Annotated in this window: 58 protein-coding genes and 2 pseudogenes (1 of these 60 running past the window's edge); 21 read left to right on the top strand and 39 right to left on the bottom strand. The window is 35.4% G+C overall.

Annotated features, from left to right (window positions below; genetic code table 11):
- From ACR65M_RS09675 to wecB, 6 genes are all read right to left on the bottom strand, one after another.
- Positions 1–1,410: the 5' portion of a glycosyltransferase gene (locus ACR65M_RS09675; protein WP_440273207.1), read on the bottom strand. It extends 1,119 nt beyond the left edge of the window; 1,410 of the gene's 2,529 nt are visible here — the first part of the coding sequence; it begins with the start codon at positions 1,408–1,410; its stop codon lies beyond the left edge, outside the window.
- Positions 1,411–1,571: 161 nt separating this feature from the next.
- On the bottom strand, positions 1,572–2,273 hold the full coding sequence (locus tag ACR65M_RS09670) for a glycosyltransferase (RefSeq protein WP_440273206.1): 702 nt from the start codon (positions 2,271–2,273) through the stop codon (positions 1,572–1,574).
- Between the two features lie 77 nt (positions 2,274–2,350).
- The gene (locus tag ACR65M_RS09665) at positions 2,351–3,247 is read right to left on the bottom strand and encodes an NAD-dependent epimerase/dehydratase family protein (protein WP_440273205.1); all 897 of its coding nucleotides are present in this window, start codon (positions 3,245–3,247) and stop codon (positions 2,351–2,353) included.
- 14 nt (positions 3,248–3,261) lie between these two features.
- Entirely contained in the window at positions 3,262–4,089 is an 828-nt protein-coding gene (locus ACR65M_RS09660) for a dTDP-4-dehydrorhamnose reductase family protein (RefSeq protein ID WP_440273204.1), read from the bottom strand.
- The gene (locus ACR65M_RS09655) at positions 4,090–5,076 is read right to left on the bottom strand and encodes a polysaccharide biosynthesis protein (RefSeq protein ID WP_440273203.1); all 987 of its coding nucleotides are present in this window, start codon (positions 5,074–5,076) and stop codon (positions 4,090–4,092) included.
- A complete protein-coding gene (gene wecB, locus ACR65M_RS09650; RefSeq protein WP_440273202.1) occupies positions 5,069–6,157 on the bottom strand; it encodes a non-hydrolyzing UDP-N-acetylglucosamine 2-epimerase in 1,089 nt (362 codons plus the stop codon). The genes ACR65M_RS09655 and wecB overlap by 8 nt, the downstream gene beginning before the upstream one ends.
- 537 nt (positions 6,158–6,694) lie before the next feature.
- Here wecB and ACR65M_RS09645 point away from each other — a divergent pair.
- Entirely contained in the window at positions 6,695–6,907 is a 213-nt protein-coding gene (locus ACR65M_RS09645) for a hypothetical protein (RefSeq protein WP_440273201.1), read from the top strand.
- 91 nt (positions 6,908–6,998) lie between these two features.
- Entirely contained in the window at positions 6,999–7,484 is a 486-nt protein-coding gene (locus ACR65M_RS09640) for a spore coat protein (protein ID WP_440273200.1), read from the top strand.
- A 194-nt stretch (positions 7,485–7,678) separates the two neighbouring features.
- Here the strand turns inward: ACR65M_RS09640 and ACR65M_RS09635 are convergent, their stop codons facing one another.
- From ACR65M_RS09635 to ACR65M_RS09615, 5 genes are all read right to left on the bottom strand, one after another.
- On the bottom strand, positions 7,679–7,840 hold the full coding sequence (locus ACR65M_RS09635; protein WP_440273199.1) for a hypothetical protein: 162 nt from the start codon (positions 7,838–7,840) through the stop codon (positions 7,679–7,681).
- A 102-nt stretch (positions 7,841–7,942) separates the two neighbouring features.
- Positions 7,943–8,581, bottom strand: a complete 639-nt coding sequence (locus ACR65M_RS09630; RefSeq protein ID WP_440273198.1) for a hypothetical protein — start codon at positions 8,579–8,581, stop codon at positions 7,943–7,945.
- 73 nt (positions 8,582–8,654) lie between these two features.
- Positions 8,655–9,395 carry a sulfotransferase family 2 domain-containing protein gene (locus ACR65M_RS09625; protein WP_440273197.1) on the bottom strand — a complete coding sequence of 247 codons (741 nt, stop codon included), beginning with the start codon at positions 9,393–9,395 and terminating at the stop codon, positions 8,655–8,657.
- Positions 9,392–10,153 (bottom strand): sulfotransferase family 2 domain-containing protein, encoded by a 762-nt coding sequence (locus ACR65M_RS09620; protein WP_440273196.1) that lies wholly within the window; start codon positions 10,151–10,153, stop codon positions 9,392–9,394. Before ACR65M_RS09620 ends, ACR65M_RS09625 begins: the two co-directional genes overlap by 4 nt.
- A 348-nt stretch (positions 10,154–10,501) precedes the next feature.
- A complete protein-coding gene (locus ACR65M_RS09615) occupies positions 10,502–11,176 on the bottom strand; it encodes a sulfotransferase family protein (protein WP_440273195.1) in 675 nt (224 codons plus the stop codon).
- Between the two features lie 224 nt (positions 11,177–11,400).
- Here ACR65M_RS09615 and ACR65M_RS09610 point away from each other — a divergent pair, with 224 nt between their 5' ends.
- From ACR65M_RS09610 to sat, 4 genes are all read left to right on the top strand, one after another.
- A complete protein-coding gene (locus ACR65M_RS09610) occupies positions 11,401–12,111 on the top strand; it encodes a BMQ_0737 family morphogenetic spore coat protein (protein WP_440273194.1) in 711 nt (236 codons plus the stop codon).
- A gap of 208 nt (positions 12,112–12,319) precedes the next feature.
- Positions 12,320–13,261, top strand: coding sequence for a hypothetical protein (locus ACR65M_RS09605; RefSeq protein WP_440273193.1), 942 nt, complete (start codon positions 12,320–12,322; stop codon positions 13,259–13,261).
- Positions 13,262–13,271: 10 nt separating this feature from the next.
- Entirely contained in the window at positions 13,272–14,255 is a 984-nt protein-coding gene (locus tag ACR65M_RS09600; RefSeq protein WP_440273192.1) for a CgeB family protein, read from the top strand.
- A 194-nt stretch (positions 14,256–14,449) separates the two neighbouring features.
- Positions 14,450–15,586 (top strand): sulfate adenylyltransferase, encoded by a 1,137-nt coding sequence (sat, locus tag ACR65M_RS09595; RefSeq protein WP_440273191.1) that lies wholly within the window; start codon positions 14,450–14,452, stop codon positions 15,584–15,586.
- Between the two features lie 121 nt (positions 15,587–15,707).
- On the opposite strand, the gene ACR65M_RS09590 is transcribed toward sat, so the two are convergent.
- From ACR65M_RS09590 to ACR65M_RS09560, 7 genes are all read right to left on the bottom strand, one after another.
- On the bottom strand, positions 15,708–17,000 hold the full coding sequence (locus ACR65M_RS09590) for a glycosyltransferase family 2 protein (RefSeq protein WP_440273190.1): 1,293 nt from the start codon (positions 16,998–17,000) through the stop codon (positions 15,708–15,710).
- A 409-nt stretch (positions 17,001–17,409) separates the two neighbouring features.
- Complete coding sequence (locus ACR65M_RS09585) at positions 17,410–17,865, bottom strand: dTDP-4-dehydrorhamnose 3,5-epimerase family protein (RefSeq protein ID WP_440273189.1); 456 nt, start codon at positions 17,863–17,865, stop codon at positions 17,410–17,412.
- On the bottom strand, positions 17,858–18,703 hold the full coding sequence (gene rfbD / locus ACR65M_RS09580; protein WP_440273188.1) for a dTDP-4-dehydrorhamnose reductase: 846 nt from the start codon (positions 18,701–18,703) through the stop codon (positions 17,858–17,860). The genes ACR65M_RS09585 and rfbD overlap by 8 nt, the downstream gene beginning before the upstream one ends.
- Positions 18,700–19,686 carry a dTDP-glucose 4,6-dehydratase gene (gene rfbB, locus ACR65M_RS09575; RefSeq protein ID WP_440273187.1) on the bottom strand — a complete coding sequence of 329 codons (987 nt, stop codon included), beginning with the start codon at positions 19,684–19,686 and terminating at the stop codon, positions 18,700–18,702. Before rfbB ends, rfbD begins: the two co-directional genes overlap by 4 nt.
- Positions 19,683–20,432 (bottom strand): sugar phosphate nucleotidyltransferase, encoded by a 750-nt coding sequence (locus ACR65M_RS09570; RefSeq protein WP_440273186.1) that lies wholly within the window; start codon positions 20,430–20,432, stop codon positions 19,683–19,685. The genes rfbB and ACR65M_RS09570 overlap by 4 nt, the downstream gene beginning before the upstream one ends.
- 19 nt (positions 20,433–20,451) lie before the next feature.
- A complete protein-coding gene (locus ACR65M_RS09565) occupies positions 20,452–20,793 on the bottom strand; it encodes a DUF1360 domain-containing protein (protein WP_440273185.1) in 342 nt (113 codons plus the stop codon).
- Positions 20,794–20,834: 41 nt separating this feature from the next.
- Positions 20,835–21,650 (bottom strand): UTP--glucose-1-phosphate uridylyltransferase, encoded by an 816-nt coding sequence (locus ACR65M_RS09560; RefSeq protein ID WP_440273184.1) that lies wholly within the window; start codon positions 21,648–21,650, stop codon positions 20,835–20,837.
- 328 nt (positions 21,651–21,978) lie between these two features.
- On the opposite strand from ACR65M_RS09560, the gene ACR65M_RS09555 reads away from it, so the two are divergent.
- From ACR65M_RS09555 to ACR65M_RS09545, 3 genes are read left to right on the top strand one after another with little or no spacing between them, the layout of a single operon-like run.
- On the top strand, positions 21,979–23,265 hold the full coding sequence (locus tag ACR65M_RS09555; protein WP_440273183.1) for a UDP-glucose dehydrogenase family protein: 1,287 nt from the start codon (positions 21,979–21,981) through the stop codon (positions 23,263–23,265).
- Positions 23,262–24,218 carry an NAD-dependent epimerase/dehydratase family protein gene (locus ACR65M_RS09550; protein WP_440273182.1) on the top strand — a complete coding sequence of 319 codons (957 nt, stop codon included), beginning with the start codon at positions 23,262–23,264 and terminating at the stop codon, positions 24,216–24,218. The genes ACR65M_RS09555 and ACR65M_RS09550 overlap by 4 nt, the downstream gene beginning before the upstream one ends.
- Positions 24,215–25,372 carry a glycosyltransferase family 4 protein gene (locus tag ACR65M_RS09545; protein WP_440273181.1) on the top strand — a complete coding sequence of 386 codons (1,158 nt, stop codon included), beginning with the start codon at positions 24,215–24,217 and terminating at the stop codon, positions 25,370–25,372. The genes ACR65M_RS09550 and ACR65M_RS09545 overlap by 4 nt, the downstream gene beginning before the upstream one ends.
- A 106-nt stretch (positions 25,373–25,478) precedes the next feature.
- Here ACR65M_RS09545 and ACR65M_RS09540 read toward each other — a convergent pair whose 3' ends face one another.
- The 4 genes from ACR65M_RS09540 to ACR65M_RS09525 all read right to left on the bottom strand — a co-directional run bounded on the left by ACR65M_RS09540 (position 25,479) and on the right by ACR65M_RS09525 (position 28,548).
- Positions 25,479–25,694 (bottom strand): hypothetical protein, encoded by a 216-nt coding sequence (locus ACR65M_RS09540; RefSeq protein ID WP_440273180.1) that lies wholly within the window; start codon positions 25,692–25,694, stop codon positions 25,479–25,481.
- Between the two features lie 95 nt (positions 25,695–25,789).
- Positions 25,790–26,323, bottom strand: coding sequence for a hypothetical protein (locus ACR65M_RS09535; RefSeq protein ID WP_440273179.1), 534 nt, complete (start codon positions 26,321–26,323; stop codon positions 25,790–25,792).
- The gene (locus ACR65M_RS09530) at positions 26,316–27,386 is read right to left on the bottom strand and encodes a CotS family spore coat protein (protein WP_440273178.1); all 1,071 of its coding nucleotides are present in this window, start codon (positions 27,384–27,386) and stop codon (positions 26,316–26,318) included. Before ACR65M_RS09530 ends, ACR65M_RS09535 begins: the two co-directional genes overlap by 8 nt.
- 22 nt (positions 27,387–27,408) lie before the next feature.
- On the bottom strand, positions 27,409–28,548 hold the full coding sequence (locus ACR65M_RS09525; protein WP_440273177.1) for a glycosyltransferase family 4 protein: 1,140 nt from the start codon (positions 28,546–28,548) through the stop codon (positions 27,409–27,411).
- 234 nt (positions 28,549–28,782) lie between these two features.
- On the opposite strand from ACR65M_RS09525, the gene cotI reads away from it, so the two are divergent.
- The 4 genes and pseudogenes from cotI (at position 28,783) to ACR65M_RS09505 (ending at position 32,338) form a co-directional block, all read left to right on the top strand.
- Positions 28,783–29,856 carry a spore coat kinase CotI gene (gene cotI / locus ACR65M_RS09520; protein ID WP_440273212.1) on the top strand — a complete coding sequence of 358 codons (1,074 nt, stop codon included), beginning with the start codon at positions 28,783–28,785 and terminating at the stop codon, positions 29,854–29,856.
- Positions 29,857–30,138: 282 nt separating this feature from the next.
- A pseudogene (locus ACR65M_RS09515) lies at positions 30,139–30,363 on the top strand (PHP domain-containing protein); the annotation flags it as partial.
- Positions 30,364–30,930: 567 nt separating this feature from the next.
- Positions 30,931–31,596 carry an adenylyl-sulfate kinase gene (gene cysC, locus ACR65M_RS09510; protein WP_440273211.1) on the top strand — a complete coding sequence of 222 codons (666 nt, stop codon included), beginning with the start codon at positions 30,931–30,933 and terminating at the stop codon, positions 31,594–31,596.
- Complete coding sequence (locus ACR65M_RS09505; RefSeq protein ID WP_440273176.1) at positions 31,574–32,338, top strand: sulfite exporter TauE/SafE family protein; 765 nt, start codon at positions 31,574–31,576, stop codon at positions 32,336–32,338. The genes cysC and ACR65M_RS09505 overlap by 23 nt, the downstream gene beginning before the upstream one ends.
- 224 nt (positions 32,339–32,562) lie before the next feature.
- Here the strand turns inward: ACR65M_RS09505 and ACR65M_RS09500 are convergent, their stop codons facing one another.
- The 4 genes from ACR65M_RS09500 to ACR65M_RS09485 form a co-directional block, all read right to left on the bottom strand.
- Entirely contained in the window at positions 32,563–32,898 is a 336-nt protein-coding gene (locus ACR65M_RS09500; RefSeq protein ID WP_440273175.1) for a hypothetical protein, read from the bottom strand.
- 61 nt (positions 32,899–32,959) lie between these two features.
- Positions 32,960–33,289 (bottom strand): hypothetical protein, encoded by a 330-nt coding sequence (locus ACR65M_RS09495; RefSeq protein ID WP_440273174.1) that lies wholly within the window; start codon positions 33,287–33,289, stop codon positions 32,960–32,962.
- Between the two features lie 1,381 nt (positions 33,290–34,670).
- Positions 34,671–35,228, bottom strand: a complete 558-nt coding sequence (locus tag ACR65M_RS09490; protein WP_440273173.1) for a CBO0543 family protein — start codon at positions 35,226–35,228, stop codon at positions 34,671–34,673.
- A 109-nt stretch (positions 35,229–35,337) separates the two neighbouring features.
- On the bottom strand, positions 35,338–35,583 hold the full coding sequence (locus ACR65M_RS09485; RefSeq protein WP_440273172.1) for a hypothetical protein: 246 nt from the start codon (positions 35,581–35,583) through the stop codon (positions 35,338–35,340).
- An 87-nt stretch (positions 35,584–35,670) separates the two neighbouring features.
- Here ACR65M_RS09485 and ACR65M_RS09480 point away from each other — a divergent pair, with 87 nt between their 5' ends.
- Complete coding sequence (locus ACR65M_RS09480; protein ID WP_440273171.1) at positions 35,671–36,300, top strand: LysE family translocator; 630 nt, start codon at positions 35,671–35,673, stop codon at positions 36,298–36,300.
- Here the strand turns inward: ACR65M_RS09480 and ACR65M_RS09475 are convergent.
- From ACR65M_RS09475 to ACR65M_RS09455, 5 genes and pseudogenes are all read right to left on the bottom strand, one after another.
- Positions 36,297–37,643 (bottom strand): amino acid permease, encoded by a 1,347-nt coding sequence (locus ACR65M_RS09475; RefSeq protein WP_440273170.1) that lies wholly within the window; start codon positions 37,641–37,643, stop codon positions 36,297–36,299. The two genes, ACR65M_RS09480 and ACR65M_RS09475, sit on opposite strands and share 4 nt — an antisense overlap.
- A 7-nt stretch (positions 37,644–37,650) precedes the next feature.
- Positions 37,651–38,340 carry an MFS transporter gene (locus ACR65M_RS09470; protein ID WP_440273169.1) on the bottom strand — a complete coding sequence of 230 codons (690 nt, stop codon included), beginning with the start codon at positions 38,338–38,340 and terminating at the stop codon, positions 37,651–37,653.
- An 11-nt stretch (positions 38,341–38,351) separates the two neighbouring features.
- Positions 38,352–38,867: an MFS transporter gene (locus tag ACR65M_RS09465; RefSeq protein WP_440273168.1), complete on the bottom strand. Its 516-nt coding sequence runs from the start codon at positions 38,865–38,867 to the stop codon at positions 38,352–38,354.
- Between the two features lie 199 nt (positions 38,868–39,066).
- Entirely contained in the window at positions 39,067–40,641 is a 1,575-nt protein-coding gene (locus ACR65M_RS09460) for an IS1182 family transposase (RefSeq protein WP_440273167.1), read from the bottom strand.
- A gap of 271 nt (positions 40,642–40,912) precedes the next feature.
- A pseudogene (locus tag ACR65M_RS09455) lies at positions 40,913–41,426 on the bottom strand (DUF3231 family protein).
- A gap of 229 nt (positions 41,427–41,655) precedes the next feature.
- Between ACR65M_RS09455 and fabI the strand changes: the two are divergent.
- The gene (fabI, locus tag ACR65M_RS09450) at positions 41,656–42,435 is read left to right on the top strand and encodes an enoyl-ACP reductase FabI (protein ID WP_440273166.1); all 780 of its coding nucleotides are present in this window, start codon (positions 41,656–41,658) and stop codon (positions 42,433–42,435) included.
- 43 nt (positions 42,436–42,478) lie between these two features.
- Here fabI and ACR65M_RS09445 read toward each other — a convergent pair whose 3' ends face one another.
- A complete protein-coding gene (locus tag ACR65M_RS09445) occupies positions 42,479–44,326 on the bottom strand; it encodes a monovalent cation:proton antiporter family protein (protein ID WP_440273165.1) in 1,848 nt (615 codons plus the stop codon).
- A gap of 34 nt (positions 44,327–44,360) precedes the next feature.
- A complete protein-coding gene (mgtE, locus tag ACR65M_RS09440; RefSeq protein ID WP_304213024.1) occupies positions 44,361–45,740 on the bottom strand; it encodes a magnesium transporter in 1,380 nt (459 codons plus the stop codon).
- A 250-nt stretch (positions 45,741–45,990) separates the two neighbouring features.
- Between mgtE and ACR65M_RS09435 the strand changes: the two genes are divergently transcribed.
- Together ACR65M_RS09435 and prpE are read left to right on the top strand one after the other, a co-directional pair.
- Positions 45,991–47,166, top strand: a complete 1,176-nt coding sequence (locus ACR65M_RS09435; protein WP_121445377.1) for an FtsW/RodA/SpoVE family cell cycle protein — start codon at positions 45,991–45,993, stop codon at positions 47,164–47,166.
- Positions 47,167–47,305: 139 nt separating this feature from the next.
- On the top strand, positions 47,306–48,043 hold the full coding sequence (prpE, locus tag ACR65M_RS09430) for a bis(5'-nucleosyl)-tetraphosphatase PrpE (RefSeq protein WP_121445378.1): 738 nt from the start codon (positions 47,306–47,308) through the stop codon (positions 48,041–48,043).
- 678 nt (positions 48,044–48,721) lie between these two features.
- On the opposite strand, the gene ACR65M_RS09425 is transcribed toward prpE, so the two are convergent.
- The 4 genes from ACR65M_RS09425 to ACR65M_RS09410 all read right to left on the bottom strand — a co-directional run bounded on the left by ACR65M_RS09425 (position 48,722) and on the right by ACR65M_RS09410 (position 51,793).
- Positions 48,722–49,621: an RluA family pseudouridine synthase gene (locus ACR65M_RS09425; RefSeq protein WP_207899819.1), complete on the bottom strand. Its 900-nt coding sequence runs from the start codon at positions 49,619–49,621 to the stop codon at positions 48,722–48,724.
- Between the two features lie 224 nt (positions 49,622–49,845).
- On the bottom strand, positions 49,846–50,640 hold the full coding sequence (locus tag ACR65M_RS09420; RefSeq protein WP_121445380.1) for an NAD kinase: 795 nt from the start codon (positions 50,638–50,640) through the stop codon (positions 49,846–49,848).
- A gap of 112 nt (positions 50,641–50,752) precedes the next feature.
- Entirely contained in the window at positions 50,753–51,391 is a 639-nt protein-coding gene (gene yjbM, locus ACR65M_RS09415; RefSeq protein WP_121445381.1) for a GTP diphosphokinase, read from the bottom strand.
- A 33-nt stretch (positions 51,392–51,424) separates the two neighbouring features.
- Positions 51,425–51,793, bottom strand: coding sequence for a UPF0738 family protein (locus ACR65M_RS09410; protein WP_121445382.1), 369 nt, complete (start codon positions 51,791–51,793; stop codon positions 51,425–51,427).
- 146 nt (positions 51,794–51,939) lie between these two features.
- Between ACR65M_RS09410 and ACR65M_RS09405 the strand changes: the two genes are divergently transcribed.
- The 4 genes from ACR65M_RS09405 to ACR65M_RS09390 all read left to right on the top strand — a co-directional run bounded on the left by ACR65M_RS09405 (position 51,940) and on the right by ACR65M_RS09390 (position 54,856).
- On the top strand, positions 51,940–52,539 hold the full coding sequence (locus ACR65M_RS09405) for a CYTH domain-containing protein (protein WP_121445383.1): 600 nt from the start codon (positions 51,940–51,942) through the stop codon (positions 52,537–52,539).
- Positions 52,536–53,150 (top strand): lytic transglycosylase domain-containing protein, encoded by a 615-nt coding sequence (locus tag ACR65M_RS09400; RefSeq protein ID WP_121445384.1) that lies wholly within the window; start codon positions 52,536–52,538, stop codon positions 53,148–53,150. Before ACR65M_RS09405 ends, ACR65M_RS09400 begins: the two co-directional genes overlap by 4 nt.
- A 197-nt stretch (positions 53,151–53,347) precedes the next feature.
- The gene (locus ACR65M_RS09395; protein ID WP_165918097.1) at positions 53,348–54,187 is read left to right on the top strand and encodes a ClpXP adapter SpxH family protein; all 840 of its coding nucleotides are present in this window, start codon (positions 53,348–53,350) and stop codon (positions 54,185–54,187) included.
- A 525-nt stretch (positions 54,188–54,712) separates the two neighbouring features.
- A complete protein-coding gene (locus ACR65M_RS09390) occupies positions 54,713–54,856 on the top strand; it encodes a hypothetical protein (protein WP_440273210.1) in 144 nt (47 codons plus the stop codon).
- Between the two features lie 109 nt (positions 54,857–54,965).
- Here the strand turns inward: ACR65M_RS09390 and pepF are convergent, their stop codons facing one another.
- Complete coding sequence (gene pepF / locus ACR65M_RS09385) at positions 54,966–56,789, bottom strand: oligoendopeptidase F (RefSeq protein WP_121445386.1); 1,824 nt, start codon at positions 56,787–56,789, stop codon at positions 54,966–54,968.
- Positions 56,790–56,886: 97 nt separating this feature from the next.
- On the bottom strand, positions 56,887–57,438 hold the full coding sequence (locus tag ACR65M_RS09380; protein ID WP_440273164.1) for a hypothetical protein: 552 nt from the start codon (positions 57,436–57,438) through the stop codon (positions 56,887–56,889).
- Between the last annotated feature and the right edge of the window lie 233 nt (positions 57,439–57,671).

Genomic DNA, 57,671 nt, shown 5'->3' with positions numbered 1-57,671 from the left:
TAAATTTTGAGGATATTTATTATAATTAGGCATAATAACACTTACCTTTGTTTCTTGTTTTACGCCATTTCGATAAGTGGAATTGTTATAATAATCAACTCCCCAATAAAGATCCATCTCACCTTCAAATAAAGATCTCCTTATATTTTTTTTTATTTCTTCCTCTTTTAAACTTTTTTTCCAAACTTTTAAAGAACGGACCTCTCCTTTAAAATGGTTCCCCTCAAGATTTCCTCCAAAAACACCGGATGGAATCACATGTCCTTTTCGACTTATGCTACCTTCTTTTACCTTTTCTCCATTAATGTAAAGTTCTGGTTTTTTGTTTTTATAGACGAGCGCGACATGTGTCCAATCTAGTATTTCTTTCTCATAATTCAGAACAGGAACATAAGAAAGGTCTGCACTATTTTCATAAACAATAATACCGTTTGTTGCCACGGATAATCCAACACCTGCGTTAGCATAATTTTTGCAGCTTGTTGGAGCTATTAAAAAGGACTTATATTTAGTTTCTGGTGGTACATTTACCTGATTAAAAGTATGACTTTTTTTAGGCTTTATCCAACATTCATAGGTAAAATTATCCTTTATGTCTGTAAACAGTGGATCTATTCCAATAATTTCATTACCGGTAAACGTAAGAGAAGAATTTTCCTTTTCGTATCCCATTTTTTCAAGTAAAGGCCTTGCTAAGTTATTAAATTTTTGCTTAGTGGTTTGAGTAAATTCATGTTTCCAATTTCCAATTTTACCTGTACGGAATGTATCAGATTTTTTAGGATTATTAGCAGCTTCCATTAGTAATATCAAGTTCTGTATTTCTTCTTCGGATAGTGCATTCTCGTTCTCGTATAAGAACTTCAGTATTCTTTTAAGTTGATATCTTTGGGAATCTCTTGAGCAAACTAGGTCTTCAAAACGGATTATTAATATGTCAGGATCATTCATCCAGTTTAAATAGTAATTTATCGAATCATAGAATGATGGATAGTTAAAGTTGTCAGTTTCAACCCCTTGTAAAAGAGCGGATAATCTTTCTTCTTTATTAAACTTATTTTTTGTAAAATATTGGGCTATAGGTGTATGAGATAGCTCTTTCATTAAGTAATATTGAAATGAGACTAAGATATCCCTGGGATCACGAATCAAAAAAATATGTTTTACCTTTTGGTTTTTCATCAATTGAGCAAATAATTTATCGTAGTGAATATGTCCACACATATAGTGGTTTTCTCCCGCACTCCTGATTTGGTAAAAATGATTTTCAGGTGTATTTATCCCGGAATATATAAATCCCTTATATACAAGATGAGGTATTCCAGATAAAAGTTGTCGGAGTAAATGTGTTCCACTCTTATGAATACTATTGACTAAGAACGGGGGAAGGTTTGGAATTTTTGTATTCAAAATTCTATCTCCTTTCAAAAAATTTTAACCAGTTAAAATTTATATACACGAAGGGTATTTTAATAAGAAAATTTTGTATTTAACTATACTCTCCTTAATTAATAAATAGATTTATTTAAGATAAAATGATCGAGATGATGATCTTCCAACAGTTAGTTAAGTTAATCTTTGTTTGAAAGTAAACTGCGGATAGCCTGAGAATACTTATCTTTAACGATATTAAATTCCTCCATTTGTTCTTTACGATGAATGACAGACCCCATTAGATGGTGGGTTCTATAGTTAGTCAAACTTACAGGAAAATAATGAATTGGATATAGAAGTGCAACTCTAATCCAATATTCATAATCTTGTGCGTACTTTAGTTTCTCATTAAAATAACCTACTGATGAGATTATTTCTTTTGACATCATGACGGTACAGCCATTAATAGGGCAACTAACAAGGAAAGTACGCAGGACCTCCGAGTCATTCAAATAATTTTTACTTACATTTTTCTTAATCAGATTGCTATGTTCATCAATCAAATTAAAATCTGTAAACGATATCAAAGAGTTTTTTCGCTTCATATATTTAACTTGCAATTTAATTTTATTTCGATGAAATAGATCATCAGAACTGAGCCAAACTATATATTCTCCTTTTGCCTTTTTAATACCTTGATTTAAGGCAGCAGCAACACCTTTATTCTTTTGTTCTAGATAGATCATCTTTGATAAATATTGCGTAAGTAAATTAGTATTCCGAGTTGACCCATCATTAACAACAATTATTTCAATATTAGGATAAGTTTGTTTTAACACACTTTCAATTGCTTGATCTACATATGGGCAATTATAAAAAGGAATAATTACACTTACCAAAGGCTGAAAAGCATCCACCACCATTCACTCCTTTATCTATTTATTTGAATTTTATCCTTTTCTTTTTGTTAACCTGGTTATTCATTTGCTTTCAATTTATGATGTTTACGGTAAAAGGTTAAGATATCTTGTAATGAATTTTCAAATAGAATTGTTGGCTCCCATCCCAAATCTTTTAGTGTTCGAGGAATAATTTCCACATGTTGTTCATTTTTGTCAGTTTGTGATATTACTTCAAATTCTGCCTCAGTTAAAGTTTTAAAGTTGTTAATAACTTCTCCTAAGGAACGACTTTTCCCCGAACAAATATCATATATTTCGTTACTTTTCCCCTTTGTTAAAAGGATTTCATATGCTCTAACTGCATCTCTTACATCTATAAAATCACGTTTCGCGTTTAGATTATTTATGTTAATAACCTTATCTGCTCTATTTTCCTCTATTTCTACTAATTTTCGTGCAATAACTGAACAAACACCATTCGAGAAACCGGGTCCTATTAAATTTGAGGGTTTAGCGATGACAATATGCATATCGTAAAGATGGGCCCACGAATGTGCGATAACGACTTGAAGTGTTTTGCTTAAACTATAAGGATGGGTTAGGGTTGTTGGCATAGTTGGATCAAATTGGAGGGCAGATCCGACAATAATAATTTTACAATCTAATTTCTCCTGACGGATTGCCTCTAGTAAAAAAGCTGTAGACATACTATTTATCTCCAGCGAAGAAATCGGATCAATCCATGAATGTCCAACGTGGTTTTGTCCTGCCAAATGTAGAAGATACTGGGGTTGAGTTTTTTTAACTAATTTTGTTACTGCATCTCTATTTGTAAGATCACAGGCTTCTATTTTAATTTCATCATTTAAAAAATTACTTTTTCTAGAAACTCCTATTACATCAAATCCAGCATTTAAAAAATACTCTATTGCGTGTTGACCGGTAAACCCACTTGCTCCAGTAATTAACAATTTAGGGGGGTGTTTCATTTGGTATTCATCCAATCTCTTAATGCTTTCAACATCTCCAGATAAGAGGGAATATCATATTTATAATCAGTTCTTGTACTTTTAATCGTACGATCTAGTTGTATTTCATAATCTTGAATGATATTTACATCATCTTTTCCAAATACATCTTGAATTAACTTAAGTAAAGCGTATTTTGAAATTTTAGTATTAGCACCTAAATGATATAAGCCTGTGACATTATTTTTGATCATTTCTTCAATAGCTTTAGCTAATTCAAGTGTTGTCACACCATTCCATAGAACATTTTCATATCCTTTAATTTGACCGACTTGTTTCATAAACCATGAAAATAATCCTATACCGTTTTTTTTCAACTCTGGGCCAATAATTGAAGTACGGATAGTTAAATGTTTGTCGCTAATAATTTCCCCCCATTGTTTAGAGAGTGCATACACCGATGTTCCATCTGGAATATCTTTTTCGGTGTAATCACCTTTATTCCCCAGAAAAACACAATCTGTACTGATTTGGATAACTTTACCATTGTGGCGTTCAGTTAATTTTGCTAATTGATGCGGTAATAAGCTATTTACCTGTAGGGCCAATAAGGGGTTGTTACTAGCATTCTCATTTAAGATTCCTATACAATTAATAACTATATCTGGTTTCACCATTTCAATAATTTCTTCTACTCTTTTTACATCCGTAACATCCATATAAAGACTATTAGGATCACTTGAATCCCTTGATGTATAGTAAACATCATATTCTTGTTTTTGAATGAAATATGATGTCATTACATGTCCAGCCATCCCTTTTCCACCAAGGATTAATAATTTCATTTAAATAAAGCCCCCTTTCATTAACATTTCTTTAATTTCATTTTGACTCATTAAGCCAGTTCCGGAATGATAGCTTTCTAGGTTAATAGGTTTATAGTTAGAATAATGCTCCTTTAATCCCGGGATGTGAATAGACGGCAGAATCACAAAGTATTCATCATCATAAGCAATTGTTGTTTTACTTTCATATTTCGATAACAGTAATTCATTAATTTTTTCACCTGGTCTAATTCCGAGTTCTTCAATCTCAATGTTTTCTTTACCAGAAGCTTCTATTAATACTTGAGCCAGATCAACAATCTTACATGCCGGCATTTTCATCACAAATATTTCTCCACCTAAACTTTCAATAGTTGCCTTAAACACTAATTTAATAGCATCCTGAAGAGTTAAAAAGAAACGTGTCATATTTAAGTCCGTGATTCCAACCTTTTGTTTTTCTTGAATTTGCCTTTTAAACACATGAATGACACTTCCATTTGTACCTAGAACATTTCCCCCACGAATACATACGAATCTTGTATTTGTTTTAAGGGTATTTGCATGAATTATTAGTCTCTCTCCCATCGCCTTAGATAGCCCATAGAAATTTGATGGATTAGCGGCTTTGTCTGTAGAAATATAAACCACTCTATGAACATTGCAGGTGATAGCAGCATCGATCACATTCTGTGTCCCGATAACGTTCGTTTTTAAGGCTTCAATTGGTTGATCTTCACATACAGGGACATGCTTTAAAGCTGCGAGGTGAAAAATAAAATCAACATCACAACATGCTTCGATTAACGCATCCTTTTCTTTAATATCTCCAATAATGAAATGTAGCTTGGGATGATTATCAAATTCTTGTTTCATAGTAAATTGGTTAGATTCATTTCTTGTAAAAATTCGAATCTCTTTTGGATTTTCTTTTAATAGTTGTCTAACTAATTCATATCCCCAAGAACCTGTACCACCCGTTACTAAAACGGTTTGATTACTAAACAACTTTCATACCTCCCAATATTATTTTAATGACTTTATCTGATACATTTTTGTGATTATATCCTTCTGGAATAGACCATGTTTTTGGTTGATTTGTCATTACCTTTACTGAATTTACAATTTGATTTGCGTTAATACCAGATAACATATTACTCCCACACTCAATCGTTTCAGGTCTTTCAGTAGTTTTACGAATTGTTACAGTGGGAATATGAAACAAACAACATTCTTCTTGTACTGTTCCACTATCAGTTAAAACACAAAAAGAGTTTTTCTCTAGTTTCACAAAATCGAAGAACCCAAAAGGCTCATAAAATTCTACTAATGGATGAACACTTAATTTTGAACTACTTTCAATTCTTGATCTAGTACGGGGATGAATACTGCATATCACTCTTTTTTTGTATATCTCTGCAAGGGTATTAATTCCCTTCATAATTTCCAACAAACGATTATCATGATCAACATTTTCTGCTCGATGAGTTGTAACCAAAAAGTATTGACCTGTTGTTAATGAAAGTTTATCCAAAATATCACTTTGATCAATTTCATTTTTAAAATGGTCCAAAACCTCATAAATTGGATTTCCTGATATTATAATTCGATTCTTAGGAATTCCTTCACTTATTAAATTTTCTTTACTTTGAGGGGTATACGGCAAATTAAAACTTGAAATAGCATCAATTATACGTCTGTTTTTTTCTTCTGGCACTTCAAGATCAAAACATCTGTTCCCAGCTTCCATATGGAAAACAGGAATCCCCATTCTTTCCGCTAAGATTGCACTTAAGCCACTATTTGTATCACCTAATATGAGAACCTTATCTGGTTTTTCTTTTAGGAATATACCTTCTAGATTTTTATACATCGATGATAGTTGTTCTCCCAAAGATTGTTGTTGGTTAATTAATACATAATTTGGAGTTCTAATTTTTAGTTGTTTAAAGAATACATCACTTAATGAGGCTGTGAAATTTTGGCCTGTATGCACCAAAATATGGTCAGCATACTTGTCTAGTTTCTGTATAATAAGGCTTAACCGTATAATTTCAGGTCGTGTGCCTAAAATAGTCATCACCTTCATAGTCATTCCTCCTTTTTAATAATCAAAAATATGTCCCGCTGGAACTTTATCATTTTCTCTATAAAGTTTGACGCTGTTAATGCAATACATGAACCAGTATCTCTTTGATGCTGCTCCCTATAACTTGATTAACATTTATATCTGGTATCTGTCTTTGATTATAGGAACATACTCTTCCGTAGTTACTATATATGTTTTCACTAATTTATATCTTCTTTATCATACTCAGATCAGTATAGATATGTATGGTGCAATAACCATTTTCTATGAAAAATAGTTGCATGTCCTTAATATGGTGAATGCTGGGGTATTTCGGCACATCAAAATAGCCAAAGTATAGTAATAGATGGGGTATTTACAAGGTCCACTTGGAAGACCTTTGTATTTGAAAACGTGAGCTTTTGGGAGGTATGAAAAACGAGTTTGATTACAGCTTTTTAGATGCTTCTTTGAACCTAATTTTTGTTCTACTTGTTGCTATTGTCTATACACCACTTTTACTACTACATACCTTATATAGGAAAGGAGGGATTTAAGATGAAAAATGAGAAACAACTACTAAAAAGGGTTTTATCCCTTTCAGAAAAAACAACTGAAAAATTAGTACAGCAAACACTTGATAAATATAAAGTGGTTGATAAAAAAGTCAATAGTTTGACTCCTGAGGAAAAAAACAATTTGAGAGAATTGATTGCAAATCTTAAGAATGAAGCTGATTCTTTCTTTAATAACCTCAATAAAAAACGATAAAAATATGTGAATATACTAAGGTTATTATCTATACACTTTAAATACTAAAATCATAGAATATACTATCAAACAAGAAAGGAGAGAATAAAATATGGCAAGATATACCTTAGGAAATCAAAATTCACCAGTAAACGCAAGAACAACAACTAGAACATCCCCCCACACTTGGTCAGCTCTTAATCCTCTATCTGTTCATCCTCTAGATGACAGTGAAAATCAAGAAGTTCAACAATTTTCTAAAACAGAACAAGTGTCTAGTGAAGCTATTGTAATTAGGGATTCTGCAGATATTGAGGTGTCTACAACTGATACTCAAGCTGCGATTACTCTTCAGGCTGCAATTCAAGCTGCAATTGCATTAGTAATTAGACTATCAATCGCAGATAGCACAACAAGTGATAGAATTACTCAAGAGCTTACACAGTATTCAAAAGTCAGACAAATCAACCAACAAACGACGCTCATTGAGAATTCAAGAGGTGTTCGTGTCACAACAACCGATACCGATGTTGCGATTTCCATTCAAATTTCACTTCAAATCCTACTTGCTCTAGTAGCACAATTGGATATTTTGTAATTTAAAAAAGAGATTCCCGGGCTACAGCTTCGGGACTCTTTTTTTATCGGGCAATCTAAAATGATACGATGAATTTATAAAATAGTGGAAGAAAACTAGTGGACCCCTATATATCAATCTAACAAAAATCAGCTTAAGGGTGTTTCATCCGATTTCTTGGACGATAAAGATCAAAAACAAAAAATTAAAATTATTTATTTTTTCTTTAACTTTTTCCCGCAACCACATCCTCCACTTTTATAAGTTGGCACAGGTTTTTGGCCGGAGAACACTTGCACGTTTTTATCCTTTTTAACAGTTGGTTGATTCGTTACACTACCACTATATAATTGTATATTGGGTCGCTTCTTTTTCACAATATCCTTCCTTTCTAAGATGATAAAACCGTGATTTAATGCAAATAAGCAAAAACACCCCTATCTCATCATATGAAAGTGAGAGTAAGAGTGTTTCATTTTTTACTTACTTTTACGGTTATCATTTGAATACCTTTTCGGTTGTAAAAAAGTTTGATGCTGACTGGAATAAGCACTTCCTTTAAAAAAATAATGCTCATTTTCACTATTTTGTATTTTACTTGTAATCGCACGTTGTTGCTTCAAATTCCGAAGAAACCATGATTCGGTCACATCCGATTTCTTCTCTTGCCCATTTTCTTCTGCATCTTCGATTTCACCAAGCTGTTTATTTTCTAACTCGGTTTTTTTTACCAGTTCCTTATTTTCCGTTTGGATTTTCTCAAATTCAGTTACCAGCTGTGTATAAATTTTTTCTTTATTTTCGTATTTTTCGTTTAGTTCTTTTACCTTTTCTACTAATTCTTTACTTTCCCTAAGATAATTATTTTTTTCGGTTTCTAATGCCCTTAATTTTTGCTCATAATCCTTCACCAAATTTGCATGTACTTCTTCTAAATCATTATTTCTTTTATTGAGTTCTTCGTATTTTTCTTGAAGACGATTTATTTCAGATTGTTTCTCATCATCCAAACCCGCTGCTTTTTCCATATAAACGACCAGCTGTGAACGCAAATCAGCAATAATCTGCTTTAGCTGTGCCTCTGTATACTGTCTCTCTTTCGACTTATATGAGTTCAATTTCAACACCTCCTGTTTAACACATACTTCATTATATGAGTCAGTCAAAACAGGGTGACAATTAGTTTAACACCTACATAGCCGGGTTATTTTTCCCTAATAGCTTCATTTGTTTTTTTTCCAATATCGATAAAGCCTGTATCTCATCGAAAAGTAGTTGTTTACCATATTCATAAATTTCTATGTCCATCTGATTATTTTCTCTGATTGCTTCAATTGTTGTGAATGCGATTTGTTCGATTGAAGGCTTGTTCTTAGTGATATTTGCTTTTTTGTAGTGCGTATTTTTCCACCCAAATTTTTTTGCCATTAAAAATAAAGACTCATTAAACATTTCTGTGATACCTACAACTGCAAAATGATTTTTAAGTATTTCTTTTGCTATTTCTATTTCCTTATTCTGTATGGGGCCTTTTCTATGGTTCCCTAAAATGAGGTGGGTTTGAATATTTTGTTTTTGGGGAAGTTGTTGAAATTCCTCCAAAGTTAGATTTTTAACCATATGGTACTGTTCATGCCACGGAATGCTTCTGATAAAATAGTATTCTGAAATGACTCGATTGACAGGGTCACGTAAAAGAGTAATATAAGTACAGTTACTAGAAAAATAGGAATGAATACCAAATGGTAAATGACCTTGAATTAGAACTGGTTTTTTACTTGCAACAGCTTTTAGTATCGAATCAAGTTCCGATTGTGTTTCATATACATCGAAGGATTTATCCTTTGGATAGTTTTTTTTAAGGATTTTTTTTAACGTTGTCCCACCCGTTTTTGGCATATGAAGATGGATTAGGAGGTCATTCGATTTCATTCTCTTTCCTTCCCCATTTCAGAATGCCTTTCAACATACTTAGACAATTGCTTTTTTAATGTTTCTTCTAATTGATTTATTCCTTTTATAAGGTTTTCTTTAGCCGTATCATAAAGGATATAATCGAGCTTATTCCTTTCTTTGATCAATCTAATTACGCTTTCTGGAATCGCTTCATGCTTTGGTCGATTTTTGGAAACATTTCTCTTTTGATAATCAATATTTCCCCAACCTAATTCTTGTTTCATAAGAAAAACTGATTCATTGTACATTTCTGTTATCCCAACCATCTTAAAGGATTCCTCCATATTTTTTAAAGCCTTTTCGATATTAGGATTTTTTGTGCCTGATAAATATCTTGTTTGGTGGTTCGAAACTGGAATAATAATATCCTTATCTTCACTTGTAATAAACTCTTCTAAAGTCATATTTTTGACCTTTTGGTGTAACCGATTTTGTGGACGAGCTAATATAAAATAATATGTTGAAATTACGCGGTTTATCGGGTCTCGTAACATGGTGATATAAGTTGTGGAAATCGGTATCTGCTCATGAATACCAAACCTATTATGCCCATACAAACACCTTATTTTTGTAAAGTCCACCCTGTTAGTCGGGATTCGTTTACAGCCATCTCTTGAAAATTTTAAAATTGCATCTTTGGAATATTGTTGATCAATAATATTTCGAAGTGTAAGTCCACCTGTCTTTGGAATATGCATGAATATGATTAAGGAATGCTGCTTACCTACATTCATCATGTTACCTCCTTTGAAAACTACCTTACACAACTATGTTATTTAAGTACTCTATTATCCGTTCTAGAGAGAATGACTATTTTATAATAAGCACAGTAAGCATAACAGACCCTCATCATTGAAACCTACTTTCACTCACCTCTCGCACCCAGTCAATAAACAAAAAAAGTCTGTACCTATTCATAATATTGTTAAATACCCAAACAAAAATAAAGAACACCATATTCTCTTGTATTGTTACTGATAACACTACAACATAGAAATGGTATTCCTTTGTCAATTCTATTTTATTTAAAAGGTTTCTTTACCGAGATTCAATACGAGTTTTTTTCCTATTAAATAGGATTTTTAAAATTTTTTCAGACGTTTATCTATAAAACATCGAACTTTTTCTAAGTTTGCATTTTCTTTCAGCCCTAACCGCCTATTGATTTTAGAAACAAATTCTTCAGGCTGCGATAATAATTCTAAAAATGTCACATCAATTAGATCTGCTTTTTCTTTTTCAAGTTGTTTTCTAAATGTATTCTTATTTCGAAGGTAGGGCTTTAATATTTTTTCTGATTTTCTTTTGGATATTCTATCTCGATGGGAAAGCGAATACACCGACTCAAGAAATGGACGGTGGAGGAAAATATAAGTTACTTTAGCAAACTGTTCTAATTGCTCTTTCCATAAAGGAAAAGTAAGCATAAACCGAGGATCCTTGAGTCCCCAAATTGGTCTTTGATTTTTTTTTATAAATTCGTTTATTCTATTTCTTTTTCTTTGGTCTTCTGAAAAATTTAACTTGGATATATTGGGAGGTTTTTTCCATGACCCTCCATATTCCTTTAATAGTTCTTCATTTAATTTGATAAATTCTATATTCTCAAAATGACCCTTTGGGTTACTACTGTTCTCACCTAATAAATGGTCCCCCATATGAATGCCAAGATAATTTAAAACACCAGCAGTCGCACTAGAACCCGATCGGTGCAGGCAGAGGATGACAAACAGTCTATTTTTTATTAGAATTTTCACCTTCCTTCAATTTAATAATTATATAAACTATGCTATGCGCAAAGCATATTAAAGGTTTGTACACCTGCACATTGCTAATAACGTTTTTACAAATGAATGCCTACTTTAGGGTGTAAATTTCAAAAAAATCCGCGTTTATCACAGCACATTTACCCATTTAAAACATAGGATACATTAGTCCGATACCTAAAACAAAGGACAATATTTATATAGGAGGTTACATGATGGGTCATTCAAATCGGATAGAAACAGAGAGACTCTGTATTCGAGTTCCAAAAGTTTATGATTGGGTTAATCGTCAAGTAGACATACCATTACTTGCTTTTAATGGTACCAATGGTTTGCAAGATCTCGGATTTGACTGTGAGGGAGTAACTGGTGCGCCAGACGATCCATGTCAAGTTCTTGGTGATACAGCACTTACTGTTAATTGCTATGTTACGGATGCGCTAGGAAATCCTGTTGATCCTTTAAGAGAAGGCTCTTTATTCATTACTGAAATTATGCAGCCAGAGGGAAGACATGAAATCACAGCTACTCTCCCTACTGGAGATACAGTTACACTTCAAAAGGTAAAGGTACTTGTAAAGGGATTTGTTGTAGTTGAGGTTAGTGATTTACAAGGTAATATCACTTGTACATCAGATCCAATTCCATTCGCAACCGCACAAACATTCTTCTTATGTGCTCCAAGAGGAACAACAGTAAACGCACATCTTTCATTCTTTGAATGTGATGCCAACCTAATTTGTACGGATGGGGATTTTCAGCAACTTGATGTCTCCATTACCATTTGTTTAGATGTACAAATGGAAGCTACTGTTAAAATTGAAGTTGAAGGACGTTTCTGCCAACCTCGTGAGGAACTTGTCGCAGGTGTTTGTCCAGTTAATACTTTTCCACCTCAATGCCCAGAAATATTCCCTGGACGATAACAGAAGATTTTGTAGAAGAGGGCCCTATGCCCTCTTTTTTTTATGTTTTAGTCCTGCATTTTATAATTCATTTATCATAATACTTCTAATCATTTATGAAGACTTTTACACATACATATATTTATATATGATGCTCGAAAATCAAGAACTACTGACTTTTTAAACATATATTAACACTTGCACTATTTATTAGGAGGATGAGTAAGCGATGTCTAAAACAGAAAAGAAAATTAACAAGGACTCCATTATCCAACTCCAACAAAAAGTTATTCATTATAAATCTGAAAAAACTCGTTTAGAACGGCTTTTAGCTTTAACTAATCAGGAACTAGAAAATCAAAAGGAAAAGGTTCACTATTTAAAACAGCTTTTTCACTCCAAGCAATCCCACAATCCCCTTCTTGAAGAAGAATATAAAAAGGAAGTAACAAAGCTCAAGGAGCAAATCGAGGAATATAAAAAATCGATACAAACTTACAAAGACGAACTAGAAAACCATTCAAACAGATTAAAAATAAAGGAAAGCCAGCTTCAATCATATACAAAAAAAGAAGAAACCTATAATAATCAAATTATAAAATATGAACAGCTTATAGAATCCCTTAAAAGTCAGTTTAACCATTCCCAAGATCAAGACTTAGATAATCTAGAAAAAAGAAACGACATTATTGATGTTTCTTCCATATTTAATTATTCACTTATCCTAACGAAAGATGATGATGAACAACAAATTTTACTTATTGGAAACTTACTTATCAAAAATACTGGTAACACGACTCTGCATAGGCCGATCATCTGTATTAAATTTCATAGTTCCCCTTACGGAAAACTAGGTGGAAAAATCAAAATCCCGTCAAGAGATAATCAATTAGAAGGGTATCTCGTTGATGTTCCATCACAAACGATTTGGGAGTATGCTATCCCGAATTGGAAAGAAAAGATAAAAAATGATGGCGAATATTGGATTAGACCCGATTGCACCGAAATTGGCCCAGGAGAAGAAATTACTTTTCAAAATTTCGATATTACATTTTCTGTAAAAGAAGAAACCAATTCCGTAAATACGTCTGAAATAATTGAAGGATTCATTTACACAGAAGAGCTTCAAAAAGGGGTCCCAACTTTAAATAAAATGATTGTCACGTATTAGAGGTATCAATATGAGGATTTTGTATATAACTTCAGGACATAAAAGAATCTATTCGTATATTGACCGATGTATAGTTACTTATTTTCAGAATCTTTCTATTCCTGTCAAAACATTTCACCCATTTGATACTCTGGCGAAATTACAGGGGATTATTCAATCCTTTAGACCTACACTTGTTTTAACAGTAAATGGAGATAAATTATCGAAGGGTAAAATCATATACTTAAAGAACACAAATATAGAACGTGCGGTGTGGTTAACAGAGGATCCATATTATATTGATCGTAGCCAACATCTAATCAAAGACTATCACTATGTATTTACAATTGACAAAGCAGCGAAGATGTATTATAAAAAGTTAGGTTTTCAAAAAACCTATCATCTCCCCCTTGGAACGGACACCCAGACTTTTAAACCCATGCAGGTAAATGAAAAGCATAAAACTCAAATATGTATGGTAGGATTTCCTTACAAAAATAGAATTCAAATCATTAAACGAATTTTAACGGAAACTCCCTATAATGTTACTGTTGTTGGGAGATGGAAAGACGTATTTGATCCACATATTTTAAAAAACAGAAGATTAACCATTTATAATGGATGGTTCGAACCCAAAATAGTCTCCACTTTTTATAACGGAGCGTATATAAATATTAATACTCTGCGACCTTTTGATGAAGATAAAAATGAAAATCATACCGGAATAAAAAATAAGAGTGTTAATAACAGAATATTTGACATAAGTGCGTGCGATGCATTTCAACTTATGCAAAACGCAGATGATTTATATGAATATTTTTCAGAAGATGAAATTGTTTCCTTCTCAGATGAGGGTGATCTGATCAATAAAATATACACTTATATCAAAAATAAAGATGAAACAGCAACCTACTCCATGAAGGCTTATAAAAAGACCACTGAAAACCATACTTTTGAAAATCGTTTAAAAACAATTATTTCATGTATAGATTCAGGAAAAACAAAGCATTTGTAGCTTTGTTTTTTTTTGGTTTTGGAATACTTTTTCAGCCAATTATTATATTGGCAAACCGCCGTTATTGGAAAACTCTTCTCACGAAAGAGGCATACACTAGTGCGGATTTTGAGAACAAGCATATCCTTACTTTCATAGTATATTAAGTATATTGAGGATATCTTAGAACTTTATCTACTAGAGGAGTGAATGAAATGTATACGATCCTCCCACACGGTGGGAAATTAGTTAATCGGATTCAACTAGATTATGATTATTCAACTTTAAAGAAAGAAATAAAATTAGCAAAACCTGAGTTTTCCGATTTAGAATTATTAGCGAATGGTGCTTACAGTCCATTAACAGGTTTCTTAGGGAGCAAGGATTATTATTCTGTCCTTGAAAATATGAGACTAGTAGACGGAACTGTTTGGAGTCTACCAATTACCCTTGCAATTACTGAATCCAAGGCCCAATGCCTTTCCATTGGGGACGTTATTAGGCTTACGTATAATGGTGAAACTTTTGGTATCATAGAACTAACTGAGAAATTTAAACCTGATAAATCAAAAGAGGCAAAACTTGTTTTCGGATCCACGAGCGCAGACCATCCTGGGGTAAGAAGGTTGATGAAAAGACCAGATGTTTATGTTAGTGGGCCTATAACTCTCGTAAATCCACCACCAAAAAGCCAATTTAATGAATACCTACTAAGCCCTCAAGAATCTAGACATATTTTTCAACGATTAGGTTGGAAGAGGGTAGTTGGTTTTCAAACAAGAAACCCCATTCATCGTGCTCATGAATATATTCAAAAATGTGCACTAGAAACAGTGGATGGACTTTTCTTGCATCCACTTGTAGGTGAAACAAAAGCCGATGATATTCCCGCTGATATTCGAATGGAAAGTTACAAAGTACTTTTACAGAAGTATTATCCCTTAAACCGCGTAGTATTAGCTGTATTCCCAGCAGCAATGAGATATGCTGGGCCAAGGGAAGCCATCTTCCATGCAATTGTACGAAAAAATTATGGCTGTACTCACTTTGTTGTTGGCAGGGACCATGCAGGTGTTGGTAATTTCTATGGAACTTATGATTCGCAAAAAATATTCACCTTGTTCTCATCAGAAGAAATAGGAATTACCCCTATCTTTTTTGAACATAGCTTTTATTGTAAAAGATGCCAGAGTATGGCGTCTACTAAAACTTGCCCACATAACCAGCAAGATCATCTACTACTTTCAGGTACAAAAGTTAGAAACATGCTTCGTAATGGTGAAATCCCACCAGTTGAATTTAGTAGACCAGAAGTAATTGATATTTTAATAAAGGGTATGCAAAAAGGATAATCGGAGAAGGCAATATTGCTCTTCTCGATTATCCTTGTTTTATAATTGTTTAATTCTATATGCAAAGGAATAGTAAAGTAATGGCAAAGCTTGAAAAGATGTTATACATTTTCATCCATTTTTATTTCCAATGCTTAACTTTCCATTCGAATGAATTTCCTTTTTTAAATAACTTGTATTCTTGATGATTTAGTGCTGTGAATTGTTTTGCCGTGAAATTTAGCTTTGCAGCAACCTTTGGATGAAGGGAATGAAGTAGACCATCATGACTGACGAAAAGCTTCTGTCCATACTTAAAAGGAAAACCCTCTGGGAGTTGTTTATCCCCAGTAAATGTTGCAGTTAAGGGGGTACCCACTTGGAAACCATCTAAAAATTCCCTTGATACTTCAATGATATCCCCTACATGAAAGTTTAATTTTTTAAATACCTTTTGATTTACAATATGTCTTTTCTTGTTCGATTCAATATAATAAATTGGGGGCATGTTTTTTTCTTTAACCAATCTTCCATTGGGAAACTTCCCTGAGTCATGGAAAACCGCTTTATCAATCGGTTCACTTTCTGGAAATCTAAAAAGAACTGGGTCTGGCACCTGAACAATCTTGTTCTGTTTATAACGAAGGATAGAAAACATATTAGAATCGATTTCTCTTCTTTTCTGGTCATCTACTAAATAAACCTTTCCAGAGAGTCCTTTTATAAGAGTTCCATTGGGAATTGTTTTCGGCAAAAATGCATTTAACTGTTGAAAAGATGTTGGACTTTTCATACAAATATCCAACACCTCATCCAAGGGATAAAACGGTCCAATAGATGCCAATCTACCCCAAAAGGCTGCGTCTGCGTTATGCCAGTTAATTGGGTCATCATCCCAATAGCTTCCGTATCTTTTTTGAACCTTTTTTAAACTATTCCTTGTGTGCATGACAGAACAATGATCTACAAGGTTTTGAGGTTTTGATAAAACCCCCTTAGTATTTCGAATCATCTCTGATGTACATTTTCCATTTGAATCAATAAATCTAACTTTTTGCTTCGAATACACAATATCACGATTGGGATACTTATCAAGATAATTTGACATTTTTTCTAAGCGGGTTCTTTCATATAAATTATCATCTGTTAAATAGGTTAAATACTTGCCAGTCGATTTAGAAATTGCTTCATTTATTAGGGTTGCATACCTCGTAGTTTTGTAGCGGTCTTCATTTTTTATTTCACTGTTTATATAAGTGATTCTCTTGTCTTGTAGATATTTTTGAAGGATACTCCTTGTTTCAGCATTGGACGCATCATCCATAATAAATAATTCCCAATCAGGCAGTGTCTGATTAATGACGCTTTCAACTGCCATACCAACAGTAGTAGGCTTATTGTAGCTTGTTAAGATAACTGTTACTTTTGGATTCACATTTACACACCTGCTTATTTAAGATTATTATTCCGTATAATTAATCTATGGAACCCAACTCAATATTGTTACATCATTTAATCCAGTAAGACAAAAGACTAAAGGTACTACCCTTTAGTCTTTGTATTGTCTACTATTCTACTACCTTGTTCTTTTTTTGCCTTTTATTTTTTCTTTTATTGCGTTTTTGCTTTTTTGACTTCTTTGCTTCCTTTTCTTTCAAATCCATCCCTCCTTCTAAATATAACTAACATACTATATTCAGCTAAGGAAAAATGGTAATAGACAAATGTACAAGTTTGTGAAAATATATGTTTTACTTAGAAGGATTCCGTAAACGGGACCATTTTTAGGAATTCATAGTTCCCTTGTGAAAAGTATTACTCATGCTTTCCATTAAGCACACTTTCTATCTGTTTTTTGTGCTCCAATCGAAACCGATTGTAGGATCGTTATATGGGATTCTATATTCGTCAGGGTTGTTAGGTTGATAGGATTCTGTTGTAAAATATATAATGGTAGCTGGTTTATTTCCTAATACTCTGTAACCATGTGCAACCATTTTCGGTATTACTAACAGGATTGGATTTTCCTCTCCTAAATAGTAAACATCCGTCTTACCTTTTGTTGGGGAACCTTCCCTAAGATCATGTAAGACAACCTGAGCATTTCCATTTGGAAAAAACCATAAATCATCTTGTTTCATATGATAATGGAAGGCTTTTATTACACCTGGATAGCTCATCGACATTGATGCTTGACCAAACTTAGTTAACAACCCTTCGTCATCACGAAGTAATTCTGTAAAATAGCCTCTGTCATCTACATGTTTTATTAATTTCTTTATTCTTACGCCTTCAATCATTGTTACGCCTCCTTAAGAATTCGGACAACGCTACTTTCCAGTTTTTCGTCTTTTCAAGTCCTTCTCTATCGAGAGCCCCCTGCCCCAAGACAGAAAATGAGGGTCTAATTGCACTAGCACCGTATTCTTTTGAACTTATGGGAATAACTTTTTCTGGGTCATATCCCGCCACCTTAAAAATTTCTCTTGCAAATTCATACCAACTGCATTTCCCCTGATTTGCTATGTGATAAATACCATAAGACTTTCCAAGTAACTGTAAAACCTTTTCAGCTAAGTCATATGTGCAAGTTGGTGAACCCACCTGATCATTTACAACCTTTACCGTTTTTCCCTGTTCAGCAAGAGACAGCATTGTATTTACAAAATTGCTACCATTTTGTCCATATACCCAGGAAGTACGGATTATATAGCTTTTAGGATGGACTGCTTTTACGAATTCTTCTCCAAAAAATTTTGTTTTTCCGTAAATACTTAATGGATTTGGATTATCTTCCTCGGTATAAGGTGTCTGCTTTTTACCATCAAATACATAATCGGAACTAAAATAGACAAGATCTGCACTAATTTCACGCGCAACTTTTGCCACATTAAAAGTACCGACACTGTTCACTTCAATTGCTTTCACAATTTCGTCTTCGCATTGATCAACCTTTGTAAAAGCGGCACAATGAAGGATGATATCTGGCTTAGTTTTTTTTACTATTTGATAAACCATATGTTTGCTTGTTATATCTAATTCTTGTCGTGAATATGGGTAAAGGGCATGTTTCTTTCCCACTAATCTTATAAATTCTTGCCCTAGCTGTCCATTTGCACCAGTTATCATAATTTTCATTGTACACCACTCGATTGTTCAAAATAAGAAAGCCATTTCTGGTTTTTTAGATACCAATTGATTGTCCGTTCAAGTCCATCTTCAAACTCTACAATTGGTTTCCAATTTAATTCACGACTTGCTTTTTGCCAATTCATACTGTATCTTCTATCATGACCCTTCCGATCTTCCACAAAAGTCAATAAGCTTTTGTCTTTCCCTATCATTTCAAGTATTTTTTCTGCTACTTCTATATTTTTCGCTTCATTTAATCCACCAAAATTGTAGATTTCCCCGTCATTTCCATTTTCAATGGAAGCATGAATTCCGCGGCAATGATCTTCTACAAACAACCAGTCGCGTATTTGCTTTCCGTCACCATAAATGGGGATAGGACGATTCGCTAATGCTAAAGCAATTGTTTTCGGAATGAATTTTTCAGGATGCTGATAAGGCCCAAAGTTATTAGAACATCTAGTGATTATAACCGGAAGCTTATATGTTTTGTAGTAAGAGTATACAAGTAAATCACTACTGGCTTTACTTGCCGAATAAGGATTATTTGGAGATAGTGGTGATTTTTCCGTAAATGGAGGTTCGGTGGGCTTAAGAGAACCATATACTTCATCAGTTGAGATATGAATCATCTTTCCTGCCCTTCCCTCCATTATTGCCTCAAGCAAGTGATACGTTCCAATTATATTCGTATGAACAAATGGATTTGCATTTTTAATACTTCTATCTACATGTGTTTCAGCGGCAAAATGAATTATAATATCATACTTAGTATTAAATACATCTTTAACTTGTTTACGGTCTGTGATGTCTGTTCGTATAAATCGAAAATTTTTGGCATTGTTCCATTGCTCCATTGTTAGCGGGTTACTCGCATAGGTAAGTGCATCAATATTGGTGATTAAATATGAGGTATTCTCTAGCAGGTACCTAATAAAATTGGCTCCAATAAATCCTGCACCACCAGTTACAAGTAGATGCTTAGTCATATAGTTGAACCTCCAGGCAAAAATTTTTCAAGGTTGTTAAAAACATATGAGTTTGCTTGAAATAAAGAATCATGTGTCCCCGCATCTATCCACCAACCTTCTAACATGTTAAAACTTAGCTTACTCTTTTCAATATATTCATTGTTGACATCGGTAATTTCTAATTCTCCTCTAATTGAAGGATTGATTTCATTAATAATTGAAAATACCTTTGAATCATAAAAATAGATTCCGGTTACACAATAATTTGATTCAGGGTTTTCAGGTTTTTCAGTAATTGATTCAATCCTCTGTTTTTCGAAATTTATGGATGGAATTCCGTATCTGTGCGGATCATTCACTTGCTTTAAAAGCACTTTTCCACCAGAGTCTTGAAGTTCAAATTCCTTAACAAAAGGTTTAATATTATCTTCAAAAATATTGTCTCCTAGCATAACAATAAACTTATCGTTCTTAACGAAATCCTTAGCAAGTGAAACCCCATCAGCAATTCCTTTTGCCGACTCCTGAATTTGATAAGTAAGATTGACTCCAAGCTCTTCTCCACCGCCAAGCAATGCAATAAAGAAAGAGAGTTCATCTTTATTTGTAATTAAAAGAATATCTGTGATTCCTGCCTGGGATAATCTATAGATTGGCCAATATATCATAGGAAATGGTCCTACGGGTAGTAAATGCTTGTTGATATAACGTGTAAATGGATCAAGCCTTGTACCTCTCCCTCCTGCCAAAATAATTCCCTTCAATTCCTTTCACACCCTTCATTTACTTTTCCAGTATCGTTTCAATTATTCCTTGTGCAGAAGCGATTGCTAAAACTACAATAATAGGAAAAAATATAGCTTGAAATAGATAAAACCCAACAAACAAAAAAATCGAACACCATATTCCAGTACACCAATAACAACTTAATAGCTCACCTATCCACTTTCGAAAACCCCTACCTTTGATTTTCAAGTACTGGGTTGGAACACCGTCCACTTCTTCCTCAACAATTTCATGGAACATTTTTCTAAAGAACCAAGTTATTTTGTCATACACAATTAGTCTAGTTAATCTGTATGTTGCCAAAGAAAGTAATACAAACAAAAGCCATGAAAGTTCCAACTGAAAACACCTCTTTACAAAATCTAGTTTCAAGTAATCTATTACTTTTCTTTCCTATTATTGTGAATATAATTAAGTAATTTAAAATATTCATCCACTTTTCCTATATCATATCTTGTGCCATTAATAATTTTCCCTTTCACGTTTTCTTCTTCTAACAATGACTTGATCGCATCTGTTAATTGATATTCACCACCTACTCCTATATTTAATTCTTCTAGATGATTAAAAATGGCTGGACGAAATACATATCTTCCGATAATAGCTAAATTAGAAGGCGGATCTTGCTTGGGTTTTTCGACTAAATCCAAAATTTCAATGTGATTATCAACTGTTATATTAGCCTTTACAACACCATAATTGGAAAGTTTATCTACTGGAACCTGATTTAAACCAATTACACTTTTCTGTGTTTTATCAAACACATCGATGAGCTGGTTTAGTGCAGGTGATTTTTGCGATATTATGATATCGTCTGGTAACAGTACTGCGAAAGGATCCTCCCCAACAAAAGATTTTCCCAATCGAATTGCATCCCCCAAACCTCTTGCATAATGTTGTCGTGTATAAAAAATTTGGATGTCAGGTATTTTTATTTCCTTCATCAAGTGTATTTTTTGTTCCTTTTCTAAGAATGCCTCCAATTCTAATGAGTGGTCAAAATAGTCAACGATTAAGCTTTTGGACCTAGAAACGATCAATAAAATTTGTTCAATTCCGGATAAAGCGGCTTCCTCCACAACGTAGTGAATAGCTGGCTTTGAATCTATCGGAAACATTTCCTTTGGTATCACCTTTGTAATTGGTAGACTTCTTGTACCGTATCCTGCTGCTGGAATAATGGCTTTTTTAACCATTACCCTCCCCCCCAATCTTTGTTCAGAAAAGAGAACATACATTTCTATTTGAACACAAAATTTTCTTTATAATAAATCATCTGGTATTATACCTATTCAAATTATTCGTTTTTGCCAAAATTGTTTATAAAAAGGGCTTATTTAAATAAAGAAGAGTGGTTTTAAATGTTTAACAATTGCTAAAGCCCTTATCTAAAAAAATATAACCATTGTGTTAAAAGTATGCTGAAAATCTATCGTCTTAAAAAAATGGGCTATGGGACAAAATACATTATCTAGGCATTTCATAATACAATATTCAAGCATGATGTATGAAAGGAGAACGGCTATGAAGATTTGTACGATTGGTGCTGGATATGTAGGTCTAACAACTTCTGCAGTATTAGCCGATTTAGGTCATAACGTAATTTGTGTCGATAATAACAAAAAGAAAATAGATCATCTTAAAGAAGGTAAGAGTCCCATTTATGAGCCAGGATTAATCGAATTAATAAGGAAGAACTCAAAACAGCTTTCATTTAGTACAAATATAAGAGATGCAATCCATAGTTCATCAGTCATTTTTATTGCTGTTGGCACTCCCTCTTTCTCAAATGGAGCAACAGATTTATCACATATTTACTCTGTGATAAGGGAAATTTCTTTATCTATTGACTCTTATAAAACGATCGTTATAAAAAGTACTGTACCACCCGGAACAAGTCAAAATATAATTGACATTCTTAGCAAGAATGTGGAACCAACTTTATTTAATGTTGTGATGAATCCTGAATTTCTTCGGGAAGGTTCTGCCATATGGGATATGCTCCACCCAAATAAAACGGTTCTTGGAATTGCCGTTCATGATATTTATTCTGAGAAAATAATGAAGGAAATCTACAAAGGATTAGACGCCCCTTTTATAGTTACATCCCTTGCAGGGGCTGAAATGATTAAATATGCTTCAAATTCATTTTTAGCTATGAAAATATCTTTTATAAATGAGATTGCAAGAATTTGTGAGTCATTTCAAATTGATGTAACTGATGTTGCTAACGGAATTGGTAAAGATCCTAGAATTGGGAATTTATTCCTTAAGGCAGGACTTGGCTATGGTGGGTCTTGTTTTCCAAAGGACGTCCGTTCTCTAACCTATACTGCAAAAACGAAAAATATAGATACACCACTCTTAGATGCCATACAAAAAATTAATCACACACAAGTTTTATTTTATCTTTCAAAACTAAAAACCATCCTACCTACTCTCTCCTCAAAAAAAGTAGCAGTTCTGGGATTGTCCTTTAAACCCCATACGGATGACACGCGGGATTCTCAATCGATACGGATAGTCGATGAACTTCTATCTCATAACTGTTTAATCAATGTCTATGACCCTAAAGCAAAAGTTCATATTGATGGTCATAAAAATTTGACACAAAGTGAAGATATTGAGTCCACTCTCTTGGATTCTGATTGTGTCATATTAGCTACGGAATGGGATGAATTTATAAAATTTGATTGGAAGAAAGGAAAAGAGCTGATGCGAGGTAATATAGTCGTCGATGGAAGGAACTGTTTAGATAAAGAAGCTCTAGAAACATTGGGCTTTCAATATGTTGGGATTGGTAGAGGATGAAAATACTTGTAACTGGAGCTGCTGGTTTTATAGGATCGCATCTTACTGAAAAAATTTTGGAAAATCCCGAAAACGAGGTAATAGGAATTGATTGTCTTATTGGTCCTACCTCTACAAATCTTAAAACTCTTAACCTGCAAACATTAAAACACAAATCACGATTCACATTTCACCAAAAAAATTTATTAGATCTAAACCTTACCGATTTACTCCAAGGGGTGGATGTTGTTTTTCATTTAGCTGCAATACCGGGTGTAAGAAGTAGTTGGGGTAGTGAGTTCGAGCCCTATGTTTTCAACAATATTTTAGCAACACAACGGTTGTTAGAAGCATGTATTGGCTCATCTGTTAAAAAATTCGTTTTTGCTTCAACTTCCTCTGTGTATGGAGATAAATCTGGTCAGGTTGCAGAAGATATGGAACTCACTCCTTTATCACCCTATGGTGCAACAAAACTAACTGGAGAAACCATGTGCAATTTATACAGGAAAAATTTCGGCCTTCCAATCGTTGTTTTAAGATATTTTACAGTTTACGGGCCAAGACAGCGCCCAGACATGGCCTTTCATCGATTTATTAAACAAATCATTCTGGGAGAAACGTTAACCATATTTGGTGATGGGAAACAAACTAGAGATTTTACGTATATTGATGATTGTATTCTAGGTACTACAGCAGTCTTAGAAGCAGAAAATGTCCTCGGAGAAACAATTAATATCGGTGGAAACGAACAAGCTTCCATTCTAGAAATCATTGCTATGCTTGAAAACATATCAAATAAGAAGGCTAAAATCAGCTTTCAACAAAAAGTTAAAGGAGAACCAAGGCAGACGTGGGCTAATATAGAGAAAGCGAAAAATCTCTTATCTTACTCACCTAGGATTTCCTTATACGAAGGATTACAGAAGGAATTTCTCTTTTTATCAAGTGTATATAAGGAGGGAGACTTGTGAAATTAGCTTTTATATGCACTGAGAAACTTCCAGCGCCTGCAATTAAAGGGGGAGCCATTCAAATGATGATTGACGGCGTATCACCCTTTCTTTCTGAAAAGCATGATTTAACGATTTTTTCAATTTCAGATAAAATGCTCCACTCTCGTGAAACGATCAATCGCACACATTATATTCGCTTTCCTAGAGAAAATTATCGCAATAGTGTTGCAGAGGAATTAAAAAATCATTCATTTGATGTAATCCATGTCTTTAATCGTCCGAAAAATATCGAATTGTACAAACAAGCATCACCTAGTAGTCGTATCGTACTAAGTCTTCACAATGACATGTTCTTAGAACGAAAAATATCGGATGAACTTGGAAAAAAGGCCATTAATTTGACAACTAAAATCACAACAGTCAGTGAATATATCAAAAATAGATTGATAGCTCGCTTTCCTGAAGCCGAAAAAAAGATAACAGTAATGTACTCAGGTGTTGATTTAAAAATGTATCCACCTATTTGGACAAAACAAGGAAGTATGATTCGACAGAAGTACAGAGAAAAGTATGGGATAGGAGACAAAAAAGTAATCTTATTTGTTGGTAGGCTAAGTAAAACAAAAGGCCCTCACATTCTCATTCATACACTAAAAAAACTTGTAAAAGAAAATAACGATATTGTTTTAGTTATTACTGGCGGAAAGTGGTTTAGTGATAATAGACTCAACGATTATGTACGATACCTTTACAAATTAGCCGAACCACTAAAAGAACATATTATTTTCACAAAATTTATCCCCCCCGATGAGATTCCAAATATTTTTCTTATGGCAGATGTTTTTGTCTGTAGTTCCCAATGGAATGAGCCCCTTGCCCGAGTCAACTATGAAGCAATGGCAGCTGGAATTCCTCTTATTACAACAAACCGAGGAGGGAATGGGGAGGTTGTTATGGACCAACAAACTGGTATAATAATTAATGACTACAATAATCCTTCTGCATATGTGAAAGCTATACAATATTTAATTGATAACCCTAGTTATGCAAATTGGATGGCAAAAAATGGGAGGAGTTTCATTGAAACGAATTTCGATTTCAAGCATGTTGCTGAAAGATTAGAAAAAGTCTATATTGATGCATACGAGGAAAGTGTGATAAAAAACCTTTGATCTCAATCCTTTACAGAAAATGAAAATTAAAACTAAAACAGACTCAAAAGCTTTGTTCTACACAAACTTCTGAGTCTGTTTTTACTACTTATCCCTGTGCTTCGGCCTAATCTTCTTCTTCTTCTTCCTCTTCTTCTTCTTCCATTTCAAAGTTAGTTTCTGTATTGTCCATATATTCTACTGCCAATTTAACATTCCCAGAAGTACCTCCTCTGACTGCATCTAACACAGCTTGAAGCGCTTCCTCTGTGGACATATCTGGTGAGAGACTGAATCCATTTTCAAAATCACATTTAATCTTTGCTTTCCTAACTTCTCCCATAATTAATCCTCCTTGGTAAATTTGATTTCATCAATAGGATATGCACACATATTGATTAGGTAATAGGTTATTCGCTGAAGTTTTAAATACTTTTCTCAGTGCGGGAAATGTAACCATGGTCCTTTTAGTATTTGTTCTTTAATAATGATTTTCACTCTAGGTTTTTTAACATTTTCTTCTTCTGGCTCTTTTATTTCTTCGAGCCTTTCTTCTTCTTTTTCCTCTGAATTTAGCAATTCCTCTTTTTCCACTGGAGTTTCATCAATTTGTACTTCTAAACCATTTATAGCAGTAATATCTTCCATTGGTATTTCGAAATCCTTTGCACCCACTCCATCTTTTACACTGTTATCCTTCTCGCTATTTAAAACAAACGAATCAGTAGAGCTACCTTCAAGTCCTTTTGAAATTTCATTCAAGGTACCATCAAGTGAAAACTCCATAAATTCTGATGTTACAGTATTTGCTTCATTTTCCAAATCAATAGGATTCTCAATTATTACCTCTTCCTGAGATTTAACTTTATTCTCGTACTCTGTTAATCCCCATCCCATTGGTCCAGGAGGTGAAAAAACGAATTGTGATAAGGTAATTGTTGGCAGTTCTGGAGGGAGATATTTTTTATTCATTCGTTTCTCCTCCGTTCATATTTTTAATCTCTCGATAAAAGGTAGGAAAGTCTTGTAAAAACTGATCCATAGAATTTTCAACAGCAATAATGTTTTGTAGCGCCCAAATATATTTTTCATCAGACCACGAAAGCTTTTGTCCTAAATAGTATTTGTGAATAATTGAACAGAACATGTGAGGAAAAGCTAAATCATTCCACAACACTTTATATTGTTTTTCCGTAAGTGGATGGACCTTATCATATGAACCTAATAGGTAAACTGCAACTTTTTCATCCCAAACCGAAAGTTTTTTCATCATTTTATTCAAAATAATTCGAAGATCCCTTGACGGTAAATCATTCGTAATAGAATGTAGCTCTTTCATATATGGAAGGTTATTTATTTCGATAAATCTTGCTAAGGTAAAATCTTGCTGTGTAAAACTACTAAGTTCGATGGTTTGATTTGTCCATTCTTGATATTCCGGTTCATCTAGTGCCAGTAGAGCATTCTTACCTCTTTCGAGCATTTTATCTACATGTTCTAAAAACATCATAGAAAAGGCATCATTTGGGTTCGAAAGCGCAATTTGCTTATTCCCCTCAAGTTCCTGAAGCTTCCATCTATATAATTTATGCCACTTTCCTACTCTCCCTCGTTTTTTACTTATTTCAGATGGTAAATAACCCTGAGATGCTGTGTGGAATTTACCAGTAAACTCCATAATCTTTCCCATTTGTTCTAAATTATAATAAGTCATTTCATTTCCTTCGACCTTATCATACAAAACAAATGATTGGTTTTCTTTTGTGCCAATGCAAATTGCACCGTTTTTTGTCATATGAATAGGGGTAATTTCTAGCCCATTTTGTTGTAAATGTAAGTGTGCACCTGCGATGAACAACATCCTACCTGGTTTCATGTTTGCTTGTTTTAAGATTTTTGGGCCATTATTTGTTTCAACCTCCCAAGTTGTTCGACCACTTCTGTTTGAAATAAGTGTGATTTCACCAAACTCAAACGGATAAAATTGAAGTACCTTCTGTATGTTATCTTTTTTAAGAGTGTTCTGTTCCTCCATAGCTCCTCACCCTTTCTTCACTCTATTGTCTTAAAACCTCTTCATACACCTGAAGTAAACTGGATGCAACCCGATTCCATCCAAATTCGTTTTCTACTTTTTTCCTCCCATATTTCCCCATCGCTTCCCTCTTACTCGGATTGCTTAGTAACGAATTAATAATTTGTGCATAAGCATCAGGATTTTCAAAGTCAAATATTATATATCCATTTTTCCCTTCCTCAACCACCTCAGGATTTCCACCACGATTACTCGTTATAATCGGTAATCCTGCTCCCATTGCTTCATAATGCACCCGTGCAAGTGGTTCTTGCCATTGTGATGAGCATACAAAAAGGTCTGCCATTGAATATAAGCTAGGAATATCAATAGGTCGAATAAATTTAAAAAATGTCACATTGTTATGGTATAAGGCTCCTAGTGTATACAAATGTTTTACATAATTATTGATTTCATCTTCACCAAACCATTTTGAACCAACAAATACCATCATAACATCTGGATGTTCTCGTATAATTTTTGGTAATGCCTGTAATAATATATGCGGCCCCTTCACCTTACTTAGTCTACCTACAAATAAAATCACTTTTTTATTTGTGAGTCCAAGTTTTTCCCTCATTGCAGCTCTTGCACGCTTTCCTTCTGCAGTCCACACTGGTTGATATTCGTTTAGATCTACGCCGGAGTACACAGTTTTCGTTTTTGATTTAGCGATAGGAAATCTAGTGGTGATTGTCTGACCAATATAATCACTAACTGTAACAATTTTTGAAGTGCTTGCAATACATTGCTCACCATCGTTATCACTTATTTTGTTATAATCGAACATTTCATTATGAACACTTAGAACAAATTTTGTGTTTGGTGAAGCATCCTTTAATTTTTGAATCCATGCAGGGCGGTTACATAAATGAACGACATCATAATTTTCATTTTCCATATGCTGCACAATTTTTTGAATATATTGGTCCTCATCATATCGAATATAACGCACCCCATTCCTTTGCTCGTTATCTTCCAAACTACTGTCCGTAATTGAAATAACAGTTACTTGATGTTGTTGAGCAATTGTTCTTGAGACAGCATCTATATATATCTGAATTGCCCCTCCGCGTACAGCTGGAACTGGAAGCTTTTCCGTTGAAATAATTGCTAATTTCATGTGGTGTGTGACCTCCTTTAATAACACTTTATGAACTTCCTATATAGGCAAATCCTCCCCCTAAACTATGATACGGATAGCAGACCATCGTTGTGATAGATATTTAACCTAGAGTGAAAAAAGGGCATAATCCCTATTATATATGCCTATTTTTCATATATTGGACTTATAACCAGCGCATAAATGGCAATTAACCATACATATGTAACAAGATTTGGAGAGGAAGGTGCTAACATGAAAGAAGAATTAGTAGAAACACCTATAGAGGGAGTAGCTGAACTTGTATTATCACCTGAAGCACAACAAAAACTGATTCAGTTGGCAGAATCTATATTAAAATATTGGAATTTCACCATAAATCATATTGAAATTATCCAAGGTGGACAGCTTGCTCTTGTTTGGAAGGTCGTTACACCGGAACAAACAATTTGTTTAAAACGAATTCATCGCCCAGAAAAAAAAGCATTATTTTCAATTTATGCTCAAGATTATTTAGCAAAAAAAGGGGCGCTAGTCCCAAAAATAATTCCAAATAATCACGGAAAACTTTATACAAAAAGTGGGCCTTTTTTATTTGTTGTTTACGATTGGATCGAGGGAAGACCATTCGAGTTAACCATGAAGGAAGACTTAGAAATGATAATGAAAGGGCTAGCAGAATTCCACCAGGCTTCGATCGGTTATCATCCCCCACCAGGAGTACCGATATTTACAAAGCTGGGGCGATGGCCAAATCATTACATCAAACGATGTCAACAAATGGAAACCTGGAAACGTATTGCGGAGACGATGCCAGACGATCCTTTCTCGCAGGCCTATCTTCAAGAAATAGATCCATTTATTAAAGAAGGTAGAGAAACATTGCAGCGGCTTTCACAGTCAGGTTACCAGGAATGGGTAGATCAAATTAAAAACGAACCAAACCTATGCCACCAAGACTACGGAACGGGAAATTCTCTACTTTCCCCTGACAATCGAATTTGGGTAATTGACCTTGATACAGTCTCATACGATTTACCTATTAGAGATTTACGTAAAATGATAATTCCATTACTGGATACTACTGGACATTGGAATGCAGAACAATTCAATACAATGATTAATGCCTATGAGTCAATTTCCCCGTTAACGGCTGAACAGAAAAACATCATGTTTATTGATATGCTTTTCCCTTACGAACTCTATGATGTAATCCGTGAAAGATATGTTCGAAAAACCCCATTATTAGCGGATGAACTTTTAAGTGCATTACAGTATGAAACGGTAAAGTCCACCGCACTAAACATGCTTATAAAAGATAATCTATAACCTAACTCCGAGGATATCCAATCACTACTAATTTACCTTTTTTTATGGGGGAGTTTTGAATTACTAGAGTCAAGTAAATGGCCTTATTAAATTTGGGTTTTTAGCTAGTAGAAAAACAGGATACTTGTCTAACACCATTAAGATTCTAATAGCATTTACTAATAAAGAATAAATTAGAAGGAAGTGATTTATAGTGACTCAGCTCTTCCCTCCTCCTAGTCACAACCCTATTACCCTAAACATTCTAAGTAAAGCGCTCCCTTTAGAAGGATATGATAACAAATGAAAGAGAACATCCTACTAAACACGTTAGAGGAAGGATTCTTTGATCTCCATATTCACTCAACATACTCAGATGGGATTTATACACCACGTGAACTTGTACAAAAAGCGCGTATTGCTGGATTAAGAACGATTGCTATTACTGATCACGATACCCTTGAGGGAATCGCAGAAGCACGTCAAGCTGGACTCGATTATGGGATTAAGGTTATTGCAGGTGTGGAGATAAGTACGAAATATAAGGGTCGAAGCATCGACATTCTTGGTTACAATATCGAAGCAAACACTGAATTAACTAACATTCTATCTCATTTGCGTGAAGGTAGAGAAGAAAGAGCATTAAGAATCATAAAGAAATTCACGGAATTAGAAATGCCCATAACGATTGATGATGTGAAAGAATTCAGTAAAGGGAATATTATCGCAAGACCACATATTGCTAAGGCAATCGTTAATAAAGGCTATGTATCGGATTACCAATCAGTGTTCGATAACTTTTTAGCTGATGGAAAACCATGTGCAGTAGACAAGGTCATTCTATCCCCTGCGGAAGGAATTGACCTTATTCATCGAGCTGGGGGTAAAGCTGTCTTAGCACACCCATTATTGATTGGCGATGACATGGTTGTACGTGAATTAATGCAATTTCAATTTGATGGAATTGAGGTATGGCATCGAAAACAAAAGAAAGATGATAACGCCCGTTATCAGCAGCTTGCAAATGAATTTCAGTTACTTATGACAGGTGGATCGGACTTTCATAATGATGAACATTTGATAGGACAATTCGGAATAACATGGGAAAAACAAAACAAAACAAAAGATGTCCACATTGTATGGCAAAATACGAAAGTTACAAAGGAGGACAGAAATCAGCTTAACGGTCATAAAAGTTTCATTCTATGGTTTACTGGTCTTTCCGGGGCAGGCAAATCGACTCTTGCTGTAGAGATTGAGCGAGAACTTTTTCGCAGGGATATTCAATGCTTCTTACTTGATGCGGATAATATCCGTCACGGTTTAAATAAAGATCTACGTTTTAGTGCTGAGGATCGAGCAGAAAATATTAGACGAATTGGAGAAGTGTCCAAGTTATTTGTTGGAGCAGGCATAATTCCAATTGTAGCCAGTATTTCCCCATACCATGCTGACCGCACTATGGTAAGATCTCTTGTCAATGAAGGGGATTTTATTGAAATTTATGTTAAGTGCCCAATTGAAGAGTGTGAACGAAGAGATCCAAAAGGTCTTTATAAAAAAACGCGGGATGGTGAAATACAAAACTTCACAGGTATAAACTCCCCTTATGAAGTCCCTGTTAATCCAGAAATAACAGTTGAAACCAATAAACTATCAATTCGGGATGCAACAATTACTATTTTACAATACTTGCAAGATAATGATTATATACCCAATAAAGGGCTGGTGGATATCCATGGACATTTGGATTGCGATTAGCGGACTGGTGGTTGGTATGATCATTGGAACAACAGGGATGGGTGGGGGCATTATTATGACCCCACTCCTCCTCTTCGGGTTTGGTGTGTCCCCTGCTGTTGTGGTTGGTACGGATCTGATTTTTGCGTCTGTAACTAAGTCATTTGGTGCATGGCAGCATTGGCGACAAAGGACGATTGATTTTAACTTAATACTACGTGTCGCCATAGGCAGCATTCCTGGAACATTAACAGGATTACTACTTCTTTTATTTATCAAACAGGGAAACCAAACAGATTTAAATTTGTTTATTACTAAAAGTATTTCAGTTGCATTCATACTTATTTCAATCGTTATGTTACTAAAATTGGCTGTAAGGAAAAAGTCAATATATGACGGTTCAAAGCAAGTAAACACTGGTATACTAATATCGATAGGGTTTCTAACAGGTCTTCTAGTTGCGATTACCTCGGTGGGAAGTGGAACTTTATTTATTGCTTTATTATTATGGCTATACCCGTATAAATCTTCCACTCTAGTGGGTACAGATATCCTTCATGGCGTGTTGATAACGGGGGTCGCAGGGCTAGCACATTCATTTTTAGGTACTATTGATTATGTACTATTGCTTCAACTATTAATAGGTTCGATTCCTGGTGTACTTATCGGTAGTAGGATAACTGTCAAAGTACCAGACTTATACATTCGTATCTTATTAATCACTATGATGCTCGTCTCTTCATTCATCTTATTATTCCGCTGATCATACTTTCTAAGTTTTTCATATTGAAGTCAACTACGTTTAAAGAAAAAGATAAAGGTTAAAGTTCACCTTTATCTTTTTCTTTGCATTTATATTATTTCCGTCAAAGTAATTGAAGCCTACCATTTACAGCTCTTTCAATCTCCCATTCCACAAGTATGATAAAATCTTTGCTCAAAAGGTATCTCCTATTTTTTAAAAATTATGTAAAAGAGAAGCATAGATCATCTTCTCCATATATTATCATTAAAATATTTTACTTTCGATTCTTTTTTCTTTCTTGCTTCGTGGTATTTTTCCGATAAATTAAACAGTTTTTTTGTAGCTATTTCAAACTCTTCATCTGTTATTTCTTTTTTTACGAGGGATTGTACTAAAATTGCAAGTGCGATTGGCATGGTATCAATGTCAACAGAGACATTTACATCAACATCCGAGTTTCCACTTTTGTTTACTACTGCCTCGGTGTCTGTTATGTTAGAATCTTTAATACGATTATCATTCTTAATTTCATTATCGGATCTTTCCCATACATATAAATCATTTAGCCAAGATCTCATAACTCCCCTCCCCTTCTTTTATAAAAAACGGGGTATATAGAAAACATATACCCCGTTTCTCTTAGAAGTCCACATCTTGGTCTTGGTCTTGATCTTGATCTGATTCAGCATCCGCACGAGTTCTCGCTTTTGCTCTCGCTTTAGAATCCGAATCTACTTTAATATCAAGATCTACTTTTGAGTTTCCGCTGTCAATAACTTTCGCTTCAGCTTTGTTAATGTTTTTGTCAGATAATCTATTTTCATTGTCACTTTCTACATCAGTTTTATTTCGTAGCTCATTGTCATTCTTGAAGTCTACATTTGCTTTTGAGTCGCTGTCAGCTTTTGAACGGCTACGGCTTTCACTTTCATTGTCTCCACCTCTGCCAGGAAACCATGGTCTATTCATTCTCCTCACTCCTTTCTTTTGAATTACTATATCCTATTCAAAATCTCCGAAAAACTTTTGGACAAACATCCCGATTAAATTGCGGATTTTTATAAGAACCACAATCTATCGTTGTAGAATTACAAAATGTCTATAGGAATCAGCCGAAGAATCAATAAAGCTAACAAGTATTATTGACCATACGTAAATTAGCTTAATATGTTACAAGAAATTTAACTTAACAAAGAAAAAAGACTAGGATTTCAACCTTTTCCTAGTCTTTTTTAAATGTGCATCACCATTTCTTGGGGGAATAATTTTTTTCAAATAGAAACTGAACCCCATACAATATAAATGCCTTATAAAAATAATAAATGAAAAATTGAAATTCATTTATCTGGTCTAATGTGTAATATTTTATCTTCCTTGAAAACCTTGCAATCGGAAAAGCAAAGATAGCATTTAGAATCGCATTGAGTAATAAAAACTTTTTAAAATTACCAAATGTCCATTTTAATATCCAAAGGGAACTTACGAAAAATGGACCAATATAAAATGGAAATTCCCCAAACAAATGTGATTCTGGCTTATTATAAAAAACCCACCATTTACGTCTTTTCCCAATCATTCCATTTATACATTCAAATAGAACGATAAGAAGTGCCGATGGGGAAAATCTTTTTATGGAACTTAACCCTATAAAGGGTAATGTCGACCATGTTAGTAAAACCAAAACAACATTAACAAATTTTTGGATTTTTATTGTCAAACTTCATCATCCTTTTTCCTTAAGTCTATCTCTCCTTTTCTTTTAAACTATCCAATAAGATACATTATATGTAAAAAAAGCTTATTTAATAAAAAAGCCTTATAGACTTTTTCACACAGAAATGCTTTTTTGAAAAATAATTTATGATCGCCATAGATGGGGATAAAGTATCTCCCAAATTGTGTTACATAGTATCATTTATTATTTTCCTAATCTGGATTTTCAAGAAAATAAGCATTTTTTCAGTACTGTCCCTTGTTGAATGACAACGTCCCATTATTCCTAACTAGGATCGTTTGTTATGTTCTGGAATTTAATTATTTTTCAGTACTAAATAATCAATCTTCCGAATAAATATAGAGTTGTAATAAACGCCTCTAATCCATAGTGATATCTTTACTTTTCTTAACTGATATCTTCTTGATATCAGTTTTTTCTGTTCCAGTCCTTCGTTTTTAGTCATATACGAACCCTGTGTAGCCTTGAATGACTAGGGATATAAATTAAGAAAAGTTTATTAATCTTTCAGAATCAGCCTTCAAATTGAAAAATCCGGTTATAATTTCTAAGTTAAACATACAAAGTTGTCCTATGGCCAATCCAATTGAGAGGGATTACATAAAATTAATTACTTCAACTGTGTATTAGCTCCTCAAAGTTCTCCCTTGAGACAAGGAAATACCCTGTTAAAAATTTCAAAAAATACAAAGGAAATGAAAAAAGAGGATTCCATTTTATCGATTGATAAAAACCTAACCATTCGAACAAAGGCTCTCCTATAAATGTGCTAATAGTGGAATAGAGTAAGGCTTTTAAAATAGGTGAAATATTTGGCTTGATTTGAACAAGAAAAAGTATAGGAAGAAGACTTAAATCCCAAGGCATGAAAGATGGCAAGAACGGAATAGGTTCATATCTGTAATCCCAAAAACCTAATTCTGACCCAAAAGAATCCAGTATTATAGAAATGCCAATGATAAAAAATGCCCCATATAGTAAGCGATTCGTAGATTCTTTTTTTCTATATTTCCACCATACCACCCAAGGAACAATAGTAAGTATGACGCAAAGCCACCATTGCCAGGATAAAAACACATATTCAAGCCAAATTTCATGATCTTTTTGATCAGCTTCAGCTAAAGTTATATATATACCATCTATTTTTTTCGCAGTCTCCTCCGGAATTATCATTCTCTCATTCCTTTTTTGATAAGATAATCAAACCTATGGGCGTCATGCCAAAATTTATTTTCATCTAAAACTCACTTTTATCTACTAAAATAAGTAAGTTTGACGTTCCTTACTTAGTCGTTGCTTCGATTGCACGCTGTGTTTCTTCTAACCTACGAAGCAGCGCTTTTGCGCGTATGTATGCCGGTTCTTCCGTTACGCCTGAATTTTCTACTTCTCGCAATTGTTCCTTTGCTTGTAGTACCAAGTTTTGAGCATACTGGAATCGCTCCCTGTCACCATTTCCTTGTGACTCAATTACGGCATGCTCGGCTTCGTCAACAGACTGTACAAGTTGATTCAAAAGATTATCCAATTTCGTCATCTCCTTTAAAAAAGTGATACAAGCTCTCCATCTTGAATACAATTCCTAAGACAAGTCTTTTAAGAGGTGTAAATTCAAATGGGCGTTCTTTTCAGTTATGTTCTATTAGGTCTCAGCCTTGCAGCACCCATTGGCCCCGTTAATGCTGCACAATTAGACAGAGGTATCAAATACGGCTTCCTCCATGCTTGGCTCGTTGGTGTTGGTGCAGTATTCGCTGATGGAGTATACATGCTCATTGTTTACTTAGGTCTTATATCCTTCATCAATACCCCATTTATCCAAACGTTTCTATGGCTTTTTGGTTGTTTTGTATTGTTTTATACCGGTGTTGAAAGTATGTTAAGTGCCGGACAAATTAAGATGGAGAATTCCAGAAACCAGGAACCTGCTTTTAAAGCCTTTTTCTCTGGATTTATCATGTCGATTACAAACCCGCTTACTATTTTATTTTGGTTAGGGATTTATGGCTCTGTATTGGCCAAAACAGCTTCCACTTCAACCAGTAGCGAACTAATCCTCTATAGTGCAGCCATTTTTTGTGGACTACTTCTATGGGATATAACAATGGCAACAGTATCGAGTGGTTTTCGGAGGATCTTAACCTCACGTCTATTAGCACTCATTTCCATTGTATCCGGGCTATCTCTCATGGGCTTTGGTATCTATTTTGGTTTTCAAGGTATAAAACTTTTACTAAGTCACTAAGTTTTTTGAAGTTTTTCAAATAAAGTGTCCATGCCCTTGGACTCTTTCTTTTTACTACCTTTGTTTTTAATAAAAGCAAATATAAAGATAATCACGATAAATCCGAGACTAATAAAAAAGCCTGGACGAATTTCTTTACTAAACAATGTTCCACTAACCGCAAGTAAAATAAATAGCACGCCAAGATAATATTTCATTTTCCCAACAAATCCAGGCTTTAATAGTCGATTTGCAGACAAGAGGATAAATAACCAATTATATAAGAGCATGAGCCCTGCTCCAGTCGTTACATATTCGTAAATACTATCAGGCATTAAAAGCGAAAAGATAATTGAAGTAAGTAGGCCGGATGCTGTTAAAATAAAGGCTGGTAATGGCACCTTTAATTTCCCTTTTTTTGAAAAGATCTTTGGGGCATCTCCGTCTTCTGACAAGTTCACTAAAATACTTGTTACCCCATATAGAGCAGCAACCATTGTGGAGAATCCTCCAATAATCAAGGCCCCATTAAAAATATCAGCAATTAATGGGATATTGTAATTATCTAAAGCAACTACAAATGTACTTTCTTCACCTGTGAAGACTTTCCACGACACGAGCATCACAGCAAGTCCAACGGAAGCCAAATAAATGATGGTTAGAAGAAGAAGCATCATCTTTCCAGCCTTTGGTGCTTCACTCTTGTCCTTAAGCTGGGTTGCCATTAATCCCATTACTTCAATCCCACCGAAGGCATAGAACGCAAAAATCAAGGCGGACCAGAGCCCCATTATTCCTTTCGGGAAATATTCAGAAGGCAGTTGAGGATCCCTTGTTCCATCGATAGCACCTGTTACTGCCAATACCGCAATTACAATAAACATAAGGATTGCCGAGATTTTGATGAGAGCAAAAACATTCTCTAGTTTGTTAATCCCACTTGTACCAATCAACAATACAGCTAAACCTAACACACCATAGATTACAGCAAAGACCCATAAAGGGGTACCAGGAAACCAAAATTTAGTAAAAATAGACAATGCAGTAAGCTGACTTCCCATGATAAGCATTTCGGCACTCCAGTAAATCCAACCTATACTAAAGCCAGCCCATCTTCCGAAAGCTTGTTTTGCATAAGTACGAAACGCCCCTTTTTCAGTTTTTTTTGCAGTAAGTTTAGCTAATCCATCATAGACAAAATAAGTTCCAATTGCAGCTATAATAAATAGGATCAACACAGAGGGGCCAGCTGTTCGAATCGCAATGCTGGACCCTAGAAAAAAACCTGTGCCTATTGTACATCCAACTCCAAAAAGGGAAAGCTGCCACCATTTAATCTTTTTCTCACTTTTTCCTTTAGCCATATCCCCTCTACCTCTTTACCTTTTGAAATAAAGAATCTGTTCGAACCAGCTTGGGGGGTTTAATAAAAAATAAAACAAGAACGGTTGCTACAGCCGAAATGCCAGCTACCGAGAAAAACAAGATATCATGTGAAAGCTTCATTAAAATGGCAAAAACAGGTGGGCCGATCGCAACCCCAATAAATCGAGCACTACTGTAAATAGAGGTAATTGTACCTCTTTCGTCTTTTTCAGTGCCATTCGTAATGAGTGCATCCAAACTTGGAAGAGCGACTCCGATACCTATCCCGCAAATGACAAGGGCAGCTATAAAAATGTACAGATTTTCCGTGTAACATATTCCAAAAACAGCTACAGTAGCTGCAAAAATCCCCGAAAAAATAATCCATTTGATTGCATTTTTATCATCACCAAGCTTCTTTCCAGTGATAAATGAAGATAAGCAAAGTGCACCGAGTGGAATTGCAAGGATGAGACCTTTTATAATTCCATCAATTCCGTACTTGTCCTCCAAAATCGACGATAAGAAGAAGAGCATCCCAAAAAGAATATAAAAACATATGGCGCCAACGATAAAAATGGAAATCAGCCATCTTCCTTCTTCCTTAAGTGTGCGCTTAATTTTCTTTAGAAAAAAAGAGAAGCTTGAGGTATCCACTTCATTATTCTTTGGAGTTTGTACAAGAAATTGAATCAAAAGAATCGAAATCAAGCAAAAAATGGCATATACCAAATAAAAGCTGCAAGTATTGCACCTAAAATTGGACTTAGTACCTTTCCAAACGTGTTTGATGTTTCAATCAATCCTAGTCCTGTATTCACATCTTTCTCACTTTTGCACATATCACCTACTAAAGGTAAAACAATGGGGGAAGCACCAGCAGCTCCAACGCCTTGTAAAAACCTTCCGATTAAAATGATCAAATATGGACTTTCAAATAACCACGAAGCTAGTCCAGAAATTAATCCCCCTATCCCTGCAATTATTAAGCTTGGGATAATGACCTTTTTCCTTCCGATTCGATCAGAGAGAAAACCAGCGATTGGGATTAAGATGATGGCTACTATAGAATAAATCGTTATGATTAAACTTGATTGAAAGGATGTAATACCAATTTCTTTTTCCATAATCGGTAAAATGGGAATAAGCATAGAATTACCTAAGGTCATGACTAATGGGATGGATGCTAGTGAGAGCACACCCCATTTCTCCGTTTTTTGCATGTCTCCTATCTCCTTCGGAATTCTAATATTTATATCAAGATTAACCTATCCTTAAACATCTTTTACTATGCATAATGGCTAATTGAACGCTAAGTAAAAAGAGGCTGGGACATAACTAGCTTCGAATAGTGAAAAAGGTGAATTTGAGCGCGCTCAAACTCACCTTTTTCTATTTTTTCGTGTAAATTCTCCCATTACCTTAGTTGTTGGCAGTGAATTTTCTTAAATTCACTGCCATTAAAGCTAGGCCCATTTCGTTTTCTACCTTCGATTTTCCTCTTACAGAAAATCGGGAGAAACGCAAATTAGCCTTCAAGAATCCAAAAACTGGTTCCACATCGATTTTGCGTTTTCGATAGATGGCACTCGTTTTCTCTTCTGAAAGCTTCGCTCTTACATATTCTTTTTGCTGTTCCCACTTTTCATTCACCATTAGTTTTCGATTGTTGCCTTCTTTGGCTTTTGTACATGATAAACGAAATGGGCATCCCGAACAGTCTTCGCACTCATAGATTTTGAACTTCCGTTCAAACCCTGTACGATCAGTGCGAATAGAATGATATTGAAATTCAAGACGTTTATGATTAGGGCATGTATATGTATCTGTTTCTACATCATAATGCCAATTGTCAGGATTAAATATGTTTTGCTTATACTTTTTGTTCTGCTCCTTCAAATACATATTATAAGTAATAAGTGCTTCTCGTTTTCTATTGGAAAGGATATCATTATAGTTTTGTTCACTACCATAACTTGCATCTGCGACAATGTGTTTCGGTAACACAAAATAATGCTGCTCGATTTCATCTAGAAATGGAATTAACGTACGCGTATCCGTTGGGTTTGAAAACAAACTATAAGCAAGAGTGTATTGACCTTCCGTTGCGATTTGTACATTGTAACCAGCTTTCAATTGTCCGTTTTTCATATAATCTTCTTTCATTCGCATAAATGTCGCATCGGGATCTGTTTTAGAATAGCTATTACGTGTGCCAAAGATTTCTAAATCTCTTTGGTATTTCTGTTTACGCAAGACAAAATCAATCAATTGCTTACGCGCTTGTTTCGGATATTTACGTTCGCTTCTTAAAGCTTTTCGTTCTGAAACATCTGATGTAGCTTCAATTTGTTTATCATACTCGGTTACGACTTCGTCTACTTTTTTAACCAATTGAGTGAGCTCTTCCAACGATAACTGTTCAGTGTTTTCACGTTCAATTTCAATTTCAGGTACGATTTCGTTCTTAAGTAGCTCGTTATATAGCTGGTTTGACTTTTCAATTAAGCTTTCACTATATTTCTCAATGGATTTCTTCCATACGAATGTAAATTTATTTGCATTCGCTTCAATCTTTGTACCATCAATAAAAATAGCTTCTTGATCAATAAGCTTTTCTTCGACCAATTGGCAACGGAATTGGACAAAACATTCGCGAATTATATCTTTCACTTCTGGTTGAATGCGAAATCGATTGATTGTGCGGTAGCTTGGTTCATACCCTTGAGCTAACCACATCATACGAATACTATCTTTTAATAGGGCTTCAATTTTTCGTCCAGAGAAGACTGATTGCGTGTAGGCACATAAGATAATTTTAAGCATCATGCGTGGATGATAAGCTGGACAGCCCTCATTTCGAAGAAATGGTTCGAAAGCTTCTTGCGGGATACTTTCAACTAAGTGATGAACATGGAAGGCTATATCATTATTTTGTAATTTTACTTCTAAATCTAAAGGCAAAACTAATTGATTCATGATATAATTTTTAAACATAAGGACCCTTCTTTCAAGATATGGTGTGGTAACTTTATTTTATCAGAAGTGGTCCTTATTTTAATTCAAAAAATAAACAAAGCCGGTTAACAAATATAAGTTTCCTTTAAATGAGCGCTTTAATTCCTTGATAACTAAAATAAACGCCAAATAGAATCAAGGTCCAAAATTCATTTAAAAAGACCTAATACAATGAGGTTTCAATTTAAATATAAATAAGCAGAGCGATTCATAAGAATCACTCTGCTCGTCATTTTTGTCCTAAGAAAAATTAACAATCTCCTTGTTTATGGAGATGTAACGGTGGCGGAATTAGCCAACCTTTTTCTTTATTTAATCGAAGTACTTTCGCACCTAATACAGCTTTCTGATTATGGAATTGACCATACATCATTGCAACATCTTCTCTGATTGATTTACCAATCACCTGACTACATAGTACTAGGCTTGCTGCAGTATCCGCTGAAAGTGTAGCAGCAATTGCTGGATCCGGCACTCTTGCACCTACTGGAATGTCTTCTAAACAAGCTGCAGGTGGCTCTGGTGAAGCAGGTGGTAAACCAATACCATTTTCTTTCAATAACTCCTCCACCTGTTTTGTTTCCTGCTTACCAAGATTGATGGCTTCAGCTAATATTTTTTTTAAATCATCATCACCAGCATGGTTAATCAAGGTTTGATAACCTGATATCATCGCTATTCCCAACAAGTACCGAAGACCAAAGATCAAAAACCTCGCCGTAATGTAAAGGCTCTTCTTTTGGATTTCCACTTAAGATTCTCATTGTTGCCCTCCTTAAAATAGTTGAGATTTTATCCATGTACTGTGCACTCCTTTGTTAAGCACATAGTTATCTTATCCATCGCCTTACAATTTATTTATGACTATTTTTAGATTTACATTAACACTACACTTGGGTTAATTACTAAAAAATGATATGATTAGTATCAGATACTAAAACTAGGTATAATAAACAATGGAATACCATTTTTGATGCTGTTATGGAGGTTACTATGGAAGATTTAATTCAATTAGAAGGTAAAAATATTGTTGTAATGGGTGTAGCCAATGAAAGAAGTATAGCATGGGGTGTTGCAGAATCCCTATATAAAGCTGGTGCAAAAGTCATTTATACATACCGTCTAGATCGTTCTCGTGAAAAGCTTGAAAAATTATTAGAGAAATACAATTATCCCGCAGAAATGATTGTTAGATGCGATGTGAACAGTGACGAAAGCATCACGCAAGCGTTTAATGAAATTGGTGAAAAAGTAGGAACCATTCACGGATTAGTTCACTCTGTTGCGTTTGCAAACGCCGATGACTTAAAAGGTGATTTTATCGAGACATCCCGTGATGGATATGCATTTGCACAGGACACAAGTGCCTATTCCTTAGTAGCTGCGGCAAAAGCTGCACGACCATATTTAGCAGATGACGCTTCGATCATAACAATGTCCTACTTAGGTGCCGTACGTGCTTTGCCAGGATATAATGTAATGGGCGTTGCAAAAGCTGCACTTGAAGCATGTGTAAGATACCTCACATTTGATCTTGGAAAAGATGGGATTAGAGTCAACGCAATTTCTGCTGGTCCAATTAGAACTTTAGCTGCCAAAGGAGTTCCAGGCTTCAATGATATTATGAAAATGATTGAAGAAAAAGCTCCACTAAAGAGAAACGTTACAAAAGAGGATGTTGGAAACATGTCCATCGCTATGCTAAGTAACCTTTCACGTGGAGTAACTGGCGAAGTCATTTATGTAGATTCAGGATATAATATTGTAGGTTAATTAAAACGAGGGCGAACCAAAATTTGGGTTCGCCCTCTTTCCTTTAGAATTCTAAATCCACTCTTAACTCATCAACATACTCCCTCGAGCCAGTTACGATTAAACGATCCCCAAGCTGAAGTTCAGTGTCACCATGTGGAACGATTGAATCTTTGCCTCTAAAAATGCGAACAAAGATTACATCCCCAGTAAACGGGAAATTCCGTAGCATTGTGCCATCATAAAGACTATTGTTCATTTCAATCTGATACAAGGACTGCTCCTGATTAGTCAAGATTGTCATAATACTAGGCGCTTCGATTAACGCACGGAGTAATGTATTCGTAGACATTAGTAATGAGAAGACATCGATATTAAGGTCTTTTAGCTCATCACCAAGCTCGCCTGATTCAATTCTTGCGATTACACGGTCTACTCCATTTTCCTTCGCGAATTTTGCAATTTCAGCATTCAACTCATCCGATCCCGACGTTATCACTAAAATATCCACATCAAATACATCCGAATCTTTTAGTGTGTCTATCGAATAATCAGAGAGTTCAACAATATCAAACACTGAATCAGAATGTCTTTTATCAATTTTATCCTGCACTGTATGATAAAGAGTCGTATCATATAGTTTCGAATTCAACTCTCGCGTTACTGGTAAAGTCATCTGGTTTGCACCGATAAAAGCAACACGGATAACTGGTTCTTCGACCACTTGCTTTGGAAAAAGCTTTTTAAACCCAATAGGTGAAACAATACTCGCAATGACCGCAACCAAGATTAAAGCACCTGACATTCTGTCATCAATGATACCCATTTTCTCCCCAACAGTTGCAGCAGCTATAACAAGTGATAATGTTGATGTTAGTAACGCACCTGCTCCAATGGTCGTTCTCCAATCATACCATCGCTTAATATAGAGAATCGGAAGCATTTTTGAAATGACTAATGCTATAAATAACAAGGGAATGAGCAATAGAATCTTCGGATCTTGGAAAAGTGCCCATAAATCAAGTTCTACACCAATCATTACGAAAAAGATTGGAATTAAAAATCCATACCCAAATGAATCAAGCTTTTGCACCATTTCATGGTTAGGAGATAATAGCGACACTAATACCCCCGCTAAAAAAGCTCCCAAAATATTTTCTGCACCAATGGTCTCAGAAAGAGCAACTAAAATCATAATTAGCGCAAAAATGGCTCTTGTTCCAATTTGGATTGTACCCTTTGACATCGTTTCTAGGAAGGAACGATTTTGGAATCTTTTCCCAACGAAGTAGAGGAGTACACCCGCACCGAATAGGATTAAGAGTAGCCACATATTGCTCTCTCCGCCACCATAAATTGATGCAAACACAGCAAGTAAAATCATTGTCACGAGATCGGCCACAACTGCGACTAATAAAATAATCTGACCGATATTCGTTTTCATGATTTGGGCATCCTTCAGAGTTGGTACAACAACACCTAAAGAGATAGTGGAAATGATTAATGTCATTAAAAATGCATTATCCGTAAACCCAGACCTCACAAACATAAATGATAATAGAAGTGATAAGATAAAAATACCTGCAAAAACAATGACGGAAACTAAAAAAGTATTTGGAGCCTTTTGGCCATTAGGAAGCTTTTGTCGCTTCTTCCCTCCTGCAAAAGCCGTAAAGTCAATTTCAACTCCACTTAAAAACATTAAAAAGATAAATCCTAGTGTAGATAATGTTTCCAACCACATATCAGGTTCGACCACATCGAAACCACTTTTTCCGATGATAATCCCCATGATAATTTCAGCTACAACGACAGGAATCGCCCGCAGCTTAAACCTATGTAATAACAGTGGTGTCAAAAAGGCCACCACCATCACGATAACTAATGATGTTAATGAAGCACCATGTTCCATATTTTACCCCCTTATAAATAAGATGATTTTATTATTAAACTAAATAACCCATAAAGAATGTTGCTAACCCAAAATAAATTAAAATACTTATAATATCATTGATTGTGGTGATAAAAGGCCCTGAAGCAACCGCCGGGTCAACCTTCAACCGATGCATAAGTAATGGTACAAGTGCACCTGCCAGAGTAGCGACTATCAAAGTAATTAGAATCGAAAATCCAACTAATAGTCCAAGAAAGAAATCACCTAACCAAAAATAAACAACAAACATTATTACCGTTCCACAAACAGCACCAGTTATTACTCCTGTTCCGGCTTCTCTCATGATCAATAGCCATTTATTTTCTTCCTCATCTTCACCAATCGCTATTCTCCGGACAGCAACAGCCAAGGCTTGTGTTCCGGTATTACCAGCCATACCAGCAATTAACGGAATGAAGACAGCTAATATTGCAACCTGATCAAGCGTTGCTTCGAATCGCCCGATTAGGCTTGCAGTTAGCATTCCAAGGAAAGATAAGATAATGAGCCATGGCAATCTCTTTTTAGCTGATGTGAAAATGTTTTTATCTGCTGAATCAACATCTGATATCCCCGCAAGTTTTGAGTAATCATCAGATGCTTCTTCATCCATAACATCGATAATATCATCTACTGTAATGATCCCCAATAAATGGTTTTGAAAGTCAATTACCGGAACAGCTAAGAAATTATAGTCTTTCATCCTCCGTGCAACTTCTTCCTGATCTTCACTAACAGACACGGAGACAACTCGGTCATTCATAATTTCACTAATCATTGTGTCATCATCAGTTACAAGTAGATCCCGAATTGAAATAACTCCTACAAGGTGTTTTTCCTCATCTATTACATAAATATAATAAATCGTTTCAGCACGAGGAGCTTCCTTTTTCAAAATATACATCGCTGATTTAACCGTTTGATTGGCATGTATCGCGATAAATTCGGTAGTCATGATACTACCGGCTGTATATTCCTCATAATGAAGGAGTTGTTTAATTTCCCCTGCAGCTTCATCATCCATTATTGTTAAGTAGCTTGCGACCTGTTCTTTATCTAATTCATTTAATACGTCAACAGCGTCGTCCGCATACATTTGAGAAAGCATATCTGCAACAAACGTTGGATCCATCTCAGATAGAAGCTCTTCATATTCATTCTCATCTATTTCAAGGTTCTCAAAAACTTCCGCCATTTCCGATGGAGACAAAAAAAGATATACGTGCATTCTAGCATCTTTTGGCAATTTCGCGTAGAATTTTGCTCTTTCGTATGGATGTATATCTAAAAATACAGTCCGGAACTGATCAATATTCTCATTTTCAAGAGCTGTAAGCAATTGTTCATTTTCTAGTTGCTGCTGCTCCTTTTCATTTACCTCTTGTTGTAACACGTTGCTTCCCCCCTTACAACTGAAAAAACAAAAAATTTACATACATTTTCAGAAATGTAACATACGACCATTTACTTTTTGTGGCTATATGTATATCATTTTTTATTTAGTGATGTGCTATGTAAAGATTTGCAATCAATCAAAAATAAGCTAAGATAAAATTGGCTATTTATGATAAAGTGGATATTGAATTATACCCTGTTTTCTATAATATAAAACTCGTGCCAGATTAGAAAGGATTTTTTTATCCATGAATAAAGAAAATACTCCACAAAAAATTGATTATACATTGTTGTTTATTTTATTTCTAATGGCTATCGTTAGTGCCATTGCAATCCAAAGTGCACAGCCCTTTTTACCAGAAAAGCTTAAAAATATCAACTTCGCTGCACAACAACTTCAATGGTATGTAATAGGAATTGTCGCGATTATTGGAACCATGGTGATCGATTTTGATCGATTTAAAATGATTTCCTGGTATTTATATGGATTCGGGATGGTGCTATTATTTGGTCTGTTTGTTGAAAAATATGTTGTAGATATCCCTTTTGCTTCGAAGGTAAAGGGAGCAACAAGTTGGTACAACTTTGGTTTTGCAAGCTTCCAGCCCTCTGAATTAATGAAAATATTTATGATCATTGTGCTAAGTAAAATTATTTCAGATCATCGTGAAAATTATCCGATTAATACAGTAAAGGACGATCTTCTACTTATTGGAAAGATTTTATTAGCATCTGCTCCTCCGATTGGTTTTTTAGTGTTACAACCTGATATGGGAATGACCATGGTTTTTATGTCAATCATTGCTACAATGCTACTCGTTGCTGGAATTAAATGGAGAATTATTTTCGCAGCAGTTTTTACAGCTGTTTTTACAGTATCTGTAGGGGTTTTTCTATACTTTAACTTTCCTGATTTTTTCTTTAAGTATATAATAGAAGACTATCAGATGAGTCGATTTTATGGCTGGCTTGCTCCTTTTGATACTGCGGGTAATGAAGGACATCAATTAGTTCGTTCCTTACTTGCAATCGGTTCTGGCCAATTACACGGCAAAGGATTCCAAGAGTCTGAGGTTACGATTCCAGAAGGTCACACTGATTTTATTTTCGCTGTAGTAGCAGAGCAATTCGGATTTGTTGGAACAAGTATTATTATTTCTTTATTCTTCTTATTAATCTATCGAATGATTCATATAGCATTAGAAAGCCATGACCCATTCGGCAGTTATCTATGTGCAGGTGTAATCGGAATGATCACCTTCCAAGTATTCCAAAACATTGGAATGACGGTTGGAATTCTACCAATCACAGGTCTTCCATTGCCGTTCATTAGTTACGGGGGGAGTTCCCTTGCAACCTATATGATTGCAATCGGGATTGTTCTAAATGTTCGTTCTAGAACAAAGAAATTCATGTTTGATTAACTTTAACTTAATGAAATAAAATCACGCCATTTTTCTTATAATAGGGAGAGTGGCGTGATTTTTTTATGTTTATAACTATTGAATCTGATATATATCTGGCCAAAAGTGCCGAGATGCGTTTTTAGGAAGGTGTTTTAGGATGAAAATTGATGTTATTGGTGACATACATGGATGCTTTCAGGAATTTAAAGAACTAACAACAAAGCTAGGTTATTCCTGGGAAAGCGGGATTCCACTACATAATGACCGTAAGTTAGCTTTTGTCGGTGACTTAACAGATCGTGGACCAGAGTCATTGAAGGTGATTGAAACAGTGTATCAGATTGTCGTCCAAGCGAAGAAGGCATACTACGTGCCAGGCAACCACTGCAATAAACTGTATCGCTTTTTTATTGGGAATAAAGTTCAAACCACACATGGCTTGGAAACCACGGTTGCAGAATTCAAGGCCTTGTCCAAAAAGGAACAAGAGTCAATCCGTAATCAGTTTATTGAATTATACGACGCCGCCCCATTGTACGAGAGGTTAGATGGAGGAAAGCTAGTCATAGTTCACGCAGGGATTCGTGAGGATTACATCGGCCGCAATGATAAAAAAGTAAAAACCTTTGTGTTATATGGGGATATTACGGGGAAGAACAACCCTGATGGAACCCCTGAAAGACGCGACTGGGCTAAGCATTATAAGGGGTCTTCGTGGATAGTCTATGGTCATACACCAGTGAGAGAGCCAAGATGGGTGAATCATACTTTAAACATCGATACAGGTTGCGTGTTTGGAGGTAGTTTAACTGCGTTAAGGTATCCTGAAATGGAGACTGTAACTGTACCTTCTACGATGCCACTTGTTGAGGAGAAGTTTCGGGAGTTTGGGTAGATAATGTTGAATTAAGGTTTGATAATGAGCACGAAATGGGCGTTACCATTTAGTTCAGGTTCGTCGATGATCGGGGGCGATTCGACCGCTTGCGTTACCACTTTGTCTTGGTTCCTCGACGTTCGGGTACGATTCGACAGCTTACGTTACCTTTTTGTCTTGGCTTATCGACGATCGGGGGCGATTCAATCGCTTACGTTACCTTTTTGTGTCGGTTTCTCCGAGAACGGGTACGATTCAATCACTTACGTTACCCTTTTGTTTTAGTTTCTCCGAGAACGGGTACGATTCAATCGCTTGCGTTACCTTTTTGTCTGGATTCCTCGATGATCGGGTACGATTCAATCACTTACGTTACCCTTTTGTTTTAGTTTCTCCGAGAACGGGTACGATTCGACCGATTGCGTTACCACTTTGTCTTGGTTCCTCGACGTTCGGGTACGATTCGACCGTTTGCGTTACCCTTTTGTCCGGGGTCCTCGACAAACGGGTACGATTCAATCGCTTGCGTTACCCTTTTGTCTGGATTCCTTGACGATCGTGTACGATTCGACCGATTGCGTTACCTTTTTGACTGGGGTCCTCGACAATTAGGTACGATTCAATCACTTGCGTTACCACTTTGTTCGTATATCTTCGAAAAAACAGGAACGCATCCTACTTACAAAAAAAGCGACCTCAAAAGGTCGCTTTTTCCAATATTTTTTTCATATCCTCAGGTAGTTCTGCCCGAAAGGATAACACTTTCTCATCCATTGGATGCCAAAATGAAAGTTCCCTGCAATGGAGTGCTTGCCTGCTTATATCCACTTTCTTCCCCCCATACAAATCATCTCCAACAATAGGATGACCAATATGAGATAGATGAACGCGGATCTGATGGGTACGTCCCGTCTCTAGCTGCAACCACACATGCGTCCACTCACCAAACTCTTGAATAACTCGAAAATGAGTAACCGCCTTTTGTCCATCCAGCCGCACTTGACGCTCAATAATACTATCGTCCTTCCTGCCAATTGGGGCATCAATCGTCCCAGAATCCATATCCAATTTGCCGTGTACGATTGCTTCATATGCCCTTTTCAATCTTCCTGCCTTCTGTTGCTCAGATAATAGATGATGAATATGGCGGTGTTTAGCAACTACTAACAAACCTGATGTATCTCGATCAAGGCGATTAACTAAATGGACAGTCTTGTTAAGACCTATAGACTGATAATAGAACAATAATGCATTGGCTAAGCTGTCTGACCGGTTTTCCCGTGAAGGGATTGATTGCTGATGAGGAGGTTTGTTTACTACCATTACATAAGGGTCCTCATACACAATCCGTAATGGTAGTTTATTAGGAAGTAATTCCATGCTCGCCTCCTCAGGCGGGAATACGACCTTCAAGACCTCACCTTCCGTTAAAAGGTGCCTAACTGTAACAGATGCATCATTAATAAAGATACCGCCACCAGCAAACTTAATATCTGTAAGAGCTGTTTTCGAAATCTGCTGCTCCCTTAAAAACTCTCTAATTAATTTTCCCGTGTCCCTTGATGAGATTTTCCATTCTAATGTAAATTGAGCCACAATCCTTTTTTCCTTTCAAATTTGTCCATCCACGACTCGCATCGACTATCGTTACTTTCTCACCCTAGCTTACGATAAATTCATCATCGGTTTACTTTGTTCACCATGTTTCCTTTATCTCCTTTAGGAACAAAGACTAACTAAGCACGTCCTTTGACAATGTCTGTGTGTCCCACCTTGAGCCTTAGTACGTTCGTCGCTGAACACTCGCCTCCGAATTTCTGTCAATCCGAAATAAACGAATCACGAACTCTTTTCCAGAATGGGAAAGGTCGGAAGCGTGCAAAACGTACTTTTTCCGGAGCTACGCGGCATTGAATGGACTTGACATCCTTGTGTAAAAGGGTTAAATGGTCAATCGTGATATGAAAATCCACATCATTCACTGGTTTCATCACAATCGTATGGTGATTTGGTAAAATCAATGGCGAACCAACAGTTCGGAATACCCGATTATTAATCGATGCCATTTCTGCAACCTGAATTGCCTCGATTGACGGATGTAATATAGCACCACCAAGCGCCTTATTATACGCAGTGCTTCCGGAAGGTGTGGAAATACACAACCCATCCCCACGAAATGTTTCAAAAAGCTGACCCTTAATTTCAAGGTCCATTACAAGTGAGCCTTCTACACTTTTAACCGTACACTCATTCAATGCGAGATACCTTGACTCTCGTCCCCCATTAATATACCGGATATATACTTCAAGTAATGGATATTCAACCACTTGATATGGGGTTTTTGCGATAGCAATCACTAGTTTTTCAATCTCTTCCGGAACCCAGTCAGCATAGAATCCAAGATGTCCTGTGTGTATACCTACAAATGCTGTTTTATCCAAACGACTGCGGTAACGGTGAAAGGCATATAATAGTGTTCCATCTCCTCCGACAGTAACTACAATATCTGGTTGGTCCTCATCATAAGTAAGCCCGAAGTCCATTAAATAAGTTTTAATCTTATGCATTAATGTATTCGAGTTCGAGTCACCCCTCGAAGTTACAGCAAATTTCATATTTTACACCCTATCTATTATGATTTTTCCCGCATTAACGGGCAGTAAAATTTTGTTTAAAACAACTTTAGTAGGCATGTAATCACTGCCCGTAAATGCCCGATTGGTTCAACTAACAATCAGAGTCATTACCTTCAGCTTTTCTAGAAAAAATAACTTGTGCTTCTTGAATTTCGCCACGGATTTTAGACATTTCCTCATCAAGCTGAAAAGCAGCCTCTGCAGCACGTTGTAGTCGATTCTCAATCTCTTGCGGGAATCTGCCCTTATATTTGTAATTTAAGGAGTGTTCGATGGTTGCCCAAAAGTTCATAGCAAGTGTGCGTACTTGTATTTCTACAAGAATCTTCTTTTCTCCATTAATAGTTTGCACTGGGTATTTAATCACAAGATGATAGGAACGATAACCACTTTCTTTCTTTTGGGAGATATAGTCTCGTTCTTCAATGATTTCAAAATCTTTTCTCATCTTTAAAATTTCAACGACCCTTTTAATATCGTCTACAAATTGGCACATCATTCTTAGACCTGCAATGTCTTGCATCTCTTCTTCAATATTATCGAGTGATATATTTTTCTTAGCAGCTTTATCTAGAATACTAGGGATTGGCTTTACTCTTCCTGTTACAAATTCTATTGGGGAATGGGTCCCTTGCATTTCGAATTGAGTTCTCATTCCTTTTAGCTTAACTTTTAGTTCATCAACAGCTTGCTTATATGGAGCCAAAAAAAGATCCCAGTCTTTACTCATAATAGCCCCCCCTGTTTGTCGAAGCTATAACAATCAAAATGTTTTTTCAACAAGCTCGACCATTTCATTTCCATAGTTGGTGTTACCTTCAATGTTTTGTAACAGGTATTCCAATTCAGGAATGATATCGATAAGTTCGAGTTCATTCTCTTCAAGGTGTAAGATAACTTTTTGTTTTTCTGATATAACATTTTTAAGTGACGGCCATATTGATGATGGCAAGCTCACATATATAAATTCTTTTTCATTTTCAAGTTTGTAGATAAATGCCAATGAGTCAGAATCCACAAGCATTTGTCCACTAGCTTGTAAACCAGCTGTGTCAAAATTTGGTTTTTCCGCTATTAGCTCTAATTGGTTGTTAGAGGTGTTCATTTCACTAATTTCAATACGTTTCTGCATGAGTAAGCTCCTTTTTCTCTTTTCAAAATCCACACTTATTTTATCATATGTACAGCCATTCTTTAAAGAATTGCTAACCAAATCCTAAAAAAGATACACCATAATGATATAATAAAAAAAACTAAAACAAAGGACAGGTTGAAATTATGTCACAAGAGCTTGAAATTGAGTTTAAAAATATTCTAGAGGAAGTTGAATACCTTCAATTGCTGACTGCATTCTCAATTAGTGAGGACAAAAAAATAATTCAAGAAAATTTTTATTTTGATACCCCTGAATTTTCATTAAAGGGGGTGGGGGCTGCCCTCCGTATTCGTAAAAAGAATGGAATATGTACTCTTACATTAAAACAGCCTGTTAAACGTGGTTTGCTTGAGACACATCAGGTACTAAGCAAGGAAGATGCCGAGCAAATGCTTAATGGTGGAAACATCATCGAAGGCGAAGTCGCGTCTATCATAAAAGGATTATCAATCGAACCTCTCGACGTTCGTTTTTTTGGCTCCCTAAAAACGAAACGAGCAGAAGTTGATTACAAAAATGGTTTACTTGTGCTGGATAAGAGTTACTATTTAAATCAAATTGATTTCGAGGTAGAATATGAAGTAACTGATGAAGTTAGCGGAAAATTAAGATTTAAAGAGTTATTAGAACAATACAAGATCCCTATTCGGAAAACAGACAATAAAATTCTGAGGTTTTATAATCGAAAGAAACAAATTCTACTAGGAGAGGAACTCACTTGAAAATAGATTTTAAAGTAATGATGGAGCTTCAAGCTTTGCGTAACGTTTCGACATCCGATACACCGACTACTATTAATGATGGTTTCTTATTTAAAGACATGCTGTTACAGCTTATGTCTAATGCAACTAGTTCATCAACTGAAAGTATACGATCGAAGGTTAATCCTTCATCATTGAATATCAATAATCATTATCTGCCTCTTACAATTTCGAACGCTGCACCTACGTCTATTCCGAACTCTTTTGATGAAATGATACAGAATGCGGCACAAAAATACAATGTGGATGCACGATTAATAAGCTCTGTGATTAAGCATGAATCTAATTTTAATCCAAATGCGAAAAGCCATGCAGGAGCTACTGGCCTCATGCAATTGATGCCCGCAACAGCGAGAGGTCTAGGGGTAACCAACCTAACTGATCCTGTGCAAAATATTGAAGGGGGTACAAAATATCTGCGAAATATGCTAGACCGTTATAATGGAAATGTTTCACTTGCCCTTGCAGCCTATAATGCAGGACCAGGTAATGTCGATAGGTATGGTGGAATTCCGCCATTTAAAGAAACACAAAACTATGTTAGAAAAGTAACAGAAACCTATATCGGATAAACACTGTTCTCCTGGACTAAAACAGGAGAACTTTTATTTTATAAGCGATTTAAACACTATTCCATAAATTTCATTCGCTCAAAAGTGCGCATTATTTGAGTTAAATCTCATCCATTGATAAAATGTTAGTACACTTAACATATGATAGAAACTCCTTACGAGTAGAAAGGGGTAAGGTCTTGAAACATTCTGAAAATATGGGCTTCAATCAAACATCTAGCAATCGTCCGTTAGAGATCTATATGTTTATTGATCCATTGTGTCCTGATTGTTGGGCACTTGAGCCCATTTTAAAAAAGCTAACAATTGAATATGGAAAGTATTTTACAATTCGCCATATTTTAAGTGGCCGCCTTGCTTCCTTAAATATACAAAAGAAAAATAAACCTGCAGACATGGCTGAGGTTTGGGAGCGCACTGCTAGTAGGTCAGGAATGTCTTGTGATGGTAGTTTATGGCTTGAAAATCCGATTTCAGCTCCACATTCTGTATCGATTGCGATTAAAGCGGCTGAGCTGCAAGGAAAAAGAGCTGGTATACGTTTTTTACGAAAACTCCAGGAAAATCTCTTCCTTGAAAAACGTGACATTTCTGATATAGATGTATTAATGTCTTGCGCAGATGAAGTCGGACTAGATGTAAATGAATTTATGAATGACCTTCATTCATCAAGTGCAGCCAAAGCATTCCAATGTGACTTGAAGATCACATCTGAAATGGAAGTGGATGAAATCCCTACTCTCGTTTTCTTTAATGAAAACATTGAAGAGGAAGGTTTGAAAATTACGGGGTGTTATCCATATGAAATGTACGTCCATATCATTTACGATATGCTAGGTGAAAAAATCGAACCAACCCCGGCACCTCCATTAGAAGAATTTTTGAGATACTTTAAATTTGTTGCTTCAAAAGAAATTTCAGTTTTATACGACTTGCCTATACCAGAGGTCGAACGGGAAATGAAAAAGCTTATCCTTAAGCAGAAAGTAGAGCAAGTTCCTGTTAAATACGGAACCTTCTGGAGATATATTGACTAAAAGTACAAGCGACTGTAAGAAGAGCATCGACTAACAACAGCCACGTCCTGTGGCAAATGTCGGTGTCAACACATCGAAGAGCTTTACACTTTCTTCGCGTGTGAATATGCTCCTAACGTTTCTTGTCCTGTGTAAGTCCGACAAGCACAAGACGAGACGGCGAGTAGATTTTTCTTTGACCTTCTTGTTTGATTGGCCAGTGACCTTGAGGGGATAGGCGGTGGAACAAGATTATTGATTAACAAAAAAGACTTGGCCATTTGACCAAGTCTTTTTTTCTATTTCAATAAAGGGGATGGGAGAAATCTCACTTCAAACAAAGGGGTGTTGTTTGTGTGATTACTTCTTGAATACATAATAGCAAGGTTGATAACCATTTTCAACTATTTGTACATTTTTTCACAAAGTTGTCAAATTCCCTATTCTAAAAACGCATGCTTGGACATAGATATTAAATAGATACTTACATTCATTTGTAAGGAGGGCGTAACTATGAGGAAAATTGGGCTGATTATCGGGGTGATTATGATTATCCTCACCTTTGGACTAAACATATTAGGATTGATGAAATTAATTCCCCTTTACATTACGACCCCTCTTTTATTTCTATCGTTACTCGTGACACTTGTTATTTATAATCACCGAAATCGATTTAGGGGTTTTCATTAATTTTGCAAATAAGAGGGCATCCAAAAATGGATGCCCTTCCTTTTTATTGTCTAGCTCCAGGCGCAATAAGATCGAATCATAAGCTGATCAGCTGCACCTTTCGCATTACTTATTGCTTCTCTAATAATTTTTCCATTTCAGTTAGTGTTGCTTCGAATACTTTACATGCTTCTTTAATCGGCTCCGCTGAATTCATGTCTACACCTGCATTTTTAAGTACCTCAATAGGATAATTGGAGCTTCCCGCTTTAAGGAAATTGTTAATATATCGTTCAACAGCAGGGTTACCCTCTTCTAGGATTTGCTTACTTAAAGCAGTTGCAGCACTATAGCCTGTTGCATACTGATATACGTAATAGTTATAGTAGAAATGCGGAATTCGAGACCACTCTAAACCGATTTCTTCATCTACCACAATATTTGTACCAAAGTATTTCTTGTTTAACTCATAGTACATTTCAGTAAACAGGTCTGGTGTTAATGCTACTCCCTCTTGGGCTTTCATGTGAATCATATGTTCAAATTCTGCAAACATCGTCTGACGGAATACAGTTCCTCTAAAGCCTTCAAGCTGATGATTTAAAAGATATAATCTCTTTTGGTCATCGTCAATCGTTTTTAATAAGTAATCTCCTAACAGTGCCTCATTACAAGTAGACGCAACCTCTGCTACAAAGATTGAATAATTACCATATGTGTAAGGTTGATTTTTTCTTGTGTAGTAACTGTGTACGGAGTGACCAAATTCATGAGCTAACGTGAACAGATTATTCACATTGTCCTGCCAGTTCATAAGGATATATGGATTTGTACCATATGCACCAGATGAATACGCTCCGCTTCGCTTTCCTTTGTTTTCTTGAACATCAACCCATCGATTATCAAAGCCCTCTTTTAGAACATTAATATAATCCTCACCTAGTGGAGCAAGCCCCTTAAGGATATAATCCTTTGCTTCCTCATAAGAAACTTCCATTTTCACGTCTTTAACTAATGGTGTGTAGAGGTCATACATATGCAACTCATCTACACCTAACGCTTTTTTACGTAAATCAACGTACCTATGTAAAAGAGGCAGATTTTCATTAATGGTATTTACTAGATTATCATATACCGTTTCTGGAATATTATTGCTGCTTAGGGCTGCTTCGCGGGCTGATTTATAATTACGAATACGGGCATTAAAATTATCCTTCTTTACAGTACCACTTAATGTGCTACCAAAAGTATTTTTAAATTTTCCATACGTGTCATATACCGCTTTAAAAGCTTCTTCTCTCACACGTGGGTCAGAGCTTTCAAGGAATCGAATATAACGACCATGTGTAATCTCTACCTCTTCACCATTCTCATCTTTAATAGTCGGAAACGTTAGGTCAGCATTATTTAGCATTCCAAATGTGTTGCTTGAAGAATCCATTACTTCATAAGCTTGTGCAAGCAAGGCTTCTTCTTTTGCAGATAAAACATGTGGTCGTTCACGATTAATATCATTTAATGCATGCTCGTATACCTTCAGCTCTTCTTTTTCAGCTAAAAAGGATTTTATTTTATCTTCATCGATTGATAAAATTTCCGGCACGATAAATGCGAGCGCACTTCCTACCTGCGTATACAAATTAGTTGCACGATCATATAGACCTTGATAAAACGAATTTGATGTATCTTGGTCATTGCGCATATGTGCGTATGTATAGAGTTTTCCCATTCGTAAGGAAATTGCATCTTGATAAGCTAAGGCTTCATACAGCTTATCCGCAGATTCACCGAGTTTTCCTTGGAATGCTTCGATTCCAGGTATCATCTCTTTTATTTCTTGAAATTCTTTTTCCCAATCTACGTCAGATGCAAAAATATCTTCTAATCTCCAAGTATCCTGCTCAGCAATCTCATTACGATTTGGGAGTTTTTTTACAGTTGATTGTTCAGCCATTTTATAAACCTCCTATTTCCTACTCTTTAAAATGTATTCGATATCCTATTAACTATCTCCTTTTTTATCAGAAAAAGTTTAAGTTTTTTGAATTCAGTCATCCACCAATATTAGGTTTTACCATTCCAACCTCTTCATTCTTTCCAACAATTTCCAACCTTTTGATAAGGGCTAGATCCATGTTATAGGCTTCCTCCAAATTAGCGGGTATGTGAGGTTCCCTTGCTTTTTGATATATTGTCTGTGTAAGTTTTTTTAGTTGCCCCGCTTTCACAAGCAAATCCAGGTATTCCTCCACAGCAAGCGAATATTGGGTATGAAAAATCAACGGAAGATGTCTGATTGTAATGTTATTTGAAGCAATTCGTTTAGATATCACCTCCATTGCCTTTGAAAAAAAGAAAGTATCCCCTATTGGTAGTGGAAGCAATAAATCTAACACCATCCACATTTGCCATATCATTGGTGGTGTCTGGAACCAGTAGGCTGAGCGGACAGGCAAACCAGCTTCAGCTGGCAAGTGGGATGGAGGTATTTGGTATTGGTAAAGGGAAGATAAAAATGATGCGATTTGATTAGATGAATAAACGGAGTAGCTTGCTCTCCATTTATACTTTTTTCTTACCCACAAACTTTGATAGGTAAACATTGGTTGGTTGGGGGCGTATAAATGTCAATGATAAAATGTACATTTTCGCTCGTTTAAGGATGTACAATTTTGCTTCCCAACTATTTTTATGAATCCTCCCCAAGCAGTCGTTAATCAGGATAGGGGAGGATTTATTAATTCAAAAAATCTCTAGTTTACCTTCTAAATGTTCTTTCTCCTTTTTTAATAATGATAATTCACATTTCAGTTCGTTTATTTCATCTAATAATCTT

The organism is Ferdinandcohnia sp. SAFN-114 (assembly GCF_059415045.1).
The sequence above is the reverse complement of the archived record's forward strand: the minus strand, read 5'-3'. Positions and strand labels throughout refer to the sequence as shown.

What these genes read in the sequence shown, in the direction of transcription:
- ACR65M_RS09605 (WP_440273193.1), top strand. Translation starts at nt 12,320, where the DNA reads ATGTCTAAAACAGAAAAGAAAATTAACAAGGACTCCATTATCCAACTC.
- ACR65M_RS09460 (WP_440273167.1), bottom strand. Translation starts at nt 40,641, where the DNA reads ATGTTTAAAAATTATATCATGAATCAATTAGTTTTGCCTTTAGATTTA.
- ACR65M_RS09610 (WP_440273194.1), top strand. Translation starts at nt 11,401, where the DNA reads ATGGGTCATTCAAATCGGATAGAAACAGAGAGACTCTGTATTCGAGTT.
- ACR65M_RS09625 (WP_440273197.1), bottom strand. Translation starts at nt 9,395, where the DNA reads ATGAAATCGAATGACCTCCTAATCCATCTTCATATGCCAAAAACGGGT.
- ACR65M_RS09555 (WP_440273183.1), top strand. Translation starts at nt 21,979, where the DNA reads ATGAAGATTTGTACGATTGGTGCTGGATATGTAGGTCTAACAACTTCT.
- ACR65M_RS09420 (WP_121445380.1), bottom strand. Translation starts at nt 50,640, where the DNA reads ATGAAATTTGCTGTAACTTCGAGGGGTGACTCGAACTCGAATACATTA.
- fabI (WP_440273166.1), top strand. Translation starts at nt 41,656, where the DNA reads ATGGAAGATTTAATTCAATTAGAAGGTAAAAATATTGTTGTAATGGGT.
- ACR65M_RS09620 (WP_440273196.1), bottom strand. Translation starts at nt 10,153, where the DNA reads ATGAATGTAGGTAAGCAGCATTCCTTAATCATATTCATGCATATTCCA.
- ACR65M_RS09390 (WP_440273210.1), top strand. Translation starts at nt 54,713, where the DNA reads ATGATTATCCTCACCTTTGGACTAAACATATTAGGATTGATGAAATTA.
- ACR65M_RS09505 (WP_440273176.1), top strand. Translation starts at nt 31,574, where the DNA reads ATGGACATTTGGATTGCGATTAGCGGACTGGTGGTTGGTATGATCATT.
- pepF (WP_121445386.1), bottom strand. Translation starts at nt 56,789, where the DNA reads ATGGCTGAACAATCAACTGTAAAAAAACTCCCAAATCGTAATGAGATT.
- cotI (WP_440273212.1), top strand. Translation starts at nt 28,783, where the DNA reads ATGAAAGAAGAATTAGTAGAAACACCTATAGAGGGAGTAGCTGAACTT.
- ACR65M_RS09640 (WP_440273200.1), top strand. Translation starts at nt 6,999, where the DNA reads ATGGCAAGATATACCTTAGGAAATCAAAATTCACCAGTAAACGCAAGA.
- ACR65M_RS09645 (WP_440273201.1), top strand. Translation starts at nt 6,695, where the DNA reads ATGAAAAATGAGAAACAACTACTAAAAAGGGTTTTATCCCTTTCAGAA.
- wecB (WP_440273202.1), bottom strand. Translation starts at nt 6,157, where the DNA reads ATGAAGGTGATGACTATTTTAGGCACACGACCTGAAATTATACGGTTA.
- ACR65M_RS09380 (WP_440273164.1), bottom strand. Translation starts at nt 57,438, where the DNA reads ATGTTTACCTATCAAAGTTTGTGGGTAAGAAAAAAGTATAAATGGAGA.
- yjbM (WP_121445381.1), bottom strand. Translation starts at nt 51,391, where the DNA reads ATGAGTAAAGACTGGGATCTTTTTTTGGCTCCATATAAGCAAGCTGTT.
- ACR65M_RS09490 (WP_440273173.1), bottom strand. Translation starts at nt 35,228, where the DNA reads ATGATAATTCCGGAGGAGACTGCGAAAAAAATAGATGGTATATATATA.
- ACR65M_RS09395 (WP_165918097.1), top strand. Translation starts at nt 53,348, where the DNA reads ATGGGCTTCAATCAAACATCTAGCAATCGTCCGTTAGAGATCTATATG.
- ACR65M_RS09560 (WP_440273184.1), bottom strand. Translation starts at nt 21,650, where the DNA reads ATGGTTAAAAAAGCCATTATTCCAGCAGCAGGATACGGTACAAGAAGT.
- ACR65M_RS09465 (WP_440273168.1), bottom strand. Translation starts at nt 38,867, where the DNA reads ATGCAAAAAACGGAGAAATGGGGTGTGCTCTCACTAGCATCCATCCCA.
- rfbB (WP_440273187.1), bottom strand. Translation starts at nt 19,686, where the DNA reads ATGACTAAGCATCTACTTGTAACTGGTGGTGCAGGATTTATTGGAGCC.
- ACR65M_RS09550 (WP_440273182.1), top strand. Translation starts at nt 23,262, where the DNA reads ATGAAAATACTTGTAACTGGAGCTGCTGGTTTTATAGGATCGCATCTT.
- ACR65M_RS09525 (WP_440273177.1), bottom strand. Translation starts at nt 28,548, where the DNA reads ATGAAATTAGCAATTATTTCAACGGAAAAGCTTCCAGTTCCAGCTGTA.
- ACR65M_RS09480 (WP_440273171.1), top strand. Translation starts at nt 35,671, where the DNA reads ATGGGCGTTCTTTTCAGTTATGTTCTATTAGGTCTCAGCCTTGCAGCA.
- ACR65M_RS09535 (WP_440273179.1), bottom strand. Translation starts at nt 26,323, where the DNA reads ATGAATAAAAAATATCTCCCTCCAGAACTGCCAACAATTACCTTATCA.
- ACR65M_RS09405 (WP_121445383.1), top strand. Translation starts at nt 51,940, where the DNA reads ATGTCACAAGAGCTTGAAATTGAGTTTAAAAATATTCTAGAGGAAGTT.
- rfbD (WP_440273188.1), bottom strand. Translation starts at nt 18,703, where the DNA reads ATGAAAATTATGATAACTGGTGCAAATGGACAGCTAGGGCAAGAATTT.
- ACR65M_RS09410 (WP_121445382.1), bottom strand. Translation starts at nt 51,793, where the DNA reads ATGCAGAAACGTATTGAAATTAGTGAAATGAACACCTCTAACAACCAA.
- ACR65M_RS09500 (WP_440273175.1), bottom strand. Translation starts at nt 32,898, where the DNA reads ATGAGATCTTGGCTAAATGATTTATATGTATGGGAAAGATCCGATAAT.
- ACR65M_RS09540 (WP_440273180.1), bottom strand. Translation starts at nt 25,694, where the DNA reads ATGGGAGAAGTTAGGAAAGCAAAGATTAAATGTGATTTTGAAAATGGA.
- prpE (WP_121445378.1), top strand. Translation starts at nt 47,306, where the DNA reads ATGAAAATTGATGTTATTGGTGACATACATGGATGCTTTCAGGAATTT.
- ACR65M_RS09495 (WP_440273174.1), bottom strand. Translation starts at nt 33,289, where the DNA reads ATGAATAGACCATGGTTTCCTGGCAGAGGTGGAGACAATGAAAGTGAA.
- sat (WP_440273191.1), top strand. Translation starts at nt 14,450, where the DNA reads ATGTATACGATCCTCCCACACGGTGGGAAATTAGTTAATCGGATTCAA.
- ACR65M_RS09530 (WP_440273178.1), bottom strand. Translation starts at nt 27,386, where the DNA reads ATGGAGGAACAGAACACTCTTAAAAAAGATAACATACAGAAGGTACTT.
- ACR65M_RS09475 (WP_440273170.1), bottom strand. Translation starts at nt 37,643, where the DNA reads ATGGCTAAAGGAAAAAGTGAGAAAAAGATTAAATGGTGGCAGCTTTCC.
- ACR65M_RS09435 (WP_121445377.1), top strand. Translation starts at nt 45,991, where the DNA reads ATGAATAAAGAAAATACTCCACAAAAAATTGATTATACATTGTTGTTT.
- ACR65M_RS09600 (WP_440273192.1), top strand. Translation starts at nt 13,272, where the DNA reads ATGAGGATTTTGTATATAACTTCAGGACATAAAAGAATCTATTCGTAT.
- ACR65M_RS09585 (WP_440273189.1), bottom strand. Translation starts at nt 17,865, where the DNA reads ATGATTGAAGGCGTAAGAATAAAGAAATTAATAAAACATGTAGATGAC.
- ACR65M_RS09445 (WP_440273165.1), bottom strand. Translation starts at nt 44,326, where the DNA reads ATGGAACATGGTGCTTCATTAACATCATTAGTTATCGTGATGGTGGTG.
- ACR65M_RS09660 (WP_440273204.1), bottom strand. Translation starts at nt 4,089, where the DNA reads ATGAAATTATTAATCCTTGGTGGAAAAGGGATGGCTGGACATGTAATG.